Raw genomic sequence first — 57,671 nt, forward strand, 5'->3', positions numbered from 1 at the left:
AGTTGGCCGTGCAGTTCACCCGATTCCACGACAAGCGGCGGGTGAGCAACACGCCGGACTGGTCGTCGATTCCCGATGACCAGGCCAGCCCGCTGCCGCCGACGAGCACGGCCCCGGTCGCCTCGCGTATCGAGCCGAACCGTCGGATGCCGGGCGCCCAGCCCGGCAGCGCCCAGACCCGGGACGCGCGGACCTCCGTCCGCGACCATGACACCTTCGACGACATCCTGTGACCCGACTCGACGAGTTCACCGCACGGCTCGCCTTCCGCCTCGACGAGTTCCAGCACCGTGCCTGCACCGCACTCGAGGGTGGCCACGGCGTCCTGGTCTGCGCCCCGACCGGTGCCGGCAAGACGATCGTCGGCGAGTTCGCAGTTCACCTGGCGCTCACCGGCGGCACGAAATGCTTCTACACCACGCCGATCAAGGCGTTGTCGAACCAGAAGTACGCCGACCTCGCCGCTGTGCACGGGGCCACCTCAGTCGGCCTGCTGACCGGGGACAACTCCATCAACCCGGATGCCCCGGTGGTCGTGATGACCACCGAGGTGCTGCGAAACATGATCTACGCGAACTCGCGGGCGCTGGGCGGTCTCACGCATGTGGTGATGGACGAGGTGCACTTCCTGGCCGACCGCTTCCGCGGTGCCGTGTGGGAGGAGGTGATCCTGCACCTCGACCCGGAGGTGCGGGTGGTCAGCCTGTCGGCGACGGTCAGCAACGCCGAGGAGTTCGGGGACTGGATCCAGACGGTGCGGGGCGACACGACCGTCATCGTCGACGAACACCGGCCGGTCCCGTTGTCCCAGCACATGCTGGTCGGCTCCCGCATGTTCGACCTCTTCGATCCGGCCGCACCGCCCGGCCCTGCAGGCCCGCGCCGTGCGGAGGTCAATCCGGAGCTCAAACGCTACATCCGCAATCGCATCCTGCTGAACGACGGCCGCGACGACCGTCGCCGCGGCCGGGACGGGCAGGCCGGCCGCGGTGCCGGACGCGGCGGCACCCGCCCCCCGTCGCGTCCGGACCTGGTGGCCCGCCTCGATCGTGAGGGGTTGCTGCCGGCGATCGGCTTCATCTTCTCCCGCGCCGGCTGCGATGGCGCCCTGAAGCAGTGCCTGCGGTCGGGCCTGAGCCTGCTGGGGCCCGAGGAGATGGACGCGGTCGACGAGGTGGTCGACCGTCATATCGCGGACCTGTCCCCGGCCGACGAGGACATCCTCGGTGTCGCGGAGTGGCGTGCGGGTCTGCGTCGCGGATTCGCCGCCCACCATGCCGGATTGCTGCCGACGTTTCGCCACGCGGTCGAGGAGCTGTTCACTCACGGTCTCGTGAAAATGGTGTTCGCGACCGAGACGCTGGCGCTCGGCATCAACATGCCGGCCCGAACCGTCGTGCTGGAACGACTCGTCAAATACAACGGCGAAGCGCACGTGGATCTCACGCCCGGCGAATACACGCAGCTGACCGGCCGCGCCGGGCGACGCGGTATCGACGTCGAGGGACACGCCGTGGTGGTGTGGACCCCGGAGGCGGTTCCCGAGCAGGTCGCCGGCCTCGCCGGGGCTCGCACCTTCCCGCTGCGCAGCTCGTTCCAGCCGGAATACAACATGGCGGTCAACCTGATCGGCCGGCTGGGTCTGGACGGGTCGCGGGAACTGCTCAACCGGTCGTTCGCGCAGTTCCAGGCCGACCGCTCGGTGGTGGGTCAGGCCCGCAAGGTCGACGAGGCGCGTCGCCGGTTGCGCAAACTCGACGTCGACCTCGCCGGCGCCGCCGAGAACCGCGGACTCGAACCGGGTGGACCGGTGGGCGACGACGCGACCGACGACGAGCCGTACGCCGGATTCCTCGGCTACGTCCAGCTGCGGGAGGACATCCGGCGACGGGAACGCGACCTCAAATCGGAGCGGCGTGCCGCCGACAACCGGTCCACGCTCGCCGACCTCGCCGCTCTCAAACGCGGCCATGTGATCGGGCTGCACGGCGGTCGGCACCGAGGGCTGGCGGTGGTGCTCGAGGCGGCCGCCCAATCGGCCGATCCGAAACCGCTGGTGCTCTCCGAGGACGCGTGGTGCGGGCGGGTCGGCGCCCGGGACTTCGTCAACCCGCCCGAGGTGCTGGGCAACATGCGGCTGCCCAAGCAGGTGGACCGCCGCACCGGACGCGGCCGCCGCGACCTCGCCTCTGCATTGCGCTCCACCGGGATCGAGGCACCCCGCGGGCGGTCGAAGAAGCGTGCCGCGGCGGCCGACGACCGTGAGCTCGCGCGGCTGCGGAGGGCGTTGCGGGCTCACCCGGCACACCGTCTTGACGGGAACGACGAGCTGTTCCGACTCGCCGAACGCCGCAACCGCGTGGTCCGCGAGATCGTGTCGGCTGAGCGGGTGATCGGCGAGCGGACCTCGACGCTCGGCGTGATGTTCTCGCACATCGTCGGGGTTCTCGAGGAGCTGGGCTATCTCGAGGTCCGATCGACGAAGTCGGGGGAGTCGCGTGCGGAGGTCACCGCCGCGGGTCAGCTGCTCAGCCGCATCTACAGCGAGAGCGACCTGCTGGTCACCGAGTGCATCCGGGGCGGGGTGTGGGATGGTCTCGCACCGCACGAGCTCGCCGCAGTGGTGGCGGCGATGGTATTCGAGACACGGCGTGAGAGCTTCGCCGGTGCCGACGCCATGCCGGGCAATGCGGCGCTGCGCAACGCCCTGGCGCGGACCGTGGAGATATGGCGTGACGTGACCGTCGTCGAGGCGCGTCACCGCATCGCGCCGACGCGCGAACCCGACACCGGCTTCTCGGTGGCGGTGTCGCTGTGGGCGTCCGGACGGTCACTGACGGAGTCGCTGGCCGCCGCGGGTGAGCGGGGGCAATTGTTGTCGCCGGGCGACTTCGTCCGCTGGAACCGCATGGTGGTGGATCTGCTCGAGCAGATCAGGCTCGGTGTCGGTGCCGACACCCGGCTCGCGGACTCGGCCCGGGCTGCGGTGTCGTCGATCCGGCGCGGGGTCGTCGCCGCCGAGCTCGGGGCCTGAACGGCTGTGCCCGCGTCACGCCCGGGCGGTTGAGGGATCGTCGTCCGAGCGTGAGGTAACCTTCTCCTCGCGGTCGGGAGACGGGTGGGGACGGTGTGCGCACCGTCGGCGACACATCCGACGAGGCTCACCGGCCACGTGTCCAGGCGAGCCTGTGTCCGTCACCGGACAGAGCGGAGAGACCATGAGCGAACCGCACAATCCGTCCGATCCGAGCGGATCATCACCGCAGGAGTCGGGTGCCACGCCGCCCGAACAGCCGCCGTACGAACAGCCGCACTACGGACAGCAGCCCTATTCGCAGCCGGGTCCGCAGCAACAGCCCTACGAACAGCAGCCCTACGGTGAGCAGCCGACCGGACAGCAGCCCTACGGCCAGCCGGCGCCGCAGCAACAGCCCTGGGGTCAGCCGCAGCAACAGCCCTGGGGTCAGCCGGCTCCGCAACAGCAGCCCTACGGCCAGCCGGGTTCTCAACAAGAGCCCTACGGGCAGCAACAGCAGCCCTACGGGCAGCAACCACCATACGGCCAACAACCCTATGGTCAGCCGGAGACCACGCAGCAACCGTACGGTCAGCCGGAGACGACGCAGCAACCGTACGGTCAGCCGACGGCACCCATGTACGGAGGCCAGCCGCCCTACGGGCAGTACGGCAGCGGGGATCAGTTCTCGTCGATGACGACCACACCCGACAAGGGCCGCACGCGCACCCTGCTGATCCTCGGCGGCGTCGTCGCGCTCCTGATTGCCGCGATCGTGCTGATCACCGCGTTCTGGGTGCCCGGATGGGCACCCAAGAAGCTGTCGCAGGACGCGGTGGAGGCCGGCGTCGCGAAGATCCTGACCACCGATTACCAGGCGACCGACGTGTCCGATGTGTCCTGCCCGTCCGGCCAGCGCGTCAAGGAGGGCGAATCCTTCACCTGCACGGTCACCATCAGTGGGCAGAAGCAGTCGGTCACGGTGACCTTCGTCGACAACAGCGGCACCTACGAGGTCTCCCGGCCCTCGAGCTGATCCCTCGGTCTCGGGGCGCCGGGCGCGTCACCCGACCTGGGGCCAGCCAAGAGCCTTGGCCAGCCGCGACACCGAACCGCCGATACCGAGTTCCTCGACCAGGTCGGCCAGCCCCGCGGGGTCGGCCGGGGTGGCCGGCAGGCTGTCGTCGGCGGTGCTGTCGATCGTCTCCGCATCCGTGCGCACCAGCACCACCGTCCGCGCCGCCTGCAGGTAATCCGACGACGCCACAAGGGCTTTGCGGCTGCGGGTGGGCACCGACGACGCATCGTCGGCGGCGGCCTCCTGCAGGGCGTCGAGATTCCCGTACTCGGTGATCAGCTTGGCGGCGGTCTTCTCGCCGATCCCGGGCACCCCCGGCAGACCGTCGGACGGATCGCCCCGCAACATCGCCATCTCCGCATAGGCCATCCCCGCCCGCTCGACGGGCACCGCATACTTCTCGGCGACCTCGACCGGTCCCATCATCTCCGCCTTGGCCAGGCCACGGCCGACATAGAGCACCCGCACCTGCACCGGGTCGTCGGCGACCACCTGAAGCAGGTCCCGGTCTCCGCTGACCACCACCACCGGGTCAGAGGTCTCGTCGAAGGCGAGGGTCCCGATGACGTCGTCGGCCTCACAGCCCACCGCCCCCGACGTCGCGATCCCGACACAGCGCAGCACATCGACGATCATGTCGACCTGCGGTGTCAACGTGTCGGGGACCTCCTCGACATCGACGGCCACCGCGGTCGAGTCCCCGCTGTCACCGGTGTGCGGGGCCTCCTCGGCGACCCGATGGGCCTTGTAGGTCGGGATCAATTCGGTCCGGAACGCCGGACGCCAATCCAGATCCAGGCACACCACCAGACGGGTCGGCTGCTCGCGGGTGACGAGTGTCGCGATGGTGTCGAGGAAGCCGCGGACGGCGTTCACCGGCCGCCCGTCTGGTGACGCCATCTTCTCCGGCAACGCGAAGAAGGAGCGAAACCACAGACTCGCCCCGTCGAGGAGCATCAGCGAACCAGCCATACCTCAACTCTGTCATCCCCCGCGTAGGCTGCGGGGATGACCTACCGGTTCGCATCCGACGTCTACCGCCACCGCCTCGACCGCGCCCGACGCCTCACCGCCGACGCCGGCCTCGACGCCATCCTCGTCTCCACCGGCCCAGACCTGCGCTACCTCACCGGGTCGCGGGCGGACACCTTCGAACGGCTCACCGCCCTCGTCATCCCGGCGGTGGGAGATCCGCGGCTCGTCGTGGCGCGCCTGGAACTCGCGTCGGTGCGCGACTCGGCGATCGCCGACCTCGGGATCGAGGTCGCGGCCTGGGTCGACGGCGAGGATCCTTACGCCCTCGCCCTGTCGGGACTGTCGGGTTCGGTGAAGGTCGCGGTCTCCGACACCATGCCGGCACTGCACGTCATCCCGGTCGCCGAACGCGTCGGGGCCACCCCCTCGCTGGCCACCGGTGTGCTCCGGGAACTCCGGATGATCAAGGACGACAGCGAGATCGACGCGCTGCGGCGCGCCGGGGCGGCGATCGATCGCGTCCACGCCCGGATGGGGGACTGGCTGCGGCCCGGCCGTACCGAGCGCGCGGTCGCCGACGACATCCGCACGGCGATCCTCGCGGAGGGCCACACCGAGGCGGCGTTCATCATCGTCGGTTCCGGACCCAACGGTGCCGACCCGCACCACGAGTTCTCCGACCGCGTCATCGAACCCGACGACATCGTCGTCATCGACATCGGTGGGCCGGTCGACCCCGGCTACAACTCCGATTCCACCCGCACCTACTGTTTCGCCGCGCCGCCCGCCGAGGTGGCCGAGGCCTACGCGGCGTTGCAGGAGGCGCAGGCGGCCGCGGTCGCGGCGGTCCGCCCCGGCATCACCGCCGAGGCCGTCGACGCCGTAGCGCGGGATCTGTTGCGCGGGCAGGGGCTCGCCGACCGGTTCATCCACCGCACCGGTCACGGCATCGGCCTGTCGGTACACGAGGAGCCCTACATCGTGAGCGGCAACGACGTCGCCCTGCGACCCGGTATGGCGTTCAGCGTCGAACCGGGCGTCTACTTCGACGGCGCGTGGGGGGCCCGCATCGAGGACATCGTGGTGGTCACCGACGACGGGTGCGAGTCGCTGAACACCCGACCCCACGACCTGATCGTGCTGTAGCGGGGTTCAACCCAACAGCGTCGCCGACCCCAGCACCCGGCTGACCTCGATCTCGATGACCACACGCCGCGGATTCGGTTTGGGCTCGCGATACCGGTCGGCGTAGCGGCGCTCGGCCTCGACGATGCGTTCACGCTCACGGCGTACCGCCGCCGGCCCCTCCAGGGTGAGCCATCGCGGGCCGTCCACATGGCTGACCGCCGCATACGCGCCGCGTTCGACGTTGCGGACCTTCTGATTGCCGTCGGAGGTGATCACCCGCACCAGCCCGGCGTCGGGATCCCAGGTGAAACCGACCGCGACGACGTGCGGTGTACCGTCGGCGCGCAGGGTGGCCAGCGTGGCCAGGTGCCGTTCGGCGAGGAAATCGGCTGCGGTCGGGCCAAGGTCGGCGACGGTGCGGGTCATGGATGTCACGTTAGCGGCCGATGCGATACTGCTTCCCATGGCCCAGCGAGCGACCACCGGATCCATTCTGTTGTTCGGCGGACGCAGCGAGATCGGGGTGCAGCTGGTGCGACGACTCGCCGCGGGCCGGGTCGTGGTGCTCGCGGCCCGGCGACCCGAGGATCTGGAACACGAGAAGGCCACCATCCTCGAGGCCGGCGCCACCGCGGTCCACACCGTCGCCTTCGACGCCGACGACACCGACGGCCACACCGACCTGATCCGGTCGCTGGTGGCCGAGTACGGGCCGGTCGAGGCCGCGATCGTGGCGTTCGGCATCCTCGGCGATCAGGCGCGGGCCGAGACCGACGTCGCTCACGCGCTGCAGATCGCCCACACCGACTACCTCGCGCAGATCAGTGTGCTGACCCCGCTCGCGAACGAGCTCCGCGACCAGGGTTGGGGCACCATCGTGGTGTTCTCGTCGGTGGCGGGTATCCGGGTGCGCCGGGCCAACTATGTCTACGGCTCCACCAAGGCCGGGCTGGACGGCTTCGCCAGCGGACTGTCGGATGCCCTACACCGCAGTGGAGTTCGGCTATTGCTGGCGCGGCCGGGCTTCGTCGTCGGGGAGATGACCCGCGATCTGATGGCGTCGGGCACCACACCCGCCCCGTTCGCGGTCGACGCCGATCAGGTCGCCGACGCCGTCGCGCGCGCCTACCGCAAGGGGCGCACCGAGGTGTGGATTCCGGCCGTGCTGCGTCCGGTCTTCTTCGGGATGCGCCTGCTGCCGCGCGCGATCTGGCGGCGGTTGCCGCGATGACCGGGCGTTTCGTCGTCGTCGGTATCGGGGCCGACGGGTGGGAGGGGCTTGGCAGCCGGGCCCGCGACGAACTCACCCGCGCGCGCGTCGTCTACGGCTCGCACCGCCAACTGCAGCTCATCCCGGCCGGACCCGCACAGCGATGCGCCTGGACCTCACCGATGTCTCAGCATCTGCGGCAGGTCCTGAACTCCGACCCCGACGACGACATCCACATCCTCGCCAGCGGTGACCCGATGTTCCACGGGGTGGGCACCACGATCGTGCGCACCGTCGGTGCCGAACGCGTACACGTGATCCCGGGGGTGTCGAGCGCGAGCCTGGCGTGTGCCCGGCTGGGCTGGGATCTCGCCGACACCACCATCCTCACCACCGTCACCCGCGATGTCGACACCGTCGCCGCCGCGCTCACCGACGGTCGCGATCTGCTCGTCCTCAGCCGCGACGAGACCACACCCGCGGCGATCGCAGGACTGCTGAACGCCAACGGTTTCGGCTGGTCGTCGGTCGCCGTGCTCGAACAGCTGGGCGGACCCGACGAACGCGTCGTGCGCGGGGTGGCCCGCACCTGGGCCGAACCGCCCGGCGACCCGCTCAACATCGTCGCGATCTCATGCGTCGGCCCGCGCCGCAGCACCGCACCCGGACTGCCCGACGACGCCTTCGCCCACGACGGCCAACTCACCAAACAACCGATCCGCGCGCTGACCGTGTCCGCGCTCGCACCGAGTCATCGACAGTTGTTGTGGGACATCGGTTCCGGCTCGGGCAGTGTCGCGATCGAATGGTTGCGTGCCGCGCCCACCGGCCGGGTGGTGGCGTTCGAACGCGACATCGCGCGCACCGACCGGTTGCTGTCCAACGCCCGCACCCACGCAGTGGCGGACCGCCTCACCGTGCGCGGCACGGCACCCGACGCCTGCGCCGACGCACCGCCACCGGACAGCGTCTTCATCGGCGGCGGCCTGTCCGACGAGGTGCTGACCGCGGCGTGGACGGCGCTGATGACCGAGGGCCGCCTCGTCGCGAACGCGGTCACCCTCGAGAACCAGACCCTGCTGGCGGATTGGTATGCGCGCCATGGCGGGTCGCTGCGACGGTACGGTATCGAGACGGCCGCACCGCTGGGCACGATGACCACCTGGCGGCCGTCGCTGCCGATCGTGCAGTGGGTGGTGGACAAGCCGTGACCGTCTATGTCATCGGTGCGGGTCCGGGTGCCGCCGACCTGATCACACTGCGCGGCGCGGAGATCCTGACCCGCTGCCGGACCTGCCTGTACGCGGGCTCGTTGGTTCCGGCCGAACTGCTCGAGCGCTGTCCGGACGGCGCCACCCTCATCGACACCGCCCGCATGCCGCTCGGCGAGATCGTCGACCACATCGTGGCCGCCGACGCCGCGGGACACGATGTGGCGAGGCTGCATTCGGGGGATCCGTCGCTGTACTCGGCGATGACCGAGCAGCGCCGCGAACTCGCGGCCCGCGGCATCCGGGTCGAGGTCGTGCCCGGCGTCCCGGCATTCACGGCGGCCGCCGCCGCCCTCGGCACCGAGCTGACCGTGCCGGGCGTGGGCCAGAGCCTGCTGATCACCCGGGTGTCCACGCTGTCGACCGACATGCCCGACGGCGAACAACTCGCCCGGCTCGCGCAGACCGGGGTGACGATGGCGTTGCATCTCGCGGCTCACCGAGCCCAGGAGATCGTCGACGCGCTGACGTCGCACTACGGCCCCGACTGTCCCACGGCCACCGTCGCGTTCGCCAGCCGCGCGAACGAGCAGATCCTGCGGTGCCCGTTGCGTGAGCTACCCGCCGCGCTCGCCGGGGCGGGTGTCCGGCGCACCGCGGTCATTTTCGTCGGGCGTGTCCTGGACCCGACCGCACATCCCGCCATCACCGACAGCTACCTCTATTCGCAGGCGCGGATGAGGAAGCTGCGCACCGACCCACGGGGCGCGGATGACTGACCGCCCGATCCTGCTGCTCGGCGGCACCGGCGAAGCCCGCGACCTCGCCGCCCGCCTCGTCGCGGACGGTGTGCCGGTGATCAGCTCGCTCGCCGGACGGGTCGCGCGGCCACGGCTTCCGGCCGGCGAGGTGCGGATCGGCGGTTTCGGTGGCACCGACGGACTGCGCGAGTGGATCCGGGAGCACGACGTCGCCGCGGTCATCGACGCCACCCACCCGTTCGCGGCCACCATCACCGAGCATGCCGCGCGGGCCGCGGCAGAGCTCGGCACGCCGCTGCTGCGGCTGCGGCGCCCGCAGTGGGCGCCCGGGCCCGGCGACCGCTGGGAGATGGTGGCGGACATGGGCGCGGCCGCAGAGGCCGTCCGAGAACGCGGCGGCCGGGTGTTCCTCACCACCGGCCGTCAGGACGTGGGGGTGTTCGCCGACATCGCCGACGCCTGGTTCCTCATCCGGGTCGTGGATCCGCCGACCGCGGATCTGCCCCCGCACCATCGTCTGCTCGCCTCACGTGGTCCCTACGATCTGGCGGGGGAGCGGACCCTGTTGCGCGAGCACCGGATTGACGCGCTGGTCACCAAGAACAGCGGCGGCGAGCTCACTCGGGCGAAACTCGTGGCCGCCGCCGAACTCGGCGTCGACGTCGTGATGGTGCAACGGCCGGCCGAACCCGCGGTGGGCGAGACGGTGGATTCGGTCGATGACGCCGTGGCCTGGCTCACCCGCCACACCCCCCACCCCCGTTGATCGTGCACGCCACCGCGTCGACCGTGCACGTGAGGCCGTCGATCGTGCACGCCAGGTCGTCGATCGTGCATCCGCGCGGGAGTGCACACCCAACTGATCAACTCCCGATGTCTGCATGGCGGGCCGGGCGCTCGCGTGGTGTGCACGATCGACGCAGTGGTGTGCACGGTCGACGCAGTGGGGTGCGCAGTCGACGGGGCGGGCTGAGGACGGGAGCATGACGGACGACGATGATCCGGACCGCGGCGGGCTCGCCGACAAGGACAGCCGCGAGCGTGTCCTGGCGATCGTGTTGGCGCTGGTGGGAGCGCTCGTGACGCTCGCGTCGGTGCTGCTGCCCGTCGTCGCCGGAGTCCCGCACCGCCTGGTGTTCGGTGTCGTGGTCGCGAGCCTGAACCTCGTCGGTTACCTGGTCATCGTCTCGGTGGCGGCGCAGTCGCCGCTGCAACGGACTCTGATACGGCGGTCGGCGTGGGCCGTGATCGCCGTGTCGGTATCGGCGACCGTGTGGTCGGTGTTGGTCGATGGTGGCGCGAGTGGCGCGGACTTCCTGGTGGCGACGTCGGGATCGATGGCCGCGATGGTGCTGCTGACCAGTCATCTGGTGGCGGATGGCGATTGACGCGATGGGCGGGTCACGCGGATGGCAAGCAGCGTCGACACCGACTCATCTCAGCGCTCGGGCGATCGCGTTCTGCGCCTGGGTGACGAAACCGTCGAGGCGGGCGGCCCCCGCCGCCCGGGCGCGGTTCATGTCGCCGGAGGTGGCCAGCTCCTTCGCGGCGACATCCGCCGATTCGGTTGCTCCGACGAGGAGAATCTCCGGTGCCTGGAACAGCACGGCCGATCCGACGTCGATGGTCGCCAGCGCCGACTCCTGCGCCGGGGTGGTCGGCACCGCGATCTGCGGGGGATTCGGCACGATCGGCGCGTTGAGTGCCTCGAGAACCCTGGTTCGCCCGGCGTCGACGGCCTTGCCGACCGCGCCCGGACCGGCGCCCGATCGGGCGGTGTCGACCACGTTGAGCACTTCGACGGTCGCCACCTCGAGCGCGTTCTGGGCGCGCGGCAGCACCAGATTGAGGTCGTTGTCGATGATCCCGGCCATCGCCCTTCTCGACGGTCCGGTCACCGACGCCGCGGCGATACCCCTCGACCGGTCGACCGATCCGGTCCGTGCCAGTGCCGCGGAGTACACCGACGGCGAGCGGACCAGCGCGCCCGGTACCTCGACCACGCCGTAGATGATGTGTGGACAGATCAGGGAGCAATACGTCAGCTGGTTGTTCGCGAACGCCGCGATGAGTGCTCCCGGTGGTGGTGGCGGAGCGGCCGGTGTCGCCTCGACGACCCCGGGTCGCGAGTCCGTCACCGCCGCCGCCGACGACGCGCCCGCCCCGAGGGCGAGCGTCGCCGACGCCGCGAATGCGACGGTCGCCATGACGCAGACACGATCAGACCACTTCATCCGGGCTCCCTCGATCGTCGTCGGGAATCGGTCGTAGTATGCCGCGCCGAAGCTGAAGGACTCCTGAGTCGTGCCCGGCCTCGACGCCTCAGCCGTCGTGGCGGCGCGGGGTGTAGACGAGGTCGCCGCCCGAGCGCGACACAACCGTCGTCGACGACGACCCGATGATCAGCAGCGTGCGCATGTCGACGGTGGCGGGATCGAACGCGCCCACCGTCGTGGTGGTCAGGCTCTGCTCGGGGCCGCCGACATCACGCCCCAGAACCAGCACACGGTCGGCCGACGCCGATTCCAGCAGTAGCTCCTTGAGCGCGGTGACCTGCCAGTTGCGGCTGTGCGAGCCGGGGTTGTAGACCGCGATGACGAGGTCGGCGGCCACCGCGTGGCGGATGCGTTCGGCGATCACCTCCCACGGTTTGAGCCGATCCGACAGGGAGATCACCGCGAAGTCGTGGCCCAGGGGAGCACCGACAGCCGCGGCGACCGCGTTCGCCGCGGTCATCCCGGGCGCGACACGCACCGCGACGTCGTGCCAGCGCGGTTCGCCGGCGACCTCGGCGACCGCGGTGGCCATCGCGAACACCCCCGGGTCACCCGACGACACGACCGCCACCCGAGCACCCCGCGACGCCAGGTCGAGGGCGAACTCGGCGCGCTCGGCCTCCACCCGGTTGTCGGAGGCGTGGACGCGCTGACCGGGCCGCGGAGTGATCCGCGCCAGATATGTCTTGTAGCCGACGAGGTCGGTGGCGCGCGCCAACTCGGCGTGCACCTGCGGTGTCGTCCACTCCTGCGCTCCCGGCCCCAGCCCGACGACGACGACCTCACCGGCAGCGGTGTCGTCGGGTCGTGCGGCCCGCGGATTGTTCCGCGCCCCCGGCACGACGACCATCGAAAAGTACGGCACCTCATCGGGATTGACCTCGGAAAGGGGTGCGACCCGCTGCACGGCGGTCGACGCGCGCTCGACATACCAGGCCTCGTCGGCGCGCCCGGCTCTCACCAGCGCCTCGCGGACCCGGGTGAAGGTCCGACCGAGTTTGAGCACCGCGATGGCGTCAGCGGCCCGAAACCGGGCGACGAGTTCGGTCTCGGGGAGCGTGCCGGGCACCACGGTGAGGGTCTCCTCGCCCTCCACCAGTGGGATGGCCAACGCCGCCGACGACGCGCTCACCGACGTGACACCGGGGATGATCTCGGCGTCGAATTCGCCGACGAGGCGTTTGTGCATGTGCATGTAGGAGCTGAAGAACAGCGGATCACCCTCGGCGAGCAGTACCACGTCGCGACCGGCGCGGAGATGCTCGGCCAGACGTTCGGCGCTCTCGGTGTAGAAATCGCGCAACGCACCGTCGTAGCCGCCCGGATGATCGGTGGCCTCGGTGGTCACCGGATACATCAGCCGTTCCTCGATCTGCCCGCCGGCCAGATAGGGTTCGGCCACCGATCGGGCGATGCTGTTACCGTGTCGCGCACAGTGATAGGCGACGACGTCGGCGCTGCCGATCACCCGTGCGGCCTTCACGGTGACCAGCTCGCTGTCACCGGGTCCCAGTCCGACACCCCAGAGTTTGCCCGCCACCTCGTCACTCCTCCGAACTGGCCAGCGCGTTGACCGCGGCCGCGGTGATCGCCGAACCACCACGGCGGCCGGTCACCGTGATGAACTCCAGGTCGTCGCGGGCCGCCAGGGCGGCACAGGATTCGGCGGCGCCGACGAACCCGACCGGGGCGCCGACGATCGCGGCCGGCCGCGGCGCGCCGTCGTCGATCATGTCGAGCAGCGCGAACAGCGCCGTCGGCGCGTTGCCGATGGCCACCACCGCCCCCTCGAGGTCGGGCAGCCAGAACTGCAGGGCTGCCGCGGTTCTCGTCGTCCCCAGACGTTCGGCCAGATCGGGCAGGGACGGTTCCGACAGATGGCAGCGGACCTCGTTGTCGGCCGGGAGCCGTTTGCGGGTGATGCCGGCGGCCACCATCGACGCGTCGCACAGGATGGGCGCACCGGCCGCCAGCGCGGTGCGCGAGGCCCGCACGACCCCTTCGGTCGCCACGACATCGCTGGGGAGGTCAGTCTGCCCGCAGGCATGGATCATCCGCACCACCACCCCGGCGACGTCGGGGGCGAAGGCGGACAGATCGGATTCGGCGCGGATCGTCGCGAACGACTGACGGTAGATCGCGGCGCCGTCACGCAGGTAGTCGGTCATGGTGGGAGCAAGCCTAGCGACGGTGCGAGGTGTATCCGCCGTCGGGCAGCGCCTCGACACGCAGGTGCGGCCCCGCCGGCGATCCGCAGGCCCGCCCGCAGCCCACCCAGTGTTCGCGGTCGGTGACCGGCTCTCCGACGCGCACCCGCTCGGCCAGGTCGTCGCGGACCGGTGCGAGCCCCTTCGCGCAGCCGGGGGCGCCGACGCAGCAACTGACCCGGGCCCACGGCGACGCGGCGTCGAAGATCAGCCCCATCGGCGCGAGCACCCGCACCACCGTCTCGGCGACCTGTTCGGTCAGGTCGCAGAGGAGGATCTCGCGGTCGGGGGTGATGATGATCGGCGCCTCGATCGCAGCCAGGAACTCGGCCAGGCGCGCCGGGATGCGACCGTGTTCGACGACGCCGCCGAGCAGGACCCGCCCGTCGTCCTGTTCGAACCACCCGACGATGGGTTCGCCCGCACCCGCCGGTTCGGCGGCGGAACGGCCGGTGGGAGAACGGTCGGTGGGGGAACTGTCGTCGGCCGGACCGAGGCGCTCGCCGACCCGGGCCTCCAACGCGGCACGCTCCTCGGCGGACAGATCACCCACCCGCCACGCATCCGGCGCGATCTCGACGATGCCCTCGGCGGTCGACAACAACGCCCGGGCGATGGCGTCGACACCCTCTGCGGTCCCGACCGGAACGTCGCCGACGCGGATTCCGGCCAACGGTGCGCCCTTCGGGTCCACCGAAACGATGAGGGCTCCGGCATCGGGGTGACGAGCCACGATGTCGCCGCGCCCGTCGTCGATCCCGAACAGGAACCGCCCCGACAGCGCCGCACCGGCGGGGTCGGCACGAAGCAGCTCGTCCAGCCGATCGGCGATCGGCCGGACATCGGCGAGTCCGCCGATTCGTCCGGTCAGCGGGCTGACCTCGATGTTGCGTGCCTTGTCATGGGTGGAACTCGGTGCCAGCCCGGCGTCGATGACGGCGGCGGCGACCGCGTCGGTGTCGGCGATGCCGCGCAACTGCAGGTTGGCCCGAACGGTCATCTCGAGGAACCCGTCGGCGTACGCGGCCGCGGCCTGCGCGAGCAGTTGCAACTGGTCGGCCCGGATCCGTCCGCCCGGCAGTCGGACCCGCGCGACCGCGCCGTCGGCGGCGAGATGTGTGCTGAACACCCCGGGGCAGCGGTCGGCGGTGGTGCGATGGGACTGGCTCACCCTCCAAGCGTATGGCCGTCCGGACGTGTCGTCGGGTCCGGCTAGGCTGAACGCACCGCGAGCAGCAGAAGCCGGTGAAAGTCCGGCGCGGTCGCGCCACTGTGACGGTGGACCGGAACCGGTTCATCCAAGTCAGACCTGCAGCCCGGTACCCGCTCCGACCGTGCACCCCGGGCGCGCCATCCCGTGAGGAGAACCACCGTGATCCTGCTGCTCTCGACCTCCGACACCGACCTGATCACCGCCGCCGCGAGCGGCGCCGACTTCACCGGCGCCAACCCCGCACGCATCCTCGTCGACGACGTCGCCGGTCTCGCCGCGGACGCCGACCTGATCGTCGTGCGGATCCTCGGCGGGGTACGTGCCTGGGAGGACGGGCTGGCCGCGGTCGCCGCCACCGGCAAACCGGTCATCGTCTGCTCCGGCGAACAGCAACCCGACCCGGATCTCATGTCGCAGTCCACCGCACCGGTCGGCGTAGCCGCCGAGGCACACAACTATCTGGCCGCGGGCGGTGTCGAGAACCTGGCGAACCTGCACAACTTCCTGTCCGACACGATCCTGCTGACCGGGCTCGGGTTCGAATCGCCGCGCCAGACTCCGACCTGGGGTGTCCTGGAGCGAGAACCGGTCACCGCCCTCGTCGACGACGCACCGACGGTTGCGGTGCTCTACTACCGCGCCCAGCATCTGGCCGGCAACACCCGCTACGTCGAAGCTCTGTGCGCGGCCCTCGAACAACGCGGCGCCCGCGCGCTGCCGGTGTTCTGCGCCTCGCTGCGCACCGCCCCCGACGACCTCGTCGAGCTGCTCGGCACCGCCGACGCGCTGGTCGTGACCGTGCTCGCCGCGGGCGGGTCGACACCGGCGACCGCGTCGGCCGGCGGCGACGACGACGCCTGGAACATCGAACGCCTCGCCGCCCTCGACATCCCGATCCTGCAGGGACTGTGCCTGACCGGCTCCCGCGCCGACTGGGCGGCCACCGACGACGGGCTCTCGCCGCTCGACGTCGCCACCCAGGTCGCGGTCCCCGAGTTCGACGGCCGCATCATCACCGTGCCGTTCTCGTTCAAGGAGTTCGACGACAACGGCCTGCCCTGGTATCAGCCCGACCCGGAACGCTGCGCGCGGGTCGCCGGCATCGCGGTCGCGCACGCCCGGCTGCGGCACATCGCGCCCGCCGACCGGCGCATCGCGTTGATGCTGTCGGCCTACCCGACCAAACACGCCCGCATCGGCAACGCGGTCGGCCTCGACACCCCGCGCAGCCTGCTGCACCTCCTGCACGCGCTGCGCGCCGCCGGCTACGACATCGGGCCCGGCGACGGTCCCGATGCCATCCCCGGCCTGGCCGCCGACGATTCCGACGCCCTGATCCACGCGATCGTCGAGGCCGGGGGACAAGACCCCGACTGGCTCACCGAACAGACCCTGGCCGCCAACCCGATCCGGATCCCGGCGGCCGACTACCGACGATGGTTCGCCACGCTTCCCGAGACTCTCCGGGCGTCGGTCACCGGACATTGGGGGCCACCGCCGGGTGAGCTGTTCGTCGACCGGTCGACCAACCCCGGCGGCGACATCGTCGTCGCCGCGATGCGGTTCGGCAACGTCGTGCTCATGGTGCAGCCGCCCCGCGGCTTCGGCGAGAACCCGGTGGCGATCTACCACGACCCCGACCTGCCGCCCTCGCACCACTATCTGGCGTCCTACCGGTGGCTGACGGGGCGCGGCGAGGGGGCCACCGACATCGCCGGTTTCGGCGCCGACGCGATCGTGCACGTCGGCAAACACGGCAACCTCGAATGGCTGCCCGGCAAGACGCTGGGCATGTCGGCCGACTGCGGCACCGACGCCGCACTCGGCGACGTCCCGCTCATCTACCCGTTCCTGGTCAACGACCCGGGCGAGGGCACCCAGGCCAAACGGCGCGCCCACGCCGTCCTCGTCGATCACCTGATCCCGCCGATGGCCCGCGCGGAGTCCTACGGCGACATCGCCCGGCTCGAACAGCTCCTCGACGAGCACGCCAACATCTCCGCCCTCGACCCCGCCAAACTCCCCGCGATCCGCCAGCAGATCTGGACCCTGCTGACCGCGGCGAAGATGGATCACGACCTCGGCCTGTCCGAACGGCCGGACGAGGACGTCTTCGACGACATGCTGCTGCACGTCGACGGCTGGCTGTGCGAGATCAAGGACGTACAGATCCGTGACGGGCTGCACGTGCTCGGTCAGGCTCCGGCCGGCGACGGCGAGGTCGACCTGGTGCTGGCGATGTTGCGGGCGCGGCAGCTGTGGGGCGGCGCCCACGCGCTGCCCGGCCTGCGCGAGGCACTCGGCCTCGACGAGGACGGCTCCGCGGCCCGCACCGACGTCGACGACATCGAACACACCGCCCGGGCCCTCGTCGAGGCCTGCGCGAAGGGGGAGTGGACCGCCGAGGCGATCGCCGACGCCGCCGTTGGCCAACCGCCGGCGGTCGCCGACGTCCTCGACTTCGCCGCCCGCGAGGTCGTGCCGAGGCTGCGCGGCACCGACCGCGAGATCGCCCAGGTGCTGCACGCCCTCGACGGCGGCTTCATCGAGTCCGGGCCCAGCGGCTCACCGCTGCGCGGCCTGATCAACGTGCTGCCCACCGGCCGTAACTTCTACTCCGTGGACCCCAAGGCGGTGCCGTCGCGGCTGGCCTGGGAGACCGGTCGCGCGCTGGCCGACTCGCTGCTCGACCGCTACCTCGGTGAGCACGGGCACTACCCGGCGTCGGTCGGACTGAGTGTGTGGGGTACCAGTGCGATGCGCACCTCCGGCGACGACATCGCCGAGGTCCTCGCACTGCTCGGCGTCATGCCGGTCTGGGACGAGGCGTCGCGACGCGTCGTCGACCTCGAACTCATCGACCTCGCCGAACTCGGCCGACCCCGCATCGACGTGACCGTCCGCATCTCCGGATTCTTCCGCGATGCCTTCCCCCATGTGGTGACCATGCTCGACGACGCGGTCGCCCTCGCCGCCGGCGCCGACGAACCCGACGAGCAGAATTTCGTCGCCGCCCATGTCCGGGCCGCGCACGCCGAGCACGGAGACCGGCGCCGCGCCACGACCCGCGTCTTCGGGTCCAAACCGGGCACCTACGGCGCCGGGCTGCTGCAGCTCATCGACTCCCGCGAATGGCGTGGCGACGCCGACCTCGCACAGGTCTACACCGAATGGGGCGGCTACGCCTATGGCCGCGACCTCGCCGGTGTCCCCGCCGTCGACGACATGCGCGCCGCCTACCGGCGCATCGCCGTCGCCGCGAAGAACACCGACACCCGCGAACACGACATCGCCGACTCCGACGACTACTTCCAGTACCACGGTGGCATGGTGGCCACGGTCCGCGCGCTGACCGGCAACTCGCCCGACGCCTACATCGGCGACAGCACCCGGCCCGACTCGGTGCGTACCCGCACGCTGTCGGAGGAGACCAGCCGTGTGTTCCGCGCCCGCGTGGTCAACCCGCGTTGGATCTCGGCGATGCAGCGCCACGGCTACAAGGGTGCCTTCGAGATGGCGGCGACCGTCGACTACCTGTTCGGCTACGACGCCACCACCGACGTCGTCGCCGACTGGATGTACGAGAAGCTCACCGAGTCCTACGTCCTCGACGAGACCAACCGGCAGTTCATGACGCAGTCCAACCCGTGGGCGTTGCACGGCATCGCCGAACGCCTCCTCGAGGCCGTCGAGCGCGATATGTGGGCGACACCGCCGGCAGAGATGCTCGAGCAGCTGCGTGCGGTCTACCTGCAGACCGAGGGTGACATCGAGGGGCGCGCGGAGTAGGCAGGAACCAGAGCCGGGAGAAAAATCGGACGTCCGAGCGTTGAGTGGTGAGACGATCGGCGCTGTGGCCGGTCAGAAAGGCGGACACCGACATGCGACCCTTCTATGTCCTCGCCTACTTCGCGATCGAGATCGGCGCGTTCGTGGCGATGGGGTATTTCCTCGGTTTCGCGTGGGCGATCCTGATCACCCTGTTCGCGGCCTTCTTCGGCTTCCTCCTGCTGCAACGTACCGGCCGCAAGGTCTTCGCGGAGTTGCGCCGCGCGTCCCGTAACGAGGTCGACCCCCGCGACCCGCTGATCGACACGGCGCTGCTGGCCGCGTCCAGCCTGCTGCTGGTGGTCCCCGGGATCGTGTCGACCGTCGTCGGGGTGATCATGCTCGCACCGCCGGTCCGCAAGCTGCTGCGCCCGGCGGTGGTCGCCGTCGGGGCCAAGCGGTTCACCGCGTCGATGACCCGCGCGGGGCTGTACACCACTCGCGGCTTCGTCGCGGGAACCGTCATCGACGGCACCATCGTGGATGTCGAGGGCACCACCGTGACTGATGTCGACGGCACTGCGGTGCGGACACCCGACCAGACTCAACCGGACCAGACTCAGCGGGAGCTGCCTCGGGGTCACTGACCGCTCCGGCGGCGGGCAGGGCAGACTGTCAGATCGTGACCACCGAACTGCTCCTCGGCGGGGTCGTGTACACGCCCGCTGCGCCCGACGCCACCGCGATGGCCGTCACCGACGGCACCGTCGTGTGGGTGGGCAGCGACGACGTCGGCCGCGCCCTGCACCCCGAGGCGCAGGTCACCGACCTCGACGGCCGCTTCGTCGCGCCCGGATTCGTCGACTCGCACGTGCACCTGACGTCCACAGGACTCGCCCTCGCCGGGCTCACCCTCCACGACGCCACCGGCAGGTCCGACTGCCTGCGCCGGGTCGCCGCCCACGCCACCGACGCCCACTTCGGTGAGCTGATCTGGGGGCTCGGCTGGGACGACTCGGCCTGGCACGGCGCCGATCCCGACGAGCGTCGTTTCCCGACGACGACCGAACTCGACGCGGTCGTCGGCAACCTGCCCGTCTACCTCGCGCGGATCGACGAACACTCCGCGGTGGCCTCGACGGCGCTGCGCCGCCTCGTGCCCGACCTCGACACCGCCGCGGGCCACCACCCCGAGGAACCGCTCGTCGCCGAGGCACATCACCTCGTGCGCGGTGCGGCGCGGCAACTCGTCAGCGCCGCCCAGCGCACCCGAGCGCAGCGTCTGGCCCTCGATCACGCCGCCGCGCACGGGGTGGTCGCCGTCCACGAGAACGGCGGACCCGACATCAGCGGCCTCGACGATTTCCTCGCGTTGGCCGACCTCGATCATCCCGTCGAGGTCCGCCGCTACTGGGGGCAGGCCGTCGAGAACCCCGACCACGCCCGCGAACTGCTCGCCATCAGCCGGGCCGACGGGCTGGCCGGTGACCTGTTCGTCGACGGGGCGATCGGCTCGCACACCGCGTGGCTCACCGAGCCCTACCACGACGATCCCGCCCAGACCGGTTTCTGCTACCTCGACTACGAGACGATCCGCGAGCACATCCGCTCGTGTACCGCCCTCGGCGTGCAGGCCGGCTTCCACGTGATCGGCGACGCGGCGACGGCGTCGGTCGTGGCGGCCTTCGCGGAGCTGGCCGCCGAGTTGGGCACCCCGGCGCTGGCCCGGTCGGCGCACCGGGTCGAACACGCCGAGATGGTGTCGCCAACCCAGGCGGCGGTGTTGGCCTCCTGCGGGGTCGTCGCGAGCATGCAGCCGGTGTTCGACGCCGAATGGGGCGGACCCGACGACCTCTACGTGCAGCGGCTCGGGGAGCAGCGCGCCGCCGGTCTCAACAACTTCGCATCGCTGGCCCGCGAGGGCGTGGTGCTGTCGTTCTCCTCGGATGCCCCCGTGACGGCGATCGACCCGTGGGCCGCGGTCCGCGCGGCGGTGCATCACCATCAGCCGCGCAACGCGGTGTCGGCGCGCGGCGCCTTCGCCGCCGCGACCCGCGGCGGTTGGCGGGCCGGCGGTGTCAACGACGGACTCACCGGCACCCTTGTGCCCGGCGCGCCGGCCAGCTATGCGGTGTGGGAGGTCGACGATCTCGTCGTCGCCGGATCGCACGAGAGCGTCCAGCGCTGGTCGACCGACCCGCGCTCGCGGGTTCCCGCGCTACCCGACATCTCCCTCGGCGCCCGCCTGCCGCGGTGTGTGCGGACCGTGCACCGCGGTGCCGTGCTGTTCGACGGCGACACCGCGTGATCTCGACGCGGTCGGAATGGGTCGACCCGGCGATCCGCACCGCGGGTGCGGTGGGCGCCGGGGTGGCGATGTGGGCGGCCTTCCCGCCCCGCAACCTCTGGTTCCTCGCCGTGGTGTCGCTGGGCGTGCTGGCCACCGTCCTCGGCGTCGGCCGTCCGCGGGCCCGGATGGGTGCATGGCTCGGCTTCGTGTTCGGGCTGTCGTTCTTCGTCCCGTTGCTGCCGTGGGTCGGTGTCTACGTCGGTCCGCTCCCGTGGCTGGCGTTGGCGGCGGCCGCGTCCGCGTACCTCGCGCTGTTCGGGGTCATCGCCGGGCTGACGATGCGGCTGCCCGTGCCGCCGATCTGGTTCACCGTGTCGTGGGTCCTCGTCGAGGCGATGCGCTCGTCGTTCCCGTTCGGCGGTTTCCCGTGGGGTAGGGCGGCGTTCAGCCAGGCCGACGGCCCGCTGCTGCCCCTCGCCTCGGTGGTGGGGGCCCCAGGGCTGTCCGCGGCGGTCGCGCTGCTGGGGGCCTCGCTCGCATGGATGGCACAGATCGTCGTCGTGGCGCGGCGCGGGGACGCCCGGCACGGTCGCGGAGTCGTGCGCGCCGTCGCCGTCGCGGTCCTGCTGGTCGTGGTGGGCCCCGTCGTGGCGCTCGCGGTGAGGCCCGCGGTCGACGACCGCAACTCGTCGACCGCCTACACCCAGGTCGCGGCCGTACAGGGCAACGTGCCCCGGCTGGGTCTGGAGTTCAACGCACAGCGGCGCGCGGTGCTCGACAACCACGTCCGCGAGACACTGCGTCTCGCCGACGACGTGCGGGCGGGCAGTACCGAGCAGCCCGACTTCGTGGCGTGGCCGGAGAACGCCTCGGACATCTCACCGCTGAGCAACCCCGACGCCGCCGAGGAGATCACGGCCGCGTCGGTCTCGGTCGGGGCACCGATTCTCGTGGGCACGTTGGTCCGCAACGCCGACGGTCGGCCCACCAACACCGTGCTGGTGTGGGACGGGGAACGCGGCCCGGTCGACCGCTACGACAAGCACATCATCCAGCCGTTCGGCGAATACCTGCCGTGGCGCGGGTTCTTCTCGATGTTCTCGTCGTACGCCGACATGGCCGGCAATTTCCGTCCCGGATCCGGGCCGGAGGCGGTGACGGTGCCCGGCCGATCCGGGACGGTGCAGGTCGGAGTCTCGACCTGCTGGGAGGTCGCGTTCGACCGCTCGGCGCGCCACGCCGTCGAGGACGGCGCGCAGCTCCTCTACGTGCCCACCAACAACGCCACCTTCGGCCGGACCGAGATGACCTATCAGCAGCTGGCGATGTCCCAGGTCCGGGCGGTCGAGAACGGGCGTGCCGTCGTCGTCGCGGCCACCAGCGGCGTCAGCGCCCTTATCGACCCCGACGGCACGATCATCGCGCAGAGCGCCTTTTTCACCCCGGAAACGTTGTCGGCCCGACTGCCGTTGCACGACGACACGACGCTCGCCACCCGACTCGGGGACTGGCCGCAGACGGCTGCGATTGTGATCGCGATCGCCGGGCTTTTGTACGCGGTGGCCCGGCATACTAGGTTCTCTCTCAGGCCACGCAGCCCGCGTCGGCATGACACGGACGGCGCGTCCGCAGATCTGGCTCCGCCCGGCGGTCAGGAAGCGCCCAGGAATCAGACAAAGGAGCTTGGGGGCATTGGGTAGTCCGACTTCGGAGAACAACCGGTCGCCGGAGGACGTGCAGGCGGTCGTCGGCGCGGAGGGCGAACGCGCCCTGGTGGTGATTCCGACCTTCAACGAGCGGGAGAACCTGCCGACGATCGTCGCTCGCCTTCATGCGGCGCTGCCGGGCATCCACGTGCTCGTCGTCGACGATTCGAGCCCGGACGGGACCGGTGAGGTCGCCGACCGCCTCGCCGCCGACGACCCGGCCGACCGCATCCACGTCCTGCACCGCACCGCAAAGGACGGACTCGGCAAGGCCTATCTCGCCGGCTTCGACTGGGGGCTCGAGCGGTCCTACGCGGTGATCATCGAGATGGATGCCGACGGTTCACACGCACCCGAGCAACTCCACCGGCTGCTCGACGCCGTCAATGCCGGCGCCGACCTCGTCATCGGATCACGCTACGTCCGGGGCGGTCGGCTGGTGAACTGGCCGCGGCACCGCGAGTGGCTCTCGCGCGGCGCCAACACCTACGCACGCCTGGCGCTGGGGGCCAAGGTGCACGACATCACCGCCGGGTACCGGGCCTACCGTCGGACCGTCCTGGAGAAGATCGAACTCGACACCGTCGAATCGGCCGGCTACTGCTTCCAGATCGACCTCGCCTGGCGCAGCGTCCGCGCCGGCTTCGACGTCCGCGAGGTGCCGATCACCTTCACCGAACGTGAGATCGGCGAGTCCAAGATGAGTGGCGGCGTCATGACCGAGGCGTTCGTCATGGTGGCGCGCTGGGGCGCGCAGAGCCGCCTCGAGCGCCTCGGCTTGCGCTGACCCCACGTCGAGCGTGCGCACTCCCACGTCGAGCGTGCGCACCGCTGCGTCGAGCGTGCGTCACAGCGACGAGAAACGGCCGGGTGATTTCTCACCCGGCCGTTCACGTACGGTTCGCGGACCTCAGTTCGTGACACCCTTGCGTCGCTGCTTGAGCAGTTCGAGACGCTCGTTGAGCAGCACCTCGAGCTCCTCTTCGGAACGGCGTTCGAGCAGCATGTCCCAGTGGGTGCGCGGCGGCTTGACCTTCTTCTCCTCGGGCTCGGCGCCCTCGAGGATGGTGCCCTCCATACCGTTCTTGCACGGCCACTTCGACGGCACCTCCGCGTCGTCGGCGAAGGGCACATCGAAAATCTCACCGTTGTCGGTGCGGTACTGGACGATGCGCCGCGGCGCGAGGTCGTGATCGCGATCGGTCTCGTAGCTCACCGCACCGAGGCGGCTACCCCGAAGTACTCGATCTGCCATGGATGATTCCTCTCAACATTTCCCAGGCGATGTCATCGGGCACGCAAAGCACCCGAGCGGGAGCACTGTCACCGCTCAACGTCACCAGTCTACGCGGCACCATACGCATCTGGAGAAACGCGCGGGTACGGTCATAGCCGTGGATCACCGTCGGCAGCGCCCATACGCATGCGCGTGGTGTGGTCGCAACATGCTCGACTCCGAACTCGGGCGGCGTCGGAAGTACTGCAAACAGTCCTGCCGGCAGCGCGCCTATGAACAGAGAGCGCTCACGCAGGGCACATCTATTCCCTCCGACGCGGTGATCCTGTCGTCCGCGGAGGCCGAGTCCTTCGGCGACCGGATGTTCGCACTGCGCTGCGCCGCCGAGGACCTGATGACCGCGCTGACCGAACGCGCCGACCACGACACGCTCACCTCGCTCGGCGACGAACTGCTGTCACTCGCCCGGGAAGCCGAGCGTTTGCGGTGATCATTCGCACCTTCGGGCTGTCTGCCATTGTGACGGTCGGGGCGCTGGCGGCATCGTTCCTCTATCTCGGGTGGACCGGTCTCGCGTTGTGCGCGATCCTGGGCATTCTCGAAGTCTCGCTGTCCTTCGACAACGCGGTCATCAACGCCAGTGTGCTGGAGCGGATGAGCCTTTTCTGGCAACGCATGTTTCTCACCGTCGGTGTCATCATCGCCGTGTTCGGCATGAGGCTGCTGTTTCCTCTGGCGATCGTGTGGGTGACCGCGGGACTCAACCCGATCGAGGGGTTCCGGTTGGCGATGAACCCACCCCCCGACGGCGCGGAGCGGTTCCCCGACGGGCATCCGAGTTACGAGACGATCCTGTTCGAGGCACATCCGGAGATCGCCGCATTCGGCGGGATGTTCCTGCTGATGCTGTTCCTCACGTTCGTGTTCAGCAAACAACAGCTCACCTGGCTGTCGTGGATCGAACGTCCCCTGGCGCAGCTCGGGCGGCTCGACCAGCTCGCCGTCGTGATCGCGGTGATCGCGCTGATCACGGTGACCGAATATCTGGTCTCCGACGGCACTCGAGCGGCGGTGCTGGTCGCGGGGCTGCTCGGCATGATCACCTTCATCGTCGTCGATGGACTCGGCTCGATGTTCCAACGCGGCCACACTCGCGCCGCGTCCGCGCCGTCGGGTCCGTCCCCGGCAACGGTGGCCGCCGGAAAGGCCGGGTTCTTCCTGTTCCTCTACCTCGAGATGCTCGATGCGTCGTTCTCCTTCGACGGTGTCATCGGTGCGTTTGCGATCACCTCGGACCCGATCCTCATCGCGCTGGGACTGGGCTTCATCGGTGCCATGTTCGTCCGGTCGATCACGATCTACCTCGTCCGGAAGGGCACGCTCGGCGAATACCGCTACCTCAAACACGGCGCCTACTGGGCAATCGGGGCGCTCGCGGTGATCCTGCTGCTCTCCATCCGCGTCGAGGTCAACGATCTCGTCTCCGGCCTCATCGGCGTCGCATTCATCGGGGCCGCGCTCGTCAGCAGCGTCCGCGCCAATCGCCGCGAGGGCCGAAAGACCAACCGCGACGCCACGGTCGCGGCCACCCGCTGACCGGTCCGACAGACGCGTCGAATTTTCGGCAACCTCGGTCGTTGAATCGAGTGTGGGACACCGTTTGTCCGATTGATCCGGGGAATTTGCCTCGTCGATTGAAGTTAGTCGGGACACGACGGTAAAACATAGTGATATCTGTCGCCCGACAAGTGTAGAAATGGTGGCGACATGCTCGCTGTTGGAGAGCGGGCAGGAGGATTCGCAGGGTGTGGTGAACATGGATGCAAAACAACAGCAGATGCTGGCTTTCGAAAAGGAGTGGTATCGACTCGGGGGCGGTTCTTCGCATGCCATCTCCGAGCGATTCGGACTCAACGACCGAGACTTCTTCAGCGAGATGGACCGTCTCGTCCAGGTCGAACCGCCGGCCACTTTGACCACATCGGAGCTGCGCCGGATGCGCAGCGTCATCCGTCAGCGGCTGTGGATGGCCCGCTGACGGTCTGAAAAACCCGAAGTCCTCGACGTACGACGAGTCGACCGCTAATCTGACTACAACAGTGCTCAGAATTGCGGAGGTGTTCCATGACAGTCACCCAGTCGACGCCCGGGACCGCAGACCCGGTATCCGATGCGGCGGAGACCGGATCCGATGCGGCGCAAACGGCGGCCGATGTCGCGGTGATCTCGCATGCCGACGACGAGATCGAGCTGATCCCGGCCGACTCGCTGACCGCGGAACTCACCGGGCGCTACACCTTCCTGCCGGTCAACGGCGCGGCGTTCGTCATGCAGGTGATGCACCCGGTGATCGGTGACATCGTGGGTGAGTACTCGGTGTTCCGGACCGATCCGCTCGGCCGGGCCATCCGCTCGGTCGATTCGGTCCTGCGGTGGGTCTACGGCGGCACCGAGGCCATCGAGGAGGGCAAACGCCTGCGGCGCATGCATCAGCCGCTGCAGATGCGTAACGCGGAGGGGCGCCACATCAGTGCGCTGAATCCGGAGGCCTACCAGTGGGTCATCGCCACCGCGTTCCCGACCGCGTGCCGGGCGGCACCGCTCATCCTCGGACGAGAATTCACCGAGCAGGAGAAGCAGGAGGTCTTCCGCGACAACCGGCGGGTCGCGAAGATCGTGCAGGTCCCGATGAAGGGGTATCCGGAGACGATCGAGGAATTCGACCGGTACTTCGACGACATGATCGAGAACAAACTCGTCGCCCACCCGACCGCTCTGGCGCTGGTCGCCCAGATGCAGTCATCACCGCGATTCGACCGCGTGGTCCCGAAGGACCTGGTGCGGTTCACGAACGCGGTCGCCAAACTCGCCGCGGTGCCCGCCCAGAAGGTCAATTATCTGACCACGGTGGGGGTGATGGACCCGCGCGTCCGCGAGATCCTCGGCCTGTCCTGGTCGGACAAGGAGCAGCGGGAACTCGAACGGATCCACACGGTCATCCGCGGTATGTACCGGGTCCTGCCCGAGCGGCTCACCTACTTCCCGCTCGCCTATTATGCCCGACGCCAGCACGCGGTGATGGCGGCCATGAAGAAGCGGGAGGCCGGTGGCAACGCCTACAAGATCGCGCGACGCAAGGGCGCCGCTGCCGAGTCGTAGGCCCCGGACCGGTCGGGCACGACATTAGACTGGGCGCGTGCCGTTCTCCGACGATGATCTCGACGCCTTTTACCGCGAGATCGAGGCGCGCACGGCCGCACAGCCGGTGCGTCGTCGGCGACGCCGTCGGGCCCGGCCCAACGCCGAACCGTGTCCGACACCGGATAAGGAGGCGTTCGCGGCCGAGTCGCTCGCCCGCGAGGGGATCGCTCGGATCAAGCTGCGCACCGGCCCGTCGGTGGGGCTGCGGTGTTACGAATGTGCGTGTGGGGCCTGGCACATCACGAGTAGGCCGCAACGATGAGTCGCCTGGGTCCGCGCGGCGCGCTGCTTGATCTCGCGTGCGGTGACCCCGACCTCACCCACATCGCCTACGGCCGGTTGCTCGACGTACCGCCGGCGGCGCGAATCGACGTCTCAAACGGTGCAGTCCGCGCGCATCCGGGCACCGTCGATCACCGCGTGTATTTCGGTGTCGACGATCCCGACGCGGCGCGGCGGCTGCTCGGCCGGCGCGGGCTGGCACCCGAAGAACCGGTCGGCGTCGTCCGCGCCGCTGAGCCCATGGCGACCAGCGCTACCGACATCACAGGGATCGACCATCTGGTGTTCACCGCACCCGGCCGCGACCACGCGCTCGCCCTCTTCGGCGCCACCCTCGACCTCGATTTCCGTCTGGAGCGTGAGGTCGCCGACGATGCGCGCCAATTGTTCTTCCGTGCAACCGATCTCGTAGTCGAGGTGATCGCCGGGGCCGGGCCGTCGCCGGGCGAGCCGAATCGATGCGCGCTGTGGGGAGTCGCGTGGCGATCGGCCGACGTCCAGGCGACCCATCGTCGCCTGTCGGCTCTCGGCGTCGGGACCAGCGAGATCCGGGTGGGCCGCAAACCCGGGACGCGTGTGTTCACCGTCCATGACGAGGCGCTCGCGACCAGGACCCTGGTGATCGAGGCGGCTCCACGCGCGATCTGAGCGTGTGCACCCGCCCGGGTGACAGACTGGAATCCATGACCTCACCCACCGCGGTCCCGGCCATCGTCGTGGTGTCCGCCGCGAACGCCGATCTCCTGACATCGGAGTTCGAGCGCTACCGGCGCGACTACGACATCACCTGCGCGCGTTCGGCGATCGAGGCGATCGCGCTGCTGGGCCGGCTGCGCAGCGAGGGCCATCCGGTTGCGCTGATCGTGGCCGAATCCGAGTTGCCGGACATGAATCTGCTGGAGGCGCTGGCCACCTTCCGCACCATCGTGCCCACCGCCCGCCGGGTCGTCGGTATCCATTGGAGCCGATTCGTCGACGACAGCGAAGCGCTGCGGCCCGCGCTGCAGAAGGGCAAGTTCGACACGTTCCTGCTGATCCCGCGAGGACCCCGGGACGAGGAGTTCCACTACGCCATCACCGAACTCCTCTCCGACTGGGGCGCGACGGTGGCGGCCCCCGAGGTGGAGGTGGTGCGGATCATCAGTCCCGAGCTCACCCCGCTGACGATGGCGATCCAGGATCTGCTCGACCGGATGGGCATGCCGTACCGCACCTATCCGCCCGACACACCGCAGGGACGCGCGGCCACCGAATTGTTCACCACGCGTGCGCCATCCGACGAAACACCGCGCTATCCGCTCGTGCATTCACTGCGCGGCACCGCCGACGCGGTCATGGCACCGACGACGGCACGCGATGTGGCGATCTTGATCTACGGGCGGCCGTCCGATGTCGATGTCGACACCGCCGTCGACCTCGCGATCGTCGGCGCCGGGCCGGCCGGGCTCGCCGCCGCCGTCTACGCGGCCTCTGAGGGACTCGGCACGGTCGTCCTCGAGTCCGAGGCGATCGGCGGTCAGGCCGGCACGAGTTCGATGATCCGCAACTATCTGGGGTTTCCGCGCGGCATCTCCGGTATGCGGCTGGCCCAGCGGGCCCGCACCCAGGCGGTGCGGTTCGGGGCCAGGTTCTACACCGGATGGCCGGTCGACGGGCTGATCACCGGCGACGGCGATGTGCCGTTCCGTGTCACCACAGAGGGCGGTGACGTGCGTGCCCGTTCGGTACTCATCAGCACCGGCGTGGCCTACCGACGGCTCGGCGTCTCCGCGCTCGAGGAACTCGTCGGCCTCGGCGTCTACTACGGTGCCGCGATGAGCGCGGCACGGGAGATGGAGGGCCAGGACGTCTTTGTCGTCGGCGGCGGCAACTCCGCCGGGCAGGCCGCGATCCACCTGGCACGCTATGCCCGTTCGGTCACGATCGTCGTCCGACGACCCGACCTGACGGCGACGATGTCGCAATATCTGATCGGCGAGATCGCGTTCAACCCAAGGATCACCGTCCGGGGATCGTGCGAGGTCGTCGACGGCGGTGGCGCGGGCCGGCTCGAATGGCTCCTGATGCGCGGGGTCCTCACCGGTACCGAGGAGCGTTGTCGGGCCGGGGGATTGTTCTTGCTCCTCGGTGCGTCCCCGCACTGTGATTGGTTGCCCGCCCACGTCGAACGCGACGCCAAGGGCTACCTGCTCACCGGCCGGGATGTTCCGCGCCACCGCTGGTCGGACGACGTCCCGCCGCCGAATCTCGCGACCAGCGAACCCGGGTTGTTCGCCGCCGGCGACATCCGCGGCGGGTCGATGAAACGTGTGGCCGCGGCGAGCGGGGAAGGGGCCAGTGTGGTCCCGCTCGTGCACGCGTGGCTGGAGTCGCTCTCGCGCACACAGACGAGATGACGCCGACGACGCGTCAGATCAGCGTCGCGAGCCGCTCAACCTCCTCGACACTGCCCGGTGACACCAGCATGGTCGTCACCCCGGCCGCCTCCCAGACCTTGATCTGTGCGCGGACGTGCTCGACGTCGCCGACGATCGCCGAATTCTCCACCACCTCATCGGGGATGATGCGGGCAGCCTCGTCCTTGCGGTCGCTGCGGAACAACGTGGTCACCTCGTCGACCACGTCGCCGTAACCCATCCGCCGGTAGACCTCGGCGTGGAAGTTGGTGTCCTCGCTGCCCATCCCACCCATGTAGAGGGCGAGGAACGGTTTGATGGCCTCGAACGTCGCGGCGCGGTCATCGGTGATGACGATCTGTGCGGTCGCGCAGATCTCGAAGTCCTCCCGGCTGCGTCGCGCGCCGGGACGGGCGAACCCCTCTGCGAGCCACGCGTTGTAGGTATCGGCCATCCGCGGGGTGTAGAACAGCGGGAGCCAGCCGTCGGCGATCTCGGCGGCGAGCGCGACGTTCTTGGGCCCCTCGGCACCGAGCATCACCGGGATGTCCGAACGCAACGGATGGGTGATCGGCTTGAGGGACTTGCCCAGACCCGTGGTGCCTTCACCGCGCAGCGGCAGCGGGTAGTGCGGGCCCGCGCTCGTCACCGGCGCCTCGCGGGCCCACACCTGACGCATGATGTCGATGTATTCGCGGGTCCGCGCCAGCGGCTTGCCGAAACGCTGGCCGTACCAGCCCTCGACCACTTGCGGCCCCGAGACACCGAGCCCGACGATGTGACGGCCACCGGACAGATGGTCGAGCGTCAACGCCGCCATGGCGCACGCGGTGGGTGTGCGGGCAGATAGCTGCAGCACCGACGTGCCCAGACGGACCCGGCTCGTGGACGATCCCCACCAGGCGAGCGGAGTGTAGGCATCCGACCCCCACGCCTCGGCGGTGAAGATCGAGTCGAAGCCCGAGGATTCGGCCGCCACCACCAGTTCGGCATGGTTGGCCGCCGGCTGAGCACCCCAGTATCCGAGCTGAAGCCCGAGTTTCATCGATCCTCCTGTGTTCTCCTCGCGGGCCCGTAGGTTCTTCCCCCGGGTCCTTCGATCGTCCCCCATCTGCACGCCGCCCGACGACCCGAGGTCCTGCGGAGGAACCCGCCGTCACAGCAGAGCGGCGACATCGCGTGCCAGGGCCAGGCACGAGGTGAGGCCCGGCGACTCGATACCGAACATGTTGACCAGCCCGGGAATGCCGTGGTCCGCCGGCCCCTGCAGGCCGAAATCGGCGGCCGGTTCGCCGGGGCCGCTGAGCTTGGGCCGGATCCCGGCATAGTCGGGCTGCAGGGCATCGTCGGGTAGGTCCGGCCAATAGCGCCGGATCTCGGCGGCGAACGCGTCGGCCCGATCCGCGTCGACGCGATAGTCGAGTTCGTCGACCCACTCCACATCGGGACCGAATCGGGCACGACCGGCGAGGTCGAGGGTCAGGTGCACGCCGAGCCCGCCGTCGACCGGTACCGGATAGATGAGCCGCCCAAACGGCACCGATCCGTGAGCGAGCGAGAAGTAGGTGCCCTTCGCGAATCGGCGCGGCGGCACGCCATCGATGGGGAAACCCCGCAACGATCCGGCGACGTCCCAGGCGCCGAGACCCGCACAGTTGACCAGCATCCGGCAGCCGAGAGTGTCCGCACCGTCCACCTCGACGACGAGCGGTGGGTCGCCGCCCACCGAACCGGCCGTGATCGCGCTGTGCAGCACGATCATCGCCCCGGCCTCCTGGGCGTCGTGGCGCAGAGCGCGCATCAGACCATGCGCGTCGATGATGCCGGTGGACGGCGACAACAGCGCCCCGACACCGCGGATCTGCGGTTCCAACTCGTGCAGTTCGCCCGCATCGACCGGCCGCAGATCCGTGACCCCGTTGGCCGCAGCCCGTCCGGCGATGCGCTCGAGATCCGGAAGTTGCGCGTCGTCGGTCGCGACGATGAGTTTCCCGAGGCGCCGGTGGGCGACGTCGTGATCCGCGCAGTACCGGTAGAGGAGTTCTCGTCCCTCGACGCAGGCGGACGCTTTCCGGCTACCCGCCGGATAGTAGATCCCGGCGTGGATCACCTCCGAATTGCGCGAACTCGTTTGTGTGCCAATGGAATCCTCGCATTCGAACACCATGACCTCACGTCCGTCGCGGGCCAGGCGCCGGGCCACCGCCAGGCCGATGACGCCCGCGCCGACGACCACGGCATCAACTGTCTCCACACCCAGGAGGTTAGACGGCGCAACGGTGATCCGATGGGTGGTCGAACCGAGTAGGGTCGGGGTCACCAGCGGTCACCCATCCGGTCCACTCCCGGGAGGACGCTCATGAGTCGAGTCCACAAGCCATCACCGGCCGCCAACAAGGTGGTGATGGCCGCCCTGCGCATGCCCGGTGTCCGGTCCCTGGTCGGCCGCTCGATGACAGTTCTGCGCTACACGGGTCGGCGGTCGGGCAGACATATCGAGTTGCCGGTCGAGTACCACCGTGACGGTGACACCGTCCTCGTGAACGCGATGATGCCCGATCAGAAGCGCTGGTGGCGCAACTTCCTCGGCGACGGTGCGCCGATCTCGCTCCTCCTCGACGGCACTACCCGAACCGGTCACGCCGTCAGCACCCGCGACGAGCAGGGCAACGTCTCGATCCGGATCAGCCTCGACGACTGATCGTCACAGCGCCGACGGCCATGCCGTGTGCGACACGCTCGATCGTGCCCACCACCTGGGCGAATCCGATCTTGCCGGGCGTGATCAGCGAGGTGTGGCTGGCGCCGGGAACTTCGATCATCGTGGGCTGCCCGGGCCCCGCGGTGTCCTCGACATAGTGACGCGCCACGCTGATCGGCACCACCCGATCCTTGGTGCCCGCGAGCACGATGACGGGTGACGAGAGATGCGGGTTCACACTCGGATCGGCCAGCGCATAGTGTGCGGGTACCGCCGCCGGCAGACCTCCCAGGAATTGCCTGACGAACCTGTCGCCGTGCAGCGCGGCATACGTCATGTCCAACGGCCCGGCTATCGAGATCACCGCGTGCGGCGGTCGCCGTTGGTGTTGGGACGCCCACACCGCAAGTTGGCCACCGGCGCTGTGGCCGACCGCGATCGTCTCTCCGCCGGCGAGAACGGCGTAGCGGTCACGCAGGGTGGCGGCGAAATCGCCGGCGTCGCGGGCGTCGGCGAGGGTCGTGGGCCAGCCGCCGCCGGAACCGAGACGGCGGTACTCGACGTTGAAGACGGCGAGCCCGTGAGCGACCAGCACCTGCGCCAGCGGATCCATACCGCTCAGTCCTCCTGCGCCGTAACGCCATCCGCCGCCGTGGTAGAGGACGATGAGAGGGACGGCCCGGCCGCCGGGTGGGGTCGGTAGGTAGAGGTCACCGAAGTTCTGCCGCGGATCGGCACTATCTGCTGTCGGATACGCGAGAGGGATCGGAACCACACCGTGTCGCTGCAGACGGGTCGCCACCGGTGTCGCCGCCACAGTGGTCGGAGTGGCCGGCGACTCCGTTTCCGAGCATCCGGAGACGATCAGGACCGCAGCCAGCAGGGCTGCCGCCGCAGCCGTAAACGGGCGATGGGCCAGGCCATCTTCGAGGTGTGTCATCGAGGCTTCCGACCTCGGCAATTCATGATCGCGACCTTTCCGATCGAGGCGCCGCAATAGGTGGGTGGTGGCACCGCCTCAATTCTGAGTCCACGGTCCTGAGGATCTACTGAGTCGGCGACCGGCGGATACGCGCGGTGGCCCGATCCCCGTGGTAGGCGCTCTCGCGCGTGACGGGAGTCGGATCAGCGCTCCTCGCCCTGCCACACCACACGGGCGAGGGCGTCTCGGTCGGCGACGTCGAGTTTGATGCACGCACGATAGATATGGCCTTCGACGGTCCGCACCGACACCGTGAGACGATCGGCGATCTCGCGGTTGGTCAGCCCTTGCGCGACGAGCGCGATGATCTCGCGTTCGCGAGCGGTGACCGGCAACGGTTTGGCGGCGGATCGGATCGCGGCCGTGGTCGCACCGTCACACTTCGTCGACAGGCGCAGCGCGCGTGCGCTGGATTCCGCGCTCTGCCGACGACGATTTGCCCGTTCGTGCAGGGGCACCGCCTGCGCGGCCGCGTCCGCCGCCGAGAGCGTCAGGCCGATCTCCTCGAACGCCGTGCCGACATCGTCGAGTTCGGTCGCATCCGCGTTGGCGACCGCAGCCGCGTGCCGGGCGTACAGCCCGGCGAGCGGACCTTGGGTGTGCGGCACCAACTCCGCCAGCCGGGCCGCAACGGTGCGGTCGCCGAAACGTGCCGCGTGGTGCAGAGCCTCGGCCTCGACGGCGAACTGGCAGGAGTCGTGAGCGAGGTCGGCCGCCCGATGACAGAGTTCGACGGCGCTGCGGTTGCTGCCGCCCGCCGCGGCCAGCCAGGCGCGGGCGATGACCAGCTGCGGTTCATGGATCGCCTCGTGCGGTCCCGTGTGCTCGGCGGCGTCGGCGAGCACCTTCTCGGCGGCGGCAACGTCGCCGAGAGCGGCGTATGCCCGCGCGACGATCAGCCGGGGTGGCAGCTTCCAGGGAAGGGACGTCTCGGCGTTGAGTGCCGCGAGCGCCTGTTCGATGGTGCCGATCGCTTCGCGGAACTTCCCACGGTACGTCGCGACGAGGCCTGCCATGATCTTCTCGATGGCCCAGCCGACGAACTGACCTGAGGTGGAGTACTCGGCGTACTCCGCGACACGCTGGTCGGCCAGGTCGAGCTGCCCGGTGGTGGTCAACGCGAGCACGTCGCCGTAACGCACCATCACCTTCAGCATCCCGTCGGTGGCCTTGTGCTCCGCGCGACAACGGTCCGCGATCGCCGCGAAATCGTATCCGCGACCGGCCACGGGCATCGCCAGCCCAGCGGCGAAGGCCGCGAAGTCGGTTGCCTGGCTGGGCGATTCCGGGTCGGCGAGTACCTTCTCCGCGGCAGCGATACCCTCGTCGATCCGATTTTCGTGAACCGCCATCGCGCTGGCGGCCGCTTCGACGACGAGCCGGATCGGCGGGTAGGTGACCCGGTCGAGCATCAGGTCCAGAAGTCGATGGCTGCGCTCGATGTCGCCGATCGTCCAGAACAGCCGGCTCATCCGCGGGACGCCCCACTGCACGAGTTGCAGCTCGTCGAGGTCGTCGGGGTCGAAGTCGGCGAGGGCGTCGTCGGCCTCCTCGGGTCGGCCCTGCCACAACAGCGCCCTCGACAGCAGCTCTGCCGCCGGCAACCCGCCGCCGCGTTCGTACGCGGCACGCGCCAGCCGTTCTCCCAATGGCAGGTTGGTCAGCGCCACAGCGTCTTTCGCGGCCGAGATCAACAGACCCGGGTCGAGGTCCTGGTCACCGTCGACACACAGTTTGGCCAACCGGATGCGGTCGGCCGGACTTGTCATCGGCTGGTCGCGCAGCACCTCGACGATGCGTGCCCGCAGCGTGCGTCCGGCGGCGGTGCCGACCCGCCTGCGCACCACGTCCCCGTAGAGCGGATGACTGAATCGCACATTGACCACGGCGCCGTCGCGTGTCACCCGGATCAGTCCGCGGACCTCGGCGACGTCCACGGCCTCCTCGCCGGCGAGCGCGATCAGCGTGTCGATGTCCAACGGCTCGCAGAGCGCCAGTAGCTTGAGTGCGTCCACGACGCCCGCACCGGCGCGGTCGATGCGGTCGTCGAGCAGCGCCACGAGACCGGACGGCACCGCGGTCGGACCGCGAAGTTGCCAGACACCGTTGATCTCGGACAGTGTCCCGGCGTCGACCGCCCCTTCGACCATGTTGCGCAGGAAGAGCGGATTCCCACCGGAGGAGTCCCACATGACATCTGCGCTCAGACCCTCCAGCGTGCCGCCGAGGACCAGTTCCACGAGTCGTATGCACTCCGCCTTGCTGAACGGGTGCAACTCGATCCGGGCGAGGTATCCGTCCTTCCACAGCGACGTCACCGCGTCCGGAACCTGCTCGCCAGTGCGTACGGTCGCGATGACCCGCGCCGCGCGTTCGACCGCGATCTGATGCAGCAGCGTCGCCGACAGCGGGTCGAGCGCATGCGCGTCATCGACGCCGATCACCGTATCGGGCTGTGCCACCAGCGTTTGCCGCGCCGAGGTAAGTGCGGCGATGGGATCGCGCGAGGAGGTCTGCGAGACCCACGGGGCGAACGCTCCGAGGGGGATCGCCCGCGACGACTCGGTGCATGCCGCCCAATGCACGGTGGCGGACAGATCGGCGGTCACGGTGCGGGCCATCGTCGTCTTGCCCACGCCCGCCGCCCCAACGAGCACGACTCCACTGCCGTCCGTGCTGGTCAGCGCGGAACGGATCGCCTGATGCTCGGTGGGTCGGCCGAGCAGCTGCCAACGACCACCCATGTGGCCAGGGTAATGGTCGCCGGTTCCGGTCGGCGCGGTAACGGTGGTCATGGCGGAAGCTGCGACACGTCGGACGGTTCGAGCCTGGGCGCGTTGTTCACCCGATGCCGGAAGTCGCTGGAGGCCTCGTAGACCTTCTGCTTGAGGCGGTTGATGGATCCCAGCGGGCGATGGGCGTCCAGGCCCCGCCAGGAGTTGAACGACAGCACGTCATCGCCGAAGGCGCGACGTTGCGGGGTGTAGGGGTCCTGCTCCGGGAAATGGATCGTCGCAACGGCGCGGTGCGGGGATTCGGACTCCGGCCATGCCACCGAGGCGTCCTCGATCGGCATCCGCTCGAGGTTGGTGCACAACTGCACCTGCAGCTCGTATTCGGCGCTATGGCAGGAGAAGAAGTCGCTGACCATCAGCGCGCACGCGTTGACGTCGGTGTTGGCGTCCATCGATGTCTCGGTGAGCGCGGCGACCTCCGGCGACGATGGCACGTAGGCCATCTTGGCGATGTAGTCGCCGTAGCGCAGGGGCGCCGAGGTGTAGAAGAGGTCACCGAGTATGTGGGTGTTCGGCGCGACGAACACCAGCAGCGTCTCGGGCAGACTCTTGCCGCAATGCTCGAGTGCGCCGTTGAGCCGGGACAGGATCTCGGTCCCCACCCGATAGACCGGATCGGACAGTCGGGCCAGCGCCCATGCGGTGAGCATCCCGGCGCGGGCATAGGCGTGGGCGTCGGCGAACAGGAACTCCCGGTGCGTGACCATGATGAAGTCCTGGGTGGTGGCGGTGTCGTCGGGAAGTGCGCGCTCACCCTCGACACCGAGGACCTTGATGCCGAGTCCGCGCACGCCACGCAGCTGATCGCTGCGGATCGCGCCGGCGGTGCTCGAGAGCCGCGCGATGATGTCATAGGTCTTGGGCGCGGCGAACATCCCCTGCGCGAGTTCGGGAGGGAGATCGGCCTTGACCTCGAGTGTGCCGCGCAGGATCCCGTGTCCCTTGGCGTGCGCGTCCCGCAGTCCGCGCTTGTAACGCCGGTAGGAACGTTCGTTGTTGCCGCGCAGTACGCGGACGATCCGGTCGATGTCCTTCTTCTCGCAACGGCACCGCTCCTCGATGCCTTCGCGGAACCTCACATATGTCCGGGTCTGCCCATCGGTCATCGTCGATGTGCCTCTTCCTGTTTCGGGGGTTGCTGGGTCGGACGGTGCTGGGACGGACAGGCGCTATGTCGAACGGTGCTGGGTCGAACGGTGCTGGGTCGAACGGTGCTGGGTCGAACGGTGCTGGGTCGAACGGTGCTGGGTCGAACGGTGCTGGGTCGAACGGTGCTGGGTCGAACGGTGCTGGGTCGGACAGTTCCAGGGCGCGAACGGATTGCGCACACCCTCGAGGGCCGGTGCAAGGGTGGGGAAGTGGCGCAGCAACACCGAACGCATCGAATTGTCCCGCACCCAAGCCATACCGACCTCGGTGTAGACCTCGGGCCGAAAGTCGGAGGTGAAGAATCGGTCGGCGGACAACCGCCGCGACGCCATCACGATGAAGATGCGGAAAGCCGTGTCACTGAAGCCGAATCCGGGTGGTTTCTTCTCCGCGAGCAGACCGATCATCAGATCGACGCGGTCGATGTGACCGTAGATTCTCCTGAGCTCGGCCGCCCACTCCTCGTTGTCGGTCAGCTCGTCGAAATCGGTGACACGTTTGAGCCGCAACAGCTCTCGGAACTCGTTGTAACGGGGAACACCGCGCTCCCGGATCCGCAGCAGATCGATCGTCGCCAGGTCGATGGGCTCGCTGTCCTTGCGCTCGAGGTGCTGCAGCGCCCGCGGGAAGTTGTGCAGGGTCAGGGCTCCCGGGTGAGCGCGGCCGAACGAGTAGAGCAGGTCGGCCATCGACGACTCGCCCAGGCGATCACGTACCTGGGCGGCCATCAGATCCTCGACCGGATGTTCCACGCCGCCCGCGTCGTCGGTCTGCGACCGGAATCTGACGGTGTCGGGGATCAGCGGATGCATCCGGTAGACGGCGACGAACTCCTCGGTCAGCGAGAAGCGCACATCGTGGAAATCGGTCGGCGACCCGGGGATTCCGCAGAGCACCTCATTGTCGATGACCCGGCCGCGGCGTCGGGATATCCGCTCGCCGAGGAGCCCGAACCATTGGCCACGCATCGCCGTGACGGTGGTCGGATGGGCGATGATCGCCGGTGTCCAGTCGACCGTGTGGATCTTGGCCATCAGCGCACAGTTGACCAGCCGGGCCCGGTCGTAGAGCTGCTGATCGGTCAGATCCGGGTAGGCGGCGGCGAGCCGCCGACAGATCGCGTTGTGTTCGCGCAGGAACAGCGAGTGTAGCAGTGCCAGGCCCACCCAGAAGTTGGCGAAACTCCCTTCCGGATCCTGGAGCGGTTCGGTGTGGATGGGCGGCAGCCCGAGATGGTCGAGTTCGATCTGCCCGCGATCCCAGGTTCGGATCGCATCGGCGTATTTCGCGCAGTCACCGTAGATCTGCGATCCGTCCCACCAGAACGAGGCGGTGGCCGCGTAGGCGGGCGGCGCGTCGGGATCGTCGCCGGTGATGGCAGTGGTCCGCGGGATGGTGATCGGATCCGGGGAGGGAATGGGATCGTCGTCAGGGCGCTCGATCACCCACGGATCGACCTTGCGGTCGACGCCGTGATTGAACCAGTCGTGCACCTCGAACTGAATCCATGCGGCTGCCAGCAGATTCAGCGTGGTGGCGGGCTGGAACTGCTTGCGGTCTAGGAGTCGGGTACTGATCAACCGCGGATTGGGACCGTCCACCACCCAGCCGGGGGGCTCCGGATAGGTGTTCGCCAGCGGCACGTTGCGCCCGAACCGACTCCCGTAGGACCCCATACTCGGCTCGACGACATCGTTGAAGCGGCCGTCGATCGATCTCTCCCGATGGTTGGCGGTGTCACCGGGTTGCAGCGGCGGGCCGGGGTGCGCACCGGTGTCGACGAGGTTGAACGCGCGCAGCTGGCTCCGCAGACCGACGAGGACCGCCAGCCCGAGCGGGGTTCCCAGCGTCGGCCAGCCGATCGCGCGGTCGATCCGCTCCGCGGCAGACGCGAGGAACCGGCTGGTCAGTCCGCGCCTGTCGCGTTTCGGAGCGGGTGTCGATGGGGACGACGACATGGGATGTATTGGGCCGGGCATCGTAACCTCCGCTCGCGCGTGGTTTCCCACACGGTGCTCCTGGATTCTCGCTGCCGGTCCAGTATGGGCGCGTATGACGCCGCCCACATGAGTAGTCGACTACTCGACTGTCGGGAACCGATGCGCGGGCGCCCCGACGGGTCCGCAGGTGCGGAGTCGATCGCGAACGGTGAACTGGGGTAGGGACGTACTCGCGTCCGCAGGCCGACCGGACGGCGACGATGAAGCCGTGCTCCCACCGATCGAGATCAAGATCAACATTGACGCCGAGGTACCGCGTGCGCTCTCGGTCCTCGAGTGCCCGCCCGAGGAGGGCAGGCGGCGCAGCATCTGGTTCGCCGAGGCGCGCACCGCGGCCGCCGAGCGTGCGCTGCCGTTGCTGTCGGGGCATCTGATCATCCGGTTGCGCAGCGGTGACCGCGACGACCTGACCGTCAAACTCCGACCGTGCAGCCTTGAAGGTCTGGCGCCGCGCTGGCGCCGGCCGTTCGACGACCGCGATTTCTCCTACCGCGTGGAGTCCGACTGGAGTGGCTCACAGCATGTGCTGGCGGCCTCCGCGGTCAGCCGCCGACCCCCCGGCTCGTTGGCGCGGGCGATGCAGTCGGGGACCGATCCCGCCCAGGTTCTCGACCCCGCGCAGCGCCAGTTCCTCGTCACCTGCACTCCCGGCGGGGTGCCCATCGATCACCTGGTGCCACTCGGGCCGATCGTATCCACGACCTGGTCGGGAATCCCGCTCGCAGGTCATACCGTCGATCTGGAACGCTGGACGGTCGACGGGCTGGACCTGCTGGAGATCTCGGCGCAGATCCGTGCATCGCCCGGCGAGTCGATCGAGGCCTTCGAATTGAGGGCCGACGATGAGCGGTCCAGGCTCGAGTCATTCTTCCGCGGTCACCGCCTGCAGCCGAGTGTGGAGGACACGAAGACACGCCGGGTGCTCAGTGTGCTGGTGCGGGAGCACAGCCGCCCCACCAACCAACCGCCCATGAGGGATACGCCGATGCCGTGACGTCGATGGGCGCACCGGTGCCGGACGCATGACGGGAGCCAAGGGCACGGCCTGGCCGGTGACGACACTGGGCAGGTGCGCCCGAAGGTGGGACGATCACAGACGTGACCGCGACAGCCTCCACTGAGCAGCGCCTCGCCGACCTGGTGCGGCTGCGCCGCGTGCGTGACCGGATCGATCGGGAGTATGCGCGGCCGCTCAATGTCGAGGCGCTGGCCCGCGGCGCCCACATGTCGGCCGGACATCTGAGCCGCGAGTTCCGCCGGGTGTACGGCGAATCCCCCTACAGCTACCTGATGACCCGACGCATCGAGCGAGCGATGATCCTGCTGCGCCGGGGCGACCTGAGCGTGACCGAGATCTGCTTCGAGGTCGGCTGCTCGTCACTGGGCACGTTCAGCACCCGCTTCAGCGAACTCGTGGGGTGCTCGCCGAGTGCCTACCGTGACCGCGCAACCGACGCACTGTCGGGCATCCCACCCTGCGTCGTCAAGCAGGTGAGCAGACCGATCAGGAATCGAGAAGCACCCCGCATCCGGCCGGAATAGCGTGAACGACATGAACATCACCATTCACTACGCCTTCCTGCCACAGACCGATCCGGACGCCGCCCTCGCGTTCTATCGCGACACCCTCGGATTCGAGGTCCGCAACGACGTCGGCTACGAGGGGATGCGGTGGATCACGGTGGGCCCACCCAACCAACCCGAGACCTCGATCGTGCTGCACCCGCCCGCCGCCGAACCCGGCATCACCGACGAGGAGCGCACGACCATCCTCGAACTGATCGCCAAGGGCAGCTATGGGGCGATCACGCTGGCCACCGACGACCTCGACGCCCTGTTCGAGCGACTCGTGGCCAACGGCGCCGAGGTGCTGCAGGAACCCATGGATCAGCCCTACGGGGTTCGTGATTGCGCCTTCCGCGATCCCACCGGGAACCTGCTGCGCATCAACCAGGCGAGCTGAACCGTCGGCGTGGCGATGTGCAGATTCCGCGAGGGACACGTCATCATCGGCGCGACGAGCCCGATCACCTCGACGGCTCCGCCCGACCGGACCGATCTGGTTGTATCGGAGGCGCCGACACCGCCGACACGGCACGGGATCGATCCGAACCGATGGGGCGACAAGAACAGATGGAGACACGATGAGCACGGCCACGAGGACGACGAACACGTCGCCTGACGTCCACATCGCCGACAGTCACGACCTGATCCGCGTGCACGGTGCCCGCGAGAACAATCTCAAGGACGTGAGTCTCGAGATCCCCAAACGACGGCTGACCCTGTTCACCGGGATTTCCGGATCCGGGAAGAGTTCACTGGTCTTCAGTACGATCGCCGCCGAATCCCAGCGCATGATCAACGAGACCTACAGCACGTTCGTGCAGGGCTTCATGCCGACGCTGGCCCGTCCCGACGTCGACGTGCTCGAGGGTCTGACGACGGCGATCATCGTCGACCAGGAGCGGATGGGGGCCGACCCACGCTCGACGGTGGGCACCGCCACCGACGCGAACGCGATGTTGCGGATCCTCTTCAGCCGACTCGGTGAGCCGCACATCGGTTCGCCGCAGGCCTTCTCGTTCAACGTCGCCTCGGTCAGCGGCGCCGGCGCGGTCACCCTGGAGAAGGGCGGACGCACCGTGAAGGAACGGCGCAGCTTTTCCATCACCGGCGGGATGTGTCCGCGGTGCGAGGGTCGTGGCTCGGTCACCGACTTCGATCTCACCGCTCTCTACGACGACAGCAAGTCGTTGAACGAGGGTGCGCTGACCATCCCCGGCTACAGCATGGACGGCTGGTACGGGCGCATCTTCTCCGGCAGCGGTTTCTTCGACATGGACCGCCCGATCCGCAAGTTCACCAAGCGTCAGCTCGACGACCTGCTCTACAAGGAGCCCACCAAGATCAAGGTCGAGGGCATCAACCTGACCTACGAAGGCGTGATCCCGAAGATCCAGAAGTCGATGCTGGCCAAGGACCGCGAGGCGATGCAGCCGCATATCCGGGCGTTCGTGGATCGCGCGATCACCTTCACCACCTGTCCCGAGTGCGACGGCACCCGCCTCAGCGAGGGCGCCCGATCGTCGAAGGTCAAAGGCATCAGCATCGCCGATGCGTGTGCCATGCAGATCAGCGATCTCGCCGACTGGGTCGGCGAGCTCACCGATCCGTCGGTGGGACCGCTGCTGGAGTCGCTGCGGGGCACTTTGGACTCCTTCGTCGAGATCGGCCTGGGCTATCTGAGCCTGGACCGTCCGTCCGGGACGCTGTCGGGTGGTGAGGCCCAGCGCACCAAGATGATTCGTCATCTCGGGTCGTCGCTGACCGACGTGACGTACGTGTTCGACGAACCGAGTGCCGGTCTGCACCCGCACGACATCGAGCGGATGAACGCGCTGCTGCGGCGGCTGCGCGACAAGGGCAACACCGTTCTCGTGGTGGAGCACAAACCCGAGATGATCGCCATCGCCGATCACGTGGTCGACCTCGGGCCCGGCGCCGGCGCCGACGGCGGGTCGGTCTGCTTCGAGGGCACCGTCGACGGACTGCGCGACAGCGCCACCGTCACCGGCCGTCATCTCGGCGACCGTGCCCGGTTGAAGGACTCGGTACGCGACGCCACCGGGGCGCTCGAGGTGCGCGGGGCCGACATGCACAACCTGCGCGACGTCGACGTCGACGTCCCGCTCGGAGTGCTGACCGTGGTGACCGGTGTGGCCGGCTCCGGAAAGAGTTCACTGATCCACGGCTCCCTCGCCGGAGGCGACGGCGTCGTGGTGATCGACCAGACCGCGATCAGGGGTTCGCGGCGTAGCAATCCCGCAACCTACACCGGGCTGCTCGATCCCATCCGCAAGGCATTCGCGAAGGCCAATGGGGTGAAGCCGGCGCTGTTCAGCGCCAATTCCGAGGGTGCGTGCCCCAACTGCAAAGGTGCCGGCGTCGTCTACTCGGATCTCGCGATCATGGCCGGCGTGGCGACGGTGTGCGAGGTGTGCGACGGCAAGCGGTTCCAGGCCGACGTGCTCGACTACACCTTCGGCGGCCGCGACATCAGCGAGGTACTCGGCATGTCGGTGGCCGGCGCCGAGCGGTTCTTCGCCGACGGCGACGCGAAGATCCCTGCGGCACACAAGATTCTGCTCCGACTGCGCGATGTCGGCCTCGGCTATCTGACCATCGGCCAGCCCCTCACCACCCTGTCCGGCGGTGAACGGCAGCGGCTCAAGCTGGCCGCGCAGATGGGGGAGAAGGGCGAGGTCTACATCCTCGACGAGCCGACGACCGGCCTGCATCTCGCCGACGTCGACCAATTGCTCGAATTGCTGGACCGGCTCGTCGATTCGGGCAAGTCGGTGATCGTCATCGAACATCATCAGGCCGTGATGGCCCACGCGGACTGGATCATCGACCTGGGCCCGGGTGCCGGCCACGACGGCGGGACGATCGTCTTCGAGGGCACGCCCACCGATCTCGTCGCCGCCGAAACCCTGACGGGCAAGCATCTTTCGGCCTACGTCGGGTGAACCGGGTCAGTTCTGACGTGTAGAGCGCCCGCCACCCGGTGTGCCCGCCGGGTCCGATCCCGGCGGGCACACGGGGTGCGCTGCTGTTTCACACTATGGAGTTCTCAAGGAACGTGCGTCCGGGAAGTTCCCGGGTGGTCTGGGTTGGTCCGGTCGTGCTGCTCGACGGTGCTTGCTGTGCTGCTGGTCCGGGCTTCTCGGCCAGTCCGGCCTGCCGGTCGGTCGTTCTTTCGTGCTCGGTCGTGTTCGGGGTCGGGCGTTGGGTCAGGCCCGCTCGGTCAGGCGGCGACGCCGTCGAGGTGCATCGTTCGCCGGTTGTAGGCGGGTATCGGGGTGCGGTTCGGGTCCTGCTCGACGGGTGGCAGTAGCCAGGGATGCCGGTCGGCGCCCATGATGATGTCCCAGCCGGAGGCATGGATTTGGGCGTGACACGAGGTGCAGAGTAGGCAGCCGTTGTCCAGGTCGGTGGGACCCCCGTCAGCCCAATGGTGGATGTGGTGGCACTGTGTATATCCTGCTGCCGCACCGCATTTGACACAGCACTGGTCGCGGACGATCAACGCCCTGCGTTGATGGTGGGTGAACAGGCGCTGCGGGTGTCCCATGTCCAACGGCACCTTCTCGCCGTCGACGATGATCGCGGTCACCGTCGCGTCACAGGACAGCGTTTTCGCCAGGGTCTGCGAGATCGGGCCCAGCCACTGCAGGGCGGCGGCATCGGGGGTGTCGGCCGGGACGGTCAGATTGAGGTGCGTTTTCGGGGCCGCCACCAGATCGGTGACCCCCGAGTTGGCGGCGTGGGCGGCCGCGTCGAGGATCATCTCCAACGCATCCGCGCGGCGCTGCCCCGCGCTGCGGGCATCCTCGGACCCGTCGGGTTCGGGACGTTTACCGGACAGGGACTCGATCGCCGACACCAGTTTCTCCCCGATCACGATGTCCAGGTTCGCCTGTACCTCCAACCGGCCGTCATCGGTGGGCGTGGTGGACCACTCGTTGATCGTCCGGTCCTCACCGGCCGGCACACCACCCTGCTCGTCGGCGATCTGGTTGCCGAGCTTGCGGGCGGTGTCGAGCACCTCGCGCGGGGTGGCCCCGGCAAACGCCTGGGCGAGCAGGGTGAGCTGGTGCTCGATGCGTGACACCTCGCTCAACGGTTCCGGCGACCGCTTCTCGATGTGCCTCATGCCGCGGACCAGGGCGTCGACGTGTTCACCAGAGAAAACCCCGTCCCCGCTGTAGGCGGCGACCCGTTCCAGGGTGGTCAACGCGGCGGCGATCCGTAGCCACCGATCCGCCACCGTGGGTGCGGCACCCATCTCGATCAACAACGCCCGGGTTTTGCCGCCGGTCTGACGGGCCACCCCCAACCGGTCCAGCGCCCCGGCGTGCACGGCGAGTTGATGGTCGACCACATTCCGCAGGCCCATCAGGAGCTTGGTGGTGTCGAACACCTCACGGCCGGTGGCGTCGGAGGTGATGGTCAGGTCACGGACGGTGGGGAGCAGGGTGTCGATCGGCATGACCCCATCGTAGTCGAACACCTGTTCGAACACAAGGCCTTGGATGAGCTATATCGACTGTGCTGCAAGGGTTTTAACCACGATCGGACCGGCTCAGACAGTCACCATACCGTGGGGCTACGACAGCTATTCTGCGTCGCATGAGGCGATGCCGCGAGGATGCTCTCGGTGCGGCGTCGAGGGCGGGGTCAGACGGCATCCGGACGCCGATCGACCTGTCCATGCCTGGAGTCGGTGCCATCATCGGCGTCCGGATGCCGGGCGAGTTCGGGGACAACCCCCAAATCATCGTCGGTGGCCGCGTACACTGCCGCGGCGCCGGCAGCCGCCTCGGCCATCGCCTCGGCACGGCGGGCCAGACGTGCGAGATCGGTGCCCCAGGCCACCGCGAAGTCGGCGACAGCGGCCGACACCGCCGGCGCCCAGTCCCCGCTGTGGTCGGCGGCGCGTCGGCTCGCGGCATCGAGATCTTCGGCGGTCTGCCGCCAACCCTGGGCGATGCGTCGCACCACCGGCGGGTCGATGTCCATGTGCAGGCTCCTCGTCGGGTCGGCCGTGGTCTCGGAACCAGTGATCTCGGGACACAGGGGTCTCGGGAAGCAGTTGGGTCTCGGGCCGTCGGTGGTGCGACCTGTCAGTCGTCGCGCCGACGGGCCGGGTCCAGGCCCGTGAGCACGTCGAAAGCGCTCTTGCGGTTCTCGTGGGTGATCTCGTCGCCCCGCCCGACGACGATCTTCGCGAGATTGTCGAGGGACTCCGTACCGGGCTTGAAGTAGGCGGTGTGCGAACCGAACGGCCCGGACGAGCCGAACTCGGCACGGAACCGTTCGCCGCCGAAATGGGTCGCCGCCGGATCGGCACCCAGCCCGCCGACACCGGTCCACGGACGCCCGTCGAGACCACCGAGTTTGGCGACCGGGTCATCCGATGCCGCACCGACATAGACGTGCTCGGGCCCGATACCGAACTCGGCGGCACTCGCGGCGCCGCCGGCCCCCGGCGCGCCGAGCAGTGTCACCGAGTCCACCTCCTCGGCCAGACGGCCGCTGTCACCGGCCCACCCGAGGGTCGTCGCGCCATAGCTGTGCCCGATCACGTGCAGGTCGAGATGATCGCTCTCCCCGGTGCCCTGGCCGGTCCCGGATGCCGCGCGCGCCGCCGCGAAGCCCTCGAGGTCGTCGGCGAGGTATGCGCCGCCGTCGCGGGCGGCTCCCGCAGCGGTGACCGCTCCCAGGTCGGCGCCGCTGGGAGCGTCATAGCCGATCCAGGCCACGGCGGCCAGGTCGCGATGCGCGCCGTCGGCCGCCCGGAACAACGTTGCCGCGGTCCCCGCGGCGTCGGCGCTCCCGGAGATGTCGGTGGTCATGCCGGGCACGTTCCAGGCCACGTGCCGGGCCCGGTCGAGATCGCCGATCGCGATGACGCTCTTGCCGTCCCCGCCGAAGGCCGCGGGGTCATAGCCGTAGAGCTGCACGGTGACACCGGGCGCGTCCCGCGTCGCGCGGTGCAGGGCATCCTGCACCGACGTCGCGTTTCGCCATCGCTGCATGGCCGCTCGCCGCAGGGCGGGCTCGCCGGTGGAGTCCAGGATCGCCCGCGACTCGGCGAGATCCCGGCGCAATACCCGCCGGTTCGCGTCGTCGCGGACCCGGGCGGGCAACCCCGGTCCGTTGCCGAGCCGTTCGGGAAAGTCCCGCATCATCGCCGACTGTTGTGAGGCCGTCAGGCCCGCCCACCAGCGGGCACGTTCGGCGGGGGAGCGCTCCTGCTGGTCCTCGCCGCCGTGGTGCGGGCCGATCGTGGCGGGCCCGGTGCGCACCGGTGTGGCCACCGCGTCGCCTGACCGTGGCGGCGACTCCCCGGTGCGATCGACACCGCCGTAGCGGTCCAGCGCGGTGACGAGCGCATTCTCGTTGGCCGCGGCCGCTTTCCGCAGCCGCAGGTTGTCGGCCGTGTACTCGGCGACCAGCGCCGCCAGTTCGTCGGCTCGGTCGCGCCACGTCGCGAGTCGGCCGTCCGGCAGCGCGCCCGGCGCGAGGTCGGCCATTTCCCGTTCGAGATCGGTGACCGCCCGATCGAGTCCGACACGCCGGTCCGACAGTTCGCGCTGCGAACTCTGCAGCCCGGCCAGCCGATCGGCGTAGGCGGCGAAAGCCCGCGCGGCCTTCACCAACCCGAGGCGGGCGGTGGCGTCACGCGCGATGACCCCGGCGGTGGCAGTGAGGTAGGCCGCCGCCGCCCCACCCGACCAGATGGCGCCGTGCTCGCCGATCGCCGAGGTCGCCGTGCCGGTCAGAAAATCCTGCTGATCCGCCACGACTGACGCCGCGCCGACGAGACCGCCGATCACCCTCTCGACATCCTCGGTGTTCCCGTGCACCGGTGCCGTCGGCTCCGGGTGCGTCGGGACGTCGAACGGCAAGGTCATCGCCGGCAGGGTCATCGGGCCTCCTCGATGTCCGGATCTGTTCGTCGGTTAGATGTACGCCGTGCCGCGACAGTTCCATCGAAATCCGCGGTCGGATTACTGGTCTTCTCGCGGCGCGGCGACGTACACTCGCCAATGAGACAAGATTCATCATTCGTTCCAACGATGCCGATCGGTCTCGGGGCAGTGGAGATCCGGATGTGGGGAGTGCACCAATGCAGATGCAGACCGAGGCGCTGAGGCAGAGCGCGACGAAGACCTTCCAGAAGGTGCTGGGCGCAGCGTCGAGCGCATATCCGTCGAAGGTACGACCGCTGGCCGAACCTCCAGCCGGGTCTGGGCTGAAACCGGTGATGGGGGATCAGGGCTTGCCGTACCTCGGCCACGGACTGGAGTCCCTCGCCGACCGCGGCTCACTGAAGATGGCGATGGATCGGTATGTACGCTTCGGCCCGGTCTTCTGGTCCGGCTCGGTGGGGATGCCGATCGTGACGCTCATCGGTCCCGAGGCGCTCGAGACCGCGTGGATGAACCGGGACAAGGCATTCTCCAGCGAGAAGGGGTGGGAGCCGATCATCGGCCCGTTCTTCCACCGCGGGGTCATGCTGCTCGATTTCGAAGAACACATGCAGCATCGCCGCATCCTGCAGCAGGCATTCATGCGTCCGCGGCTGCTCGCTTACCTCGACCTCATGACCCCGCTCATCAGCCGGACCCTGTCGGAATGGAAAGTCGGAGAGGGCTTTCCGATGTACACCCAGACCAAGGACATGCTGCTGAAGCTCGCCAGCGAGGTGTTTGTCGGTGTCACGCTCGGTGCGGAGGCCGACCGACTCGAGGAGGCCTTCGAGGCCGCGGTCCGTGGCGGGCAGGGCCTCATCCGGGCCGATGTCGGGTTCGGGACCTGGTCACGGGGCCTGCGCGGTCGGGAACTACTGCAGGACTACTTCCGGTCCGAGATCCCGGCCCGTCGGGCCGGCGACGGCGACGACCTGTTCAGCGTCCTGTGCCGCAGCGAGAGCGAGGACGGGTTGATGTTCAGCGACGAGGACATCGTCAACCACATGATCTTCGCGATGATGGCCGCCCACGACACCAGCACCATCGCGTTGTCGATGATGACGCACTTCCTGGGCCGGTATCCGCAATGGCAGGAGCGACTGCGTGTGGAGTCACTCGCGCTCGGGAAACAGACCCTCGACTACGACGACCTCGACGCACTGCCGAGCCTCGACCTCGCGTTCAAGGAGACGCTGCGCTACAACTCGCCGGTCGGAATGCTATTCCGGCGCACGGTGAAGGACACCGAGGTCATGGGGTACTACATCCCGAAGGGCACCGAGGTGGTGCTGCATCCCTGGGCCACGATGCACCGCCCCGAGTGGTGGCCGAACCCGGAGGTCTGGGATCCGGAGCGGTTCTCGCCGGAGCGTCGCGAGGACAAGGTGCACCGGTTCGCGTGGGCGCCTTTCGGCGGCGGCGCCCACAAGTGCATCGGCCTCTATTTCGGTGGCATGGAGGTGAAGTCGATCATGCATCAGCTGCTGCTGAGGTTCGAGTGGTCGGTACCGGAGGACTATCACCTCCAGCTCACCTACGGTACCGGACCCCAGCCGGCCGATGGGCTGCCGATCGACATGCGCCGCCGGGCCGTGAAGCCGCTGTCGACGTCCGTGTGAGCCGCGCGCTCACGGCTGTCCCGGTGCGAGCGCTCGGGGAACTTGGGGTGGTCGGTCGTGGCGGCCGCGGCAGTGAGCCGACGAGGCGATAAGCGTCCAGCCGAATGACAGGCGACGGTGCCGCGGATTCGCTAACGTAAGTCATGGCAAAAGACCTGGTGGAGGGCATGACCTTCACCGCCTCCGACCCGGTTGTGGTTGACGGCGACCTCGTCGGTGCGTTCGGGGCGGTTCTCGGGGCGACGAGCGACGCCTTCACGATCCCCGTCATCGCCCGGGTCGCGACCCTGCTGGTCCGCGTCGCCATGGACGCCGACGTCCTCCCGCACGACGGTGTCATGCATACCGCGGAGTCGCTCCGGATCCGGCGCGATCCGCGCACCGGTGACGTGCTGCGCGGCCTGCTGACGGTGGAGACGATCCATCATCGAGCCGGGGCCACCCAGCTGCAGCTGCGCAGTGACATCCTTGCCGACGGCGAGGACAGTCCAATCGCGGTCACCACATCGACGTTGATCTTCCGAAACCCCGGGGAGTAAACGATGCCATCCGCCGAGACCGAGGTTCGCGTTTCCGAACCGGCACAACTGATCTGGGATGTCGTAGAGGAGATCTCCCGCGACCGCGTCAAGCGGTACGCGCAGGCGTCCGGTGACCGCAACACGATCCACATCGACCCGAACGCGGCGCATGAGGCGGGACTCGCCGATCCGGTCGCCCACGGGATCCTCATCCTCGCCCTCATCCTGCGTCATGCCGACGAATGGACGCGCCGCAACGGCGCACGCATCACCGGATGCGACACCCGGTTCATTCGACCCGTCTACGTCGGCGACGTCGCGACCCTGCTGCACCTCACCGGACGCTGCGCCGCACCGGGACAGCTGACGGCCACCGCGACGGTCCTCGATCCCGACGGAGCCGCCGAGTCGACGGTGATGCGGCCCATCCGGATCCGCTACGAGGCGGTCTGACCGCGGCCCTCCGGTGGCCGGGTGTTCAGCGACCGTGCTCGTCCGAGTCGAGGATGCGCGCGGCGCGCTCGAGATCGTCGCGTAGCGCGCGCGGTGTCAGCCGCCGCAGGATCGGGATACCCGGCGCCAGGGCGATCGGTACCGTCAGGAACGCCCGCACGTCGACCCGGGTGCGCCCGTCGTCGCGGGAGGTGACCTGAAGGGTGAGGCTCGCATCGACAAACCACCACCCGCCTATCTCCGTCCACCGCCGGTGGGGCTCGTCGTGGGTGACCTCCATCCGTGGTGCCAGGCATGGCACGACCGTGACGTCGGTCCACGTCGTGCCGGTACCGCCGGGACGCCGGCCGGCCGGCATGAAGTCGTCGATCCGCCGCAGGCTCGCTTGCCATTCCGGCCGCATCTCGGGGTCGACGAGGTAGTCGAAGACGGTCTCGGCCGGGCTGTCGAAAACCACTGAGAGATCGGCGATCTGGCTCCGGTAGGTGGATCGCATGACGGTCACACCGCCCGCACACAGTCGGCGATGGCCTCCCCGAGGATCTCCAGGCCCAGACGGAGGTCGTCGTCGGAGATGGTCAGCGGGGGAGCGATCCGGAAAATACCGCCCATTCCCGGGAGTTGGACGACGTTCATGTGGAGGCCGAGGTCGAAGCAGCGTGCGGTGATGGCGGCTCCGAGCGCGTCGGTGCGCTCGCCGCTACCGGATTCGTCGGCGAGTTCGATCCCCTGCAGCAGACCACGCCCGCGGACATCGGCGACCACCGGGTGACGTCGGGCGATCTCGCCGAGTCCCTCGCGCAGTACCGTGCCCGCTGTCGCCGCCCGGGCGTCGAGCGCGTCGCGGATCAGCACGTCGAGGACGGTATTGCCGACCGCCGCGACGAGGGGATCGGACACATGGGTGGTGAAGAACAGGAATCCGCGTTCGTGCGCGACCGCCTCGATCGCCTCTGACGTGATCGTGGCCGCCAACGGCAGCCCGGCACCGAGGGTTTTGGACAGCGTGAGGATGTCGGGCACGATGCCGTCGCGTTCGAAGGCGTACCAGGTGCCCGTTCGGCACAGACCGGTCTGTGCCTCGTCCACGATCAGCAGCATCCCGCGCTCGTCGCATTTACGTCGCAGTGCCGCGAAGTATCCGGCGGGAGGTTCGATCACACCACCGGAGGAGAGGATCGGTTCGACGATCACGGCCGCGAGCGAACCCACCGACGCGGCGTCGACGAGGTCGAAGCCGAAGTCGAGCTGCCGTTGCCAGTCCAGCGAACCATCGGCGGCGGTGAAGTCGGGCCGGAACGGATTCGGCGTCGGCAGCACCAGGTTTCCGGCCGCCACCGGCCCGTAGCCGCCGCGGCCGGCGCTGTAGGTCGCCGCGGCCGCGGCGTGTGTCATCCCGTGCCACGACCGCGAGAACGAGACGATCTCATGTTTGCCGGTGACCAGTTTGGCGAGCCGGATCGCCGCCTCGTTGGATTCGGCGCCGGTCGTCAGCAGCATGACCTTATCGAGCGGTGCCGGGAGCGAATCGGCGAGTCGTGCCGCGAGATCCAACACCGGCTCCGACAACATGCCACTGAAGAGGTGATCGAGCGTCGCGATCTGGCGGCGCACCGTCGCGACGATATCCGGATGGGAGTGCCCCAGGATCGCAGACATCTGCCCGGAGGTGAAATCCAGGATGCGCCGCCCCTCGGAGGTGAACACACAGCTTCCCTCCGCTCGCGCGATCAGTTCGGGCGCCAGGGTGCCGCCGTACCGGATGAGATGACGCGTGAACTCGCCGGATGCCGTGTGGTCGGGGAGATTCCGGGTGCTGCCGATGGCCATGTGTCTCACGCTACGTGGCTCCCGGCCCGTCGACGAGTCGGCCGCGAAACGCCGGTGCTGGTAGCCGGCAGACGATATGGTCTCAGGGTCGGCACCTTCCGAGCGAGCGTCTGGGGATGCGATGCACTGGTTCGTCGAGAGTCCACTGCTCACCCTCTTCTTCTGCGTCGGCGTCGGCGCACTCATCGGGCGAATCCCGTTCGGACCGGTCTCTTTCGGCCCCGCCGGGGCGTTGTTCACCGCGCTCGCGCTATCGGCCATCGACTCCGACGTCGCGCTCCCGACGATCGTCACCAACCTGTCGCTGTGCGTGTTCTGCTACACGGTCGGTATCGCCGCCGGCCCTGCGTTCGTCAGCGCGTTGCGCACCGGGTGGAAACCGGTACTGGTGTCGGTGACCGCCATCATCGCGATGGCGGCCACCGCGCTCGGTGTCGGCAAGGCACTCGATTTCGACATCGGCACCATCGCGGGTGCATTCTCCGGCGCGGGCACGGCGACCGCAGCTCTCGGTGCCGTGCAGCAGCAGCTGGCCGGTGACGGGGAGATCCCGCCCGAGCCCGCCATCGGCTACGCCGTGGCCTATCCCATCACGGTGTTCCTGACGATCCTCGCCTGCGCGTACCTGATCGGCGTGGGCCGGCGTAAGCCCACCGCCGAGGATCGCGAGAAGGTGGCGCCGATCGTCGTGCGCACGATGGAGGTGGTGGGCAACCCCGGCCTGACGGTGCACGATCTCGGCAAGCGATACGAGGCGGTGGTGTCCAGGCTGACCCGGGGCGGGAAGACAGTCGTCGCCCATGATGCCGAGAGCATCGAGTCCGGCGACCTGTTGACCGTCACCGCGCGTGAGGACGTCTTCGCGCGGCTGGTCGCCGAGCTCGGACATGAAGCCGCCGAGGAGGTCTGGCTGAACCGCTCGAACATCGACTTCCGGCGCATCACGTTGTCCAACCGTGGCTACGTGGGTCGTGAGCTCCACGATCTGCGTCTGGAGGAGAAGTACGACGCCGTGGTCAGCCGGGTGCGTCGCGGCGACGTCGACCTCATCGCGACCCCGGATCTCGTGTTGCAGAGCGGGGATCGACTCCGCGTCACCGCACCACGCGACCGGCTCATCGACATTTCCAAGGACCTCGGGGATTCCGAACGCACCGCCGGCGACATCAACCCGATCGGGCTCGGTCTCGGCCTCACCATCGGCCTCATCCTGGCCTTCGTTGAACTCCCGCTTCCCGGCGGCGGCACACTGGTCCTCGGTACCGCCACCGCACCGCTGATCGTCGGTGTCGTCCTCGGCGCACTGGGACGTACGGGTCCGGTGGTGTGGACGTTGCCCGGGAACGTCTCGAACACCCTCAATCAGTTCACCCTGATGGTGTTCCTGGTGGCGGTCGGCACCGGCGCCGGTTCCGGCCTGGTCACCGCGCTCGCCGATGAGGGCCTGCAGCTGGTGGTGTTGGGACTGACCATCTCCGCCGCGCACGCCCTGGTCTGCGTGTTCGCGCTGCGCTCGCTGCTGCAGTTCGGCACCGCCCGCGCGCTGGGCGGGCTCACGGGATCACAGCTCAACCCGGCCCCCTACGCCTACGCCATGGGTAAGGTTCCCGATCAGCGGGTCGCTCTCGGATACGCGGTGCTCTTCCCCGTCAGCATGATCTTCAAGGTCTTCCTGGCCCAACTCATGGTCGTGTACTTCTGAGTCGACGCAGGTCGACGTCATCGATGGCTGTGTCGGCGCTGTCGGCGCCCGGGTCGACCAGACGTGCGCGCACCGCGACCGCGTCGACCCCACGGGCGATCAGGTGCGGCCCATCGATGTCCGGCGAGCCGACGACCCGGACCGCCTCGTGGTCGGTACGGACCCGCGCCCGACCGTGACACCAGGTCGCGATGTCGGGTGTCAGCGCGGTCGCGGCGGCCACCAGATCGTGACAGGGCGTCGACCACGGGTGGGCGCGCCCGGCGAGGCGACGGCGCAGCCCGTAGGCACGCATCGACTCGAAGCTCACGACGCCGTTGCGCGGGAGGTCGTCGACACCCAATCGCACCGCTCGAGAGACGTCGAGACCCACCCACCGCACCGGCAACCACGTGGCGCGGGCCACCGCCACCGCGGCGGTCGGATCGACGCGGGTGTTGGTATCGGAGATCGTGCGCAACGACCGATCCCGGCCCACTCCGACTCCGGCGAGGACCACCACCGCGCTCAGCCGACCGAGTCCCTCGGCGTCGAGTTCGATCGCGCGCGCGAGGTTCGTCAGGGGGCCGATGCACAGGACTGTGCCGCCGGGATTCTCGTGCGCGTACCGGCTGATGACCTGCGCCGCACCGGGTTCGTACCGCGGCCGCCGACACCGCTGCGGGCCCCGGAGCGTGCCGCCGAGGCCGTCGAGTCCGTGTACCGCCGATGGACGCCATGCGTTCGGGGGTGTGCGATCGCCGCACCAGATCTCGCACCCGGGCACCGCCGCGGACACGTTGCGGGCCGCCGCCATGGCCGATACGTTTCCCCATGTCGTCGTCACTCCCCAGAGTCGATGAGCCTGCGCCACAACACCGATCGCGATCAGATCATCGAGTCCGCCGTCGGTGTCGACGAGGATGCCGGGTTCCGGGGACATACCCACAGTGTCCGTCACGCCGCCGAGCACGGTGCGCGCGACGTCGGTGAGCAACTCTGCCCTTTCGGGCAGATGTCGCTGCCCCGCCGCACGTTCGTCCGGATCTTCCGCCATCGGGCCGCACCGGGGATCGTTGACCGGGTCTCGAGCGAGAGCGAGGAATCATGCGCACCCGCGACAACGATCCGGGCGATCGACAGAGCGCGGCGCCGAAGGCTTCCCCGGAGAAGCCGGCGTCGCCGTCAGCGCACGACGCCCGGCTCGCCGCCGGGCCGCTGAATCGTGCCGCCCTACCGGCGTTGCAGCGGGCCACCGGCAACGCGGCCGTGGCAGCGCTGCTCAACTCGCACAATCCGACGAAGCCGGAGGATACGCAGACCACCCCCGTCGGCGCCGACGAGCCGGTGGTGCAGCGGACGAAGGACTACAACCTCGATCCGATCTTCGGTGGCACCTACAACGAGGTGGAGATCACCGGGCTGCAGGGCAAGCAGTTCATCGAGCAGGCGGTGGGCAGCACCGCGTCGTATCCGCTGGGACGGCATCTGCGGGCCTCGACGTCGGGTGCGAACAGCCGCCGCGACGGCAACTTCGGTGTCGAGCTGCCGCCGCAGACCTGGAACTACGACAGCTACAAGAGCGCCACCTGGGACCTGGCCCTGCAGATCAAGACCGGCGGTGTCGGCAAGAAGCCGATGTCGATGCACAACTGGGCGTTCAGCAACATCGAGGTGACCGAGACCTTCGAGGTCGTCGACGGCGGAACCGTCGCACCCGGCAAGGTATCCGGACCGGTGTACGGGATGGATCAGAAGATCCCGGTCGTCCTCACCGGACGCAATGCGAAGGAGAAGGTCAGCTTCTCCGAGTACTTCAAGGTGACATCGGGGTGGAGTGTCGGCCGCGAGGTCGTCGACTCGACGACGTTGACACGGTCGATGAGTTTCGGGTTCGGACCCAAGCTCGAGGATGCCGCCAAGAACAAGGCGGAGGGCGAGTTCGCTCTCAGCTCCACCAACACGGACACGATCTCACACAAGATCGCGACGATGGGCGGGGGAGCGACGACCGGTGGCAAGGGGGCCGCCGGCGAGACCACGTTCACCGGCATCGACGCGACGACACCCGACGGCCGCCCGATCACGATCCGCAAGTACGTCTATCCCGTCTACGAGGTGAAGAACTTCCTCGTCACGGCCTACCCGCACAACCCGAAGACCGCGGAGGTCACCGGCAAGAGCCGGGTGACGGTGCCGGTCAGCTCCTTCGTCCTGGCGCGCGTCGAGTCGATCGATGCCGACGCCGACGGCAAGGTGGAGGCCGCCAATCAGCCGTCGCCCGCCCAGAATGCCGAGGATCAGCGGCGCAGAGCGGAGATGGCGGGCAGGGAAGTCGGCAAGGCCGGCGGCGTGCGGCTCAAGATCGCGCTGGAGCGCGAGATCGATGCGCAGAAGGACTTCGACAACCAGGACTTCTCGCAGGTGCTGAGCCAAGGCGAGACATCCCGCGCCGTGACGAAGGAGTGGACCAGCGAGACGGTCAATCAGTTCAGCGTCACCACCGCCGACGGCAAGAAGGTGTCCGGGACCGGCGGATGGTCACTGTCGGCCGGCGGTTCGTACGCGGGTCTCGGCGCCAAGATCGGATACAGCGAAATCGAGTCGACCACCGGCGAATTCGGGGACCAGGTCCTCAACAGCGGCTCGTCGGGCAAGGCGCAGACGGTGAAGGTCAATCAGGAGGTGGCCGGGCCGGCCGCGGGCAGCGGCAAGAACGTCCAGGTGATCGTGATGCCGATCTACCGCGAGCGGGTGTACGGCTACTACGCCTATGACGACGCGACCGGATCATGGACGCAGCTCCCGATGAAGGGACGTAGCAAGTACTACTACCCGGTCGGCTCGGTCACCACCCAGGACGTACCGCCCAAGAGTGAGCTCAAGCCGGAAGGACACGAGAAACTCGAGGACAGGGGCACCGCGGAGACGGCGAAGACCGCCAAGAGCCTCAAGGCGCAGATCGACGCCGAGAAGGACCCCGCGAAGAGGGCCGAGCTCGAAAGGCAACTCGAGCAGTCCCTCGCCAAGGGGCGAGAGGCGTTGGAGGAGACCGTGCGTCGCGCCCACCCGTCACTGGTCGTCATCGACCGCGACAAGAACCTCTACGAGATCGAGATCCCGGTCCCGGTCTCGGCATCCGACCAGGCCGCGGGCGCACACAGCACGGAGATGAAGAAGTACCGCAGCACCCTCGAAGGTCTGATGGACTTCACTGCTCCGAGCGTTGCCGCCCACAACGCGGCCGATGCGATGGCGACCACCGACACCAACCCGGCCGACGACGTCACCATCACCTCGTCGGCGGCGCTCGGCGGCACGGGTGCGCAAGGCGGGGTCAACCCGTTCCCGGGTGACGTCGACATGTCCGAGTCGATCCGGATCGTCGCGCCCACCGCCGATGCGGCAGCGGACGCGTTGGCCGCCGCGATCCAGTCGACCGTGA

At 68.9% G+C, this 57,671-nt stretch carries 49 protein-coding genes and 1 pseudogene (1 of these 50 running past the window's edge); 31 read left to right on the forward strand and 19 right to left on the reverse strand.

Annotated features, from left to right (window positions below; genetic code table 11):
- From GORHZ_RS14275 to GORHZ_RS14285, 3 genes and pseudogenes are all read left to right on the forward strand, one after another.
- Window positions 1-233 (forward strand): annotated as a pseudogene (locus tag GORHZ_RS14275) (twin-arginine translocase subunit TatC); the annotation flags it as partial.
- Window positions 230-3,034, forward strand: a complete 2,805-nt coding sequence (locus GORHZ_RS14280) for a DEAD/DEAH box helicase (protein ID WP_006334144.1) — start codon at window positions 230-232, stop codon at window positions 3,032-3,034. The pseudogene GORHZ_RS14275 and the gene GORHZ_RS14280, both read left to right, overlap by 4 nt.
- Window positions 3,035-3,218: 184 nt before the next feature.
- Window positions 3,219-4,052 carry a DUF4333 domain-containing protein gene (locus GORHZ_RS14285; RefSeq protein WP_040532027.1) on the forward strand — a complete coding sequence of 278 codons (834 nt, stop codon included), beginning with the start codon at window positions 3,219-3,221 and terminating at the stop codon, window positions 4,050-4,052.
- Between the two features lie 27 nt (window positions 4,053-4,079).
- Here GORHZ_RS14285 and GORHZ_RS14290 read toward each other — a convergent pair whose 3' ends face one another.
- Window positions 4,080-5,051, reverse strand: a complete 972-nt coding sequence (locus tag GORHZ_RS14290; RefSeq protein WP_040532028.1) for a 5'-3' exonuclease — start codon at window positions 5,049-5,051, stop codon at window positions 4,080-4,082.
- A gap of 51 nt (window positions 5,052-5,102) precedes the next feature.
- On the opposite strand from GORHZ_RS14290, the gene GORHZ_RS14295 reads away from it, so the two are divergent.
- Window positions 5,103-6,215, forward strand: a complete 1,113-nt coding sequence (locus tag GORHZ_RS14295; protein ID WP_006334148.1) for a M24 family metallopeptidase — start codon at window positions 5,103-5,105, stop codon at window positions 6,213-6,215.
- 6 nt (window positions 6,216-6,221) lie between these two features.
- Here GORHZ_RS14295 and GORHZ_RS14300 read toward each other — a convergent pair whose 3' ends face one another.
- A complete protein-coding gene (locus GORHZ_RS14300) occupies window positions 6,222-6,623 on the reverse strand; it encodes a pyridoxamine 5'-phosphate oxidase family protein (RefSeq protein WP_006334152.1) in 402 nt (133 codons plus the stop codon).
- A 37-nt stretch (window positions 6,624-6,660) separates the two neighbouring features.
- Between GORHZ_RS14300 and dprE2 the strand changes: the two genes are divergently transcribed.
- The 5 genes from dprE2 to GORHZ_RS14325 all read left to right on the forward strand — a co-directional run bounded on the left by dprE2 (window position 6,661) and on the right by GORHZ_RS14325 (window position 10,767).
- Window positions 6,661-7,428 (forward strand): decaprenylphospho-beta-D-erythro-pentofuranosid-2-ulose 2-reductase, encoded by a 768-nt coding sequence (dprE2, locus tag GORHZ_RS14305; protein WP_006334154.1) that lies wholly within the window; start codon window positions 6,661-6,663, stop codon window positions 7,426-7,428.
- Window positions 7,425-8,618 (forward strand): bifunctional cobalt-precorrin-7 (C(5))-methyltransferase/cobalt-precorrin-6B (C(15))-methyltransferase, encoded by a 1,194-nt coding sequence (locus GORHZ_RS14310; RefSeq protein ID WP_006334155.1) that lies wholly within the window; start codon window positions 7,425-7,427, stop codon window positions 8,616-8,618. The genes dprE2 and GORHZ_RS14310 overlap by 4 nt, the downstream gene beginning before the upstream one ends.
- Window positions 8,615-9,397, forward strand: coding sequence for a precorrin-4 C(11)-methyltransferase (gene cobM / locus GORHZ_RS14315; RefSeq protein WP_006334156.1), 783 nt, complete (start codon window positions 8,615-8,617; stop codon window positions 9,395-9,397). The genes GORHZ_RS14310 and cobM overlap by 4 nt, the downstream gene beginning before the upstream one ends.
- Window positions 9,390-10,145: a cobalt-precorrin-6A reductase gene (locus tag GORHZ_RS14320; RefSeq protein ID WP_006334157.1), complete on the forward strand. Its 756-nt coding sequence runs from the start codon at window positions 9,390-9,392 to the stop codon at window positions 10,143-10,145. Before cobM ends, GORHZ_RS14320 begins: the two co-directional genes overlap by 8 nt.
- 217 nt (window positions 10,146-10,362) lie before the next feature.
- Entirely contained in the window at window positions 10,363-10,767 is a 405-nt protein-coding gene (locus GORHZ_RS14325) for a hypothetical protein (protein ID WP_006334158.1), read from the forward strand.
- 45 nt (window positions 10,768-10,812) lie between these two features.
- Here the strand turns inward: GORHZ_RS14325 and GORHZ_RS14330 are convergent, their stop codons facing one another.
- The 4 genes from GORHZ_RS14330 to GORHZ_RS14345 all read right to left on the reverse strand — a co-directional run bounded on the left by GORHZ_RS14330 (window position 10,813) and on the right by GORHZ_RS14345 (window position 15,033).
- Window positions 10,813-11,613 (reverse strand): hypothetical protein, encoded by an 801-nt coding sequence (locus GORHZ_RS14330; RefSeq protein ID WP_006334159.1) that lies wholly within the window; start codon window positions 11,611-11,613, stop codon window positions 10,813-10,815.
- A gap of 88 nt (window positions 11,614-11,701) precedes the next feature.
- Window positions 11,702-13,195, reverse strand: a complete 1,494-nt coding sequence (locus tag GORHZ_RS14335) for a precorrin-2 C(20)-methyltransferase (RefSeq protein WP_006334160.1) — start codon at window positions 13,193-13,195, stop codon at window positions 11,702-11,704.
- Window positions 13,196-13,199: 4 nt separating this feature from the next.
- The gene (locus GORHZ_RS14340) at window positions 13,200-13,823 is read right to left on the reverse strand and encodes a precorrin-8X methylmutase (protein WP_006334161.1); all 624 of its coding nucleotides are present in this window, start codon (window positions 13,821-13,823) and stop codon (window positions 13,200-13,202) included.
- Between the two features lie 13 nt (window positions 13,824-13,836).
- Window positions 13,837-15,033, reverse strand: coding sequence for a ferredoxin-like domain-containing protein (locus GORHZ_RS14345; protein WP_006334162.1), 1,197 nt, complete (start codon window positions 15,031-15,033; stop codon window positions 13,837-13,839).
- Between the two features lie 201 nt (window positions 15,034-15,234).
- Between GORHZ_RS14345 and cobN the strand changes: the two genes are divergently transcribed.
- The 5 genes from cobN to GORHZ_RS14370 all read left to right on the forward strand — a co-directional run bounded on the left by cobN (window position 15,235) and on the right by GORHZ_RS14370 (window position 23,626).
- Window positions 15,235-18,864, forward strand: coding sequence for a cobaltochelatase subunit CobN (cobN, locus tag GORHZ_RS14350; protein WP_006334163.1), 3,630 nt, complete (start codon window positions 15,235-15,237; stop codon window positions 18,862-18,864).
- 92 nt (window positions 18,865-18,956) lie between these two features.
- Entirely contained in the window at window positions 18,957-19,490 is a 534-nt protein-coding gene (locus GORHZ_RS14355; RefSeq protein WP_006334164.1) for an FxsA family protein, read from the forward strand.
- A 35-nt stretch (window positions 19,491-19,525) separates the two neighbouring features.
- Complete coding sequence (locus GORHZ_RS30570; protein ID WP_006334165.1) at window positions 19,526-21,151, forward strand: amidohydrolase; 1,626 nt, start codon at window positions 19,526-19,528, stop codon at window positions 21,149-21,151.
- A 68-nt stretch (window positions 21,152-21,219) separates the two neighbouring features.
- Window positions 21,220-22,833 carry an apolipoprotein N-acyltransferase gene (gene lnt / locus GORHZ_RS14365; RefSeq protein ID WP_085948709.1) on the forward strand — a complete coding sequence of 538 codons (1,614 nt, stop codon included), beginning with the start codon at window positions 21,220-21,222 and terminating at the stop codon, window positions 22,831-22,833.
- Window positions 22,826-23,626, forward strand: coding sequence for a polyprenol monophosphomannose synthase (locus tag GORHZ_RS14370; protein WP_006334167.1), 801 nt, complete (start codon window positions 22,826-22,828; stop codon window positions 23,624-23,626). The genes lnt and GORHZ_RS14370 overlap by 8 nt, the downstream gene beginning before the upstream one ends.
- A 123-nt stretch (window positions 23,627-23,749) precedes the next feature.
- On the opposite strand, the gene GORHZ_RS14375 is transcribed toward GORHZ_RS14370, so the two are convergent.
- A complete protein-coding gene (locus GORHZ_RS14375) occupies window positions 23,750-24,094 on the reverse strand; it encodes an RNA polymerase-binding protein RbpA (RefSeq protein WP_006334168.1) in 345 nt (114 codons plus the stop codon).
- Window positions 24,095-24,284: 190 nt separating this feature from the next.
- On the opposite strand from GORHZ_RS14375, the gene GORHZ_RS14380 reads away from it, so the two are divergent.
- From GORHZ_RS14380 to GORHZ_RS14410, 7 genes are all read left to right on the forward strand, one after another.
- Window positions 24,285-24,566, forward strand: coding sequence for a hypothetical protein (locus GORHZ_RS14380; RefSeq protein ID WP_006334170.1), 282 nt, complete (start codon window positions 24,285-24,287; stop codon window positions 24,564-24,566).
- Complete coding sequence (locus GORHZ_RS14385) at window positions 24,563-25,672, forward strand: DUF475 domain-containing protein (RefSeq protein WP_006334171.1); 1,110 nt, start codon at window positions 24,563-24,565, stop codon at window positions 25,670-25,672. Before GORHZ_RS14380 ends, GORHZ_RS14385 begins: the two co-directional genes overlap by 4 nt.
- A gap of 220 nt (window positions 25,673-25,892) precedes the next feature.
- The gene (locus GORHZ_RS14390; protein WP_040532033.1) at window positions 25,893-26,114 is read left to right on the forward strand and encodes a DUF3263 domain-containing protein; all 222 of its coding nucleotides are present in this window, start codon (window positions 25,893-25,895) and stop codon (window positions 26,112-26,114) included.
- Between the two features lie 86 nt (window positions 26,115-26,200).
- On the forward strand, window positions 26,201-27,235 hold the full coding sequence (locus GORHZ_RS14395; protein WP_006334176.1) for an oxygenase MpaB family protein: 1,035 nt from the start codon (window positions 26,201-26,203) through the stop codon (window positions 27,233-27,235).
- Window positions 27,236-27,272: 37 nt separating this feature from the next.
- Window positions 27,273-27,539, forward strand: a complete 267-nt coding sequence (locus tag GORHZ_RS14400) for a hypothetical protein (protein ID WP_006334177.1) — start codon at window positions 27,273-27,275, stop codon at window positions 27,537-27,539.
- Complete coding sequence (locus tag GORHZ_RS14405; protein WP_006334178.1) at window positions 27,536-28,207, forward strand: VOC family protein; 672 nt, start codon at window positions 27,536-27,538, stop codon at window positions 28,205-28,207. The genes GORHZ_RS14400 and GORHZ_RS14405 overlap by 4 nt, the downstream gene beginning before the upstream one ends.
- Before the next feature lie 35 nt (window positions 28,208-28,242).
- Window positions 28,243-29,955, forward strand: a complete 1,713-nt coding sequence (locus GORHZ_RS14410) for an NAD(P)/FAD-dependent oxidoreductase (protein ID WP_006334179.1) — start codon at window positions 28,243-28,245, stop codon at window positions 29,953-29,955.
- 13 nt (window positions 29,956-29,968) lie between these two features.
- Here the strand turns inward: GORHZ_RS14410 and GORHZ_RS14415 are convergent, their stop codons facing one another.
- Complete coding sequence (locus GORHZ_RS14415; RefSeq protein ID WP_006334181.1) at window positions 29,969-31,000, reverse strand: LLM class F420-dependent oxidoreductase; 1,032 nt, start codon at window positions 30,998-31,000, stop codon at window positions 29,969-29,971.
- A 111-nt stretch (window positions 31,001-31,111) separates the two neighbouring features.
- Window positions 31,112-32,209, reverse strand: a complete 1,098-nt coding sequence (locus GORHZ_RS14420) for an NAD(P)/FAD-dependent oxidoreductase (RefSeq protein ID WP_040532035.1) — start codon at window positions 32,207-32,209, stop codon at window positions 31,112-31,114.
- Window positions 32,210-32,314: 105 nt separating this feature from the next.
- Here GORHZ_RS14420 and GORHZ_RS14425 point away from each other — a divergent pair, with 105 nt between their 5' ends.
- Complete coding sequence (locus GORHZ_RS14425) at window positions 32,315-32,656, forward strand: nitroreductase/quinone reductase family protein (RefSeq protein ID WP_006334185.1); 342 nt, start codon at window positions 32,315-32,317, stop codon at window positions 32,654-32,656.
- Here GORHZ_RS14425 and GORHZ_RS14430 read toward each other — a convergent pair.
- The 4 genes from GORHZ_RS14430 to GORHZ_RS14445 form a co-directional block, all read right to left on the reverse strand.
- Window positions 32,640-33,596 carry an alpha/beta hydrolase family protein gene (locus GORHZ_RS14430; RefSeq protein WP_006334187.1) on the reverse strand — a complete coding sequence of 319 codons (957 nt, stop codon included), beginning with the start codon at window positions 33,594-33,596 and terminating at the stop codon, window positions 32,640-32,642. The two genes, GORHZ_RS14425 and GORHZ_RS14430, sit on opposite strands and share 17 nt — an antisense overlap.
- A gap of 185 nt (window positions 33,597-33,781) precedes the next feature.
- On the reverse strand, window positions 33,782-36,382 hold the full coding sequence (locus GORHZ_RS14435) for a LuxR C-terminal-related transcriptional regulator (RefSeq protein ID WP_040532040.1): 2,601 nt from the start codon (window positions 36,380-36,382) through the stop codon (window positions 33,782-33,784).
- Window positions 36,383-36,429: 47 nt separating this feature from the next.
- Window positions 36,430-37,539: a catalase family protein gene (locus tag GORHZ_RS14440; protein WP_006334191.1), complete on the reverse strand. Its 1,110-nt coding sequence runs from the start codon at window positions 37,537-37,539 to the stop codon at window positions 36,430-36,432.
- Between the two features lie 63 nt (window positions 37,540-37,602).
- On the reverse strand, window positions 37,603-39,540 hold the full coding sequence (locus GORHZ_RS14445) for a peroxidase family protein (RefSeq protein WP_157205190.1): 1,938 nt from the start codon (window positions 39,538-39,540) through the stop codon (window positions 37,603-37,605).
- Window positions 39,541-39,790: 250 nt separating this feature from the next.
- Here GORHZ_RS14445 and GORHZ_RS14450 point away from each other — a divergent pair, with 250 nt between their 5' ends.
- The 4 genes from GORHZ_RS14450 (at window position 39,791) to GORHZ_RS14470 (ending at window position 44,111) form a co-directional block, all read left to right on the forward strand.
- A complete protein-coding gene (locus GORHZ_RS14450; RefSeq protein WP_006334193.1) occupies window positions 39,791-40,576 on the forward strand; it encodes a hypothetical protein in 786 nt (261 codons plus the stop codon).
- 104 nt (window positions 40,577-40,680) lie between these two features.
- Window positions 40,681-41,124: a helix-turn-helix transcriptional regulator gene (locus tag GORHZ_RS14455; protein WP_006334195.1), complete on the forward strand. Its 444-nt coding sequence runs from the start codon at window positions 40,681-40,683 to the stop codon at window positions 41,122-41,124.
- A 10-nt stretch (window positions 41,125-41,134) separates the two neighbouring features.
- Window positions 41,135-41,545 (forward strand): VOC family protein, encoded by a 411-nt coding sequence (locus tag GORHZ_RS14460; protein ID WP_040532044.1) that lies wholly within the window; start codon window positions 41,135-41,137, stop codon window positions 41,543-41,545.
- Window positions 41,546-41,726: 181 nt separating this feature from the next.
- A complete protein-coding gene (locus GORHZ_RS14470) occupies window positions 41,727-44,111 on the forward strand; it encodes an ATP-binding cassette domain-containing protein (RefSeq protein WP_040532017.1) in 2,385 nt (794 codons plus the stop codon).
- Between the two features lie 278 nt (window positions 44,112-44,389).
- Here GORHZ_RS14470 and GORHZ_RS14475 read toward each other — a convergent pair whose 3' ends face one another.
- From GORHZ_RS14475 to GORHZ_RS29525, 3 genes are all read right to left on the reverse strand, one after another.
- Window positions 44,390-45,634, reverse strand: coding sequence for an HNH endonuclease signature motif containing protein (locus tag GORHZ_RS14475; protein WP_051998907.1), 1,245 nt, complete (start codon window positions 45,632-45,634; stop codon window positions 44,390-44,392).
- A gap of 188 nt (window positions 45,635-45,822) precedes the next feature.
- Window positions 45,823-46,164: a type VII secretion target gene (locus GORHZ_RS14480; protein ID WP_040532020.1), complete on the reverse strand. Its 342-nt coding sequence runs from the start codon at window positions 46,162-46,164 to the stop codon at window positions 45,823-45,825.
- A gap of 104 nt (window positions 46,165-46,268) precedes the next feature.
- On the reverse strand, window positions 46,269-48,077 hold the full coding sequence (locus tag GORHZ_RS29525) for an alpha/beta hydrolase (protein WP_006334205.1): 1,809 nt from the start codon (window positions 48,075-48,077) through the stop codon (window positions 46,269-46,271).
- 200 nt (window positions 48,078-48,277) lie between these two features.
- On the opposite strand from GORHZ_RS29525, the gene GORHZ_RS14490 reads away from it, so the two are divergent.
- The 3 genes from GORHZ_RS14490 to GORHZ_RS14500 all read left to right on the forward strand — a co-directional run bounded on the left by GORHZ_RS14490 (window position 48,278) and on the right by GORHZ_RS14500 (window position 50,715).
- Complete coding sequence (locus GORHZ_RS14490; protein WP_006334206.1) at window positions 48,278-49,741, forward strand: cytochrome P450; 1,464 nt, start codon at window positions 48,278-48,280, stop codon at window positions 49,739-49,741.
- A gap of 143 nt (window positions 49,742-49,884) precedes the next feature.
- Window positions 49,885-50,280 (forward strand): hypothetical protein, encoded by a 396-nt coding sequence (locus GORHZ_RS14495; RefSeq protein WP_006334207.1) that lies wholly within the window; start codon window positions 49,885-49,887, stop codon window positions 50,278-50,280.
- Between the two features lie 3 nt (window positions 50,281-50,283).
- The gene (locus GORHZ_RS14500; RefSeq protein WP_006334208.1) at window positions 50,284-50,715 is read left to right on the forward strand and encodes a MaoC family dehydratase; all 432 of its coding nucleotides are present in this window, start codon (window positions 50,284-50,286) and stop codon (window positions 50,713-50,715) included.
- A 25-nt stretch (window positions 50,716-50,740) separates the two neighbouring features.
- Here the strand turns inward: GORHZ_RS14500 and GORHZ_RS14505 are convergent, their stop codons facing one another.
- Both GORHZ_RS14505 and GORHZ_RS14510 read right to left on the reverse strand, forming a co-directional pair.
- The gene (locus GORHZ_RS14505; RefSeq protein WP_006334216.1) at window positions 50,741-51,211 is read right to left on the reverse strand and encodes an SRPBCC family protein; all 471 of its coding nucleotides are present in this window, start codon (window positions 51,209-51,211) and stop codon (window positions 50,741-50,743) included.
- A 5-nt stretch (window positions 51,212-51,216) separates the two neighbouring features.
- Window positions 51,217-52,545: an aspartate aminotransferase family protein gene (locus GORHZ_RS14510; RefSeq protein ID WP_006334217.1), complete on the reverse strand. Its 1,329-nt coding sequence runs from the start codon at window positions 52,543-52,545 to the stop codon at window positions 51,217-51,219.
- 121 nt (window positions 52,546-52,666) lie between these two features.
- Here GORHZ_RS14510 and GORHZ_RS14515 point away from each other — a divergent pair, with 121 nt between their 5' ends.
- Complete coding sequence (locus GORHZ_RS14515; RefSeq protein WP_006334218.1) at window positions 52,667-54,247, forward strand: aspartate:alanine exchanger family transporter; 1,581 nt, start codon at window positions 52,667-52,669, stop codon at window positions 54,245-54,247.
- On the opposite strand, the gene GORHZ_RS14520 is transcribed toward GORHZ_RS14515, so the two are convergent.
- Window positions 54,228-55,283 (reverse strand): nucleoside hydrolase, encoded by a 1,056-nt coding sequence (locus tag GORHZ_RS14520; RefSeq protein WP_006334219.1) that lies wholly within the window; start codon window positions 55,281-55,283, stop codon window positions 54,228-54,230. The genes GORHZ_RS14515 and GORHZ_RS14520 overlap by 20 nt on opposite strands.
- A gap of 50 nt (window positions 55,284-55,333) precedes the next feature.
- On the opposite strand from GORHZ_RS14520, the gene GORHZ_RS14525 reads away from it, so the two are divergent.
- Window positions 55,334-57,671, forward strand: the 5' portion of a protein-coding gene (locus GORHZ_RS14525) for a hypothetical protein (RefSeq protein ID WP_006334221.1). The gene runs 914 nt beyond the window's last position; 2,338 of the gene's 3,252 nt are visible here — the first part of the coding sequence; it begins with the start codon at window positions 55,334-55,336; its stop codon lies off the right edge, out of view.

Source organism: Gordonia rhizosphera NBRC 16068, from assembly GCF_000298195.1.
Classification (GTDB): domain Bacteria; phylum Actinomycetota; class Actinomycetes; order Mycobacteriales; family Mycobacteriaceae; genus Gordonia; species Gordonia rhizosphera.

Bases quoted from the DNA above. Each gene is read 5' to 3' on its own strand.
- GORHZ_RS14490 (WP_006334206.1), top strand. From the start codon at position 48,278: ATGCAGATGCAGACCGAGGCGCTGAGGCAGAGCGCGACGAAGACCTTC.
- GORHZ_RS14415 (WP_006334181.1), bottom strand. From the start codon at position 31,000: ATGAAACTCGGGCTTCAGCTCGGATACTGGGGTGCTCAGCCGGCGGCC.
- GORHZ_RS14390 (WP_040532033.1), top strand. From the start codon at position 25,893: ATGGATGCAAAACAACAGCAGATGCTGGCTTTCGAAAAGGAGTGGTAT.
- GORHZ_RS14300 (WP_006334152.1), bottom strand. From the start codon at position 6,623: ATGACCCGCACCGTCGCCGACCTTGGCCCGACCGCAGCCGATTTCCTC.
- GORHZ_RS14520 (WP_006334219.1), bottom strand. From the start codon at position 55,283: ATGGCGGAAGATCCGGACGAACGTGCGGCGGGGCAGCGACATCTGCCC.
- GORHZ_RS14470 (WP_040532017.1), top strand. From the start codon at position 41,727: ATGAGCACGGCCACGAGGACGACGAACACGTCGCCTGACGTCCACATC.
- GORHZ_RS14330 (WP_006334159.1), bottom strand. From the start codon at position 11,613: ATGAAGTGGTCTGATCGTGTCTGCGTCATGGCGACCGTCGCATTCGCG.
- GORHZ_RS14295 (WP_006334148.1), top strand. From the start codon at position 5,103: ATGACCTACCGGTTCGCATCCGACGTCTACCGCCACCGCCTCGACCGC.
- GORHZ_RS14425 (WP_006334185.1), top strand. From the start codon at position 32,315: ATGAGTCGAGTCCACAAGCCATCACCGGCCGCCAACAAGGTGGTGATG.
- GORHZ_RS14435 (WP_040532040.1), bottom strand. From the start codon at position 36,382: ATGGGTGGTCGTTGGCAGCTGCTCGGCCGACCCACCGAGCATCAGGCG.
- GORHZ_RS14475 (WP_051998907.1), bottom strand. From the start codon at position 45,634: ATGCCGATCGACACCCTGCTCCCCACCGTCCGTGACCTGACCATCACC.
- GORHZ_RS14375 (WP_006334168.1), bottom strand. From the start codon at position 24,094: ATGGCAGATCGAGTACTTCGGGGTAGCCGCCTCGGTGCGGTGAGCTAC.
- GORHZ_RS14510 (WP_006334217.1), bottom strand. From the start codon at position 52,545: ATGGCCATCGGCAGCACCCGGAATCTCCCCGACCACACGGCATCCGGC.
- GORHZ_RS14515 (WP_006334218.1), top strand. From the start codon at position 52,667: ATGCACTGGTTCGTCGAGAGTCCACTGCTCACCCTCTTCTTCTGCGTC.
- GORHZ_RS14310 (WP_006334155.1), top strand. From the start codon at position 7,425: ATGACCGGGCGTTTCGTCGTCGTCGGTATCGGGGCCGACGGGTGGGAG.
- lnt (WP_085948709.1), top strand. From the start codon at position 21,220: ATGTGGGCGGCCTTCCCGCCCCGCAACCTCTGGTTCCTCGCCGTGGTG.
- GORHZ_RS14495 (WP_006334207.1), top strand. From the start codon at position 49,885: ATGGCAAAAGACCTGGTGGAGGGCATGACCTTCACCGCCTCCGACCCG.
- GORHZ_RS14355 (WP_006334164.1), top strand. From the start codon at position 18,957: ATGCGACCCTTCTATGTCCTCGCCTACTTCGCGATCGAGATCGGCGCG.
- GORHZ_RS14320 (WP_006334157.1), top strand. From the start codon at position 9,390: ATGACTGACCGCCCGATCCTGCTGCTCGGCGGCACCGGCGAAGCCCGC.
- GORHZ_RS14325 (WP_006334158.1), top strand. From the start codon at position 10,363: ATGACGGACGACGATGATCCGGACCGCGGCGGGCTCGCCGACAAGGAC.
- GORHZ_RS14445 (WP_157205190.1), bottom strand. From the start codon at position 39,540: ATGTCGTCGTCCCCATCGACACCCGCTCCGAAACGCGACAGGCGCGGA.
- GORHZ_RS14340 (WP_006334161.1), bottom strand. From the start codon at position 13,823: ATGACCGACTACCTGCGTGACGGCGCCGCGATCTACCGTCAGTCGTTC.
- GORHZ_RS14395 (WP_006334176.1), top strand. From the start codon at position 26,201: ATGACAGTCACCCAGTCGACGCCCGGGACCGCAGACCCGGTATCCGAT.
- GORHZ_RS14380 (WP_006334170.1), top strand. From the start codon at position 24,285: ATGCTCGACTCCGAACTCGGGCGGCGTCGGAAGTACTGCAAACAGTCC.
- GORHZ_RS14505 (WP_006334216.1), bottom strand. From the start codon at position 51,211: ATGCGATCCACCTACCGGAGCCAGATCGCCGATCTCTCAGTGGTTTTC.
- GORHZ_RS14410 (WP_006334179.1), top strand. From the start codon at position 28,243: ATGACCTCACCCACCGCGGTCCCGGCCATCGTCGTGGTGTCCGCCGCG.
- GORHZ_RS14285 (WP_040532027.1), top strand. From the start codon at position 3,219: ATGAGCGAACCGCACAATCCGTCCGATCCGAGCGGATCATCACCGCAG.
- GORHZ_RS14290 (WP_040532028.1), bottom strand. From the start codon at position 5,051: ATGCTCCTCGACGGGGCGAGTCTGTGGTTTCGCTCCTTCTTCGCGTTG.
- GORHZ_RS14500 (WP_006334208.1), top strand. From the start codon at position 50,284: ATGCCATCCGCCGAGACCGAGGTTCGCGTTTCCGAACCGGCACAACTG.
- dprE2 (WP_006334154.1), top strand. From the start codon at position 6,661: ATGGCCCAGCGAGCGACCACCGGATCCATTCTGTTGTTCGGCGGACGC.
- GORHZ_RS14440 (WP_006334191.1), bottom strand. From the start codon at position 37,539: ATGACCGATGGGCAGACCCGGACATATGTGAGGTTCCGCGAAGGCATC.
- GORHZ_RS14405 (WP_006334178.1), top strand. From the start codon at position 27,536: ATGAGTCGCCTGGGTCCGCGCGGCGCGCTGCTTGATCTCGCGTGCGGT.
- GORHZ_RS29525 (WP_006334205.1), bottom strand. From the start codon at position 48,077: ATGACCCTGCCGGCGATGACCTTGCCGTTCGACGTCCCGACGCACCCG.
- GORHZ_RS14430 (WP_006334187.1), bottom strand. From the start codon at position 33,596: ATGACACACCTCGAAGATGGCCTGGCCCATCGCCCGTTTACGGCTGCG.
- GORHZ_RS14480 (WP_040532020.1), bottom strand. From the start codon at position 46,164: ATGGACATCGACCCGCCGGTGGTGCGACGCATCGCCCAGGGTTGGCGG.
- GORHZ_RS14460 (WP_040532044.1), top strand. From the start codon at position 41,135: ATGAACATCACCATTCACTACGCCTTCCTGCCACAGACCGATCCGGAC.